At 65.5% G+C, this 54,620-nt stretch carries 57 protein-coding genes, 1 tRNA gene, 1 rRNA gene and 1 pseudogene (1 of these 60 running past the window's edge); 34 read left to right on the forward strand and 26 right to left on the reverse strand.

Annotated features, from left to right (window positions below):
- Positions 1-59: 59 nt before the first annotated feature.
- A 5S ribosomal RNA gene (gene rrf / locus BMZ25_RS19105) occupies positions 60-174 on the forward strand.
- A gap of 52 nt (positions 175-226) precedes the next feature.
- A tRNA-Met gene (locus BMZ25_RS19110) sits at positions 227-303 on the forward strand.
- Here BMZ25_RS19110 and BMZ25_RS19115 read toward each other — a convergent pair.
- Both BMZ25_RS19115 and BMZ25_RS19120 read right to left on the reverse strand, forming a co-directional pair.
- On the reverse strand, positions 282-1,985 hold the full coding sequence (locus BMZ25_RS19115; protein WP_092696248.1) for a recombinase family protein: 1,704 nt from the start codon (positions 1,983-1,985) through the stop codon (positions 282-284). The two genes, BMZ25_RS19110 and BMZ25_RS19115, sit on opposite strands and share 22 nt — an antisense overlap.
- Positions 1,982-2,392 (reverse strand): recombinase family protein, encoded by a 411-nt coding sequence (locus tag BMZ25_RS19120; RefSeq protein WP_177190544.1) that lies wholly within the window; start codon positions 2,390-2,392, stop codon positions 1,982-1,984. The genes BMZ25_RS19115 and BMZ25_RS19120 overlap by 4 nt, the downstream gene beginning before the upstream one ends.
- Positions 2,393-2,899: 507 nt before the next feature.
- Between BMZ25_RS19120 and BMZ25_RS19125 the strand changes: the two genes are divergently transcribed.
- Positions 2,900-3,547, forward strand: a complete 648-nt coding sequence (locus tag BMZ25_RS19125) for an SOS response-associated peptidase (RefSeq protein ID WP_143071577.1) — start codon at positions 2,900-2,902, stop codon at positions 3,545-3,547.
- A gap of 250 nt (positions 3,548-3,797) precedes the next feature.
- Here the strand turns inward: BMZ25_RS19125 and BMZ25_RS20595 are convergent, their stop codons facing one another.
- On the reverse strand, positions 3,798-5,018 hold the full coding sequence (locus BMZ25_RS20595; protein WP_143071578.1) for a hypothetical protein: 1,221 nt from the start codon (positions 5,016-5,018) through the stop codon (positions 3,798-3,800).
- A gap of 85 nt (positions 5,019-5,103) precedes the next feature.
- On the opposite strand from BMZ25_RS20595, the gene BMZ25_RS20600 reads away from it, so the two are divergent.
- Entirely contained in the window at positions 5,104-5,511 is a 408-nt protein-coding gene (locus BMZ25_RS20600) for a hypothetical protein (protein ID WP_143071579.1), read from the forward strand.
- Positions 5,508-6,035: a hypothetical protein gene (locus BMZ25_RS20605; protein ID WP_143071580.1), complete on the forward strand. Its 528-nt coding sequence runs from the start codon at positions 5,508-5,510 to the stop codon at positions 6,033-6,035. Before BMZ25_RS20600 ends, BMZ25_RS20605 begins: the two co-directional genes overlap by 4 nt.
- A 412-nt stretch (positions 6,036-6,447) precedes the next feature.
- Here the strand turns inward: BMZ25_RS20605 and BMZ25_RS19130 are convergent, their stop codons facing one another.
- Together BMZ25_RS19130 and BMZ25_RS19135 are read right to left on the reverse strand one after the other, a co-directional pair.
- Entirely contained in the window at positions 6,448-6,879 is a 432-nt protein-coding gene (locus BMZ25_RS19130; RefSeq protein WP_092696250.1) for a hypothetical protein, read from the reverse strand.
- Positions 6,879-7,418, reverse strand: coding sequence for a hypothetical protein (locus BMZ25_RS19135; RefSeq protein ID WP_092696251.1), 540 nt, complete (start codon positions 7,416-7,418; stop codon positions 6,879-6,881). The genes BMZ25_RS19130 and BMZ25_RS19135 overlap by 1 nt, the downstream gene beginning before the upstream one ends.
- Before the next feature lie 755 nt (positions 7,419-8,173).
- On the opposite strand from BMZ25_RS19135, the gene BMZ25_RS19140 reads away from it, so the two are divergent.
- The 3 genes from BMZ25_RS19140 (at position 8,174) to BMZ25_RS19150 (ending at position 12,361) form a co-directional block, all read left to right on the forward strand.
- A complete protein-coding gene (locus BMZ25_RS19140; RefSeq protein ID WP_092696252.1) occupies positions 8,174-9,247 on the forward strand; it encodes a DUF262 domain-containing protein in 1,074 nt (357 codons plus the stop codon).
- 1,169 nt (positions 9,248-10,416) lie between these two features.
- A complete protein-coding gene (locus BMZ25_RS19145) occupies positions 10,417-11,763 on the forward strand; it encodes a plasmid recombination protein (protein ID WP_092696253.1) in 1,347 nt (448 codons plus the stop codon).
- 139 nt (positions 11,764-11,902) lie between these two features.
- A complete protein-coding gene (locus BMZ25_RS19150; protein ID WP_092696254.1) occupies positions 11,903-12,361 on the forward strand; it encodes a hypothetical protein in 459 nt (152 codons plus the stop codon).
- A 390-nt stretch (positions 12,362-12,751) separates the two neighbouring features.
- Here the strand turns inward: BMZ25_RS19150 and BMZ25_RS19155 are convergent.
- Positions 12,752-13,854 (reverse strand): IS3 family transposase gene (locus tag BMZ25_RS19155; RefSeq protein ID WP_092696255.1). Its coding sequence is split into 2 segments (ribosomal slippage): positions 12,752-13,593 and positions 13,593-13,854, totalling 1,104 coding nucleotides; the frame shifts between segments, so codons are not numbered across the junction.
- A gap of 307 nt (positions 13,855-14,161) precedes the next feature.
- Here BMZ25_RS19155 and BMZ25_RS19160 point away from each other — a divergent pair.
- Genes BMZ25_RS19160 through BMZ25_RS19180 form a run of 5 tightly spaced genes read left to right on the forward strand, consistent with a single transcriptional unit; the run spans position 14,162 to position 19,165 of the window.
- Positions 14,162-14,866 carry a transglycosylase SLT domain-containing protein gene (locus BMZ25_RS19160; protein WP_328586878.1) on the forward strand — a complete coding sequence of 235 codons (705 nt, stop codon included), beginning with the start codon at positions 14,162-14,164 and terminating at the stop codon, positions 14,864-14,866.
- A 3-nt stretch (positions 14,867-14,869) separates the two neighbouring features.
- A complete protein-coding gene (gene flhA / locus BMZ25_RS19165) occupies positions 14,870-16,957 on the forward strand; it encodes a flagellar biosynthesis protein FlhA (protein ID WP_092696256.1) in 2,088 nt (695 codons plus the stop codon).
- Positions 16,957-17,736, forward strand: coding sequence for a flagellar biosynthetic protein FliR (locus BMZ25_RS19170; RefSeq protein WP_408033447.1), 780 nt, complete (start codon positions 16,957-16,959; stop codon positions 17,734-17,736). Before flhA ends, BMZ25_RS19170 begins: the two co-directional genes overlap by 1 nt.
- Complete coding sequence (locus BMZ25_RS19175; protein ID WP_092696257.1) at positions 17,733-18,809, forward strand: EscU/YscU/HrcU family type III secretion system export apparatus switch protein; 1,077 nt, start codon at positions 17,733-17,735, stop codon at positions 18,807-18,809. Before BMZ25_RS19170 ends, BMZ25_RS19175 begins: the two co-directional genes overlap by 4 nt.
- A complete protein-coding gene (locus BMZ25_RS19180) occupies positions 18,806-19,165 on the forward strand; it encodes a hypothetical protein (RefSeq protein WP_092696258.1) in 360 nt (119 codons plus the stop codon). Before BMZ25_RS19175 ends, BMZ25_RS19180 begins: the two co-directional genes overlap by 4 nt.
- A 10-nt stretch (positions 19,166-19,175) precedes the next feature.
- Here the strand turns inward: BMZ25_RS19180 and BMZ25_RS19185 are convergent, their stop codons facing one another.
- Genes BMZ25_RS19185 through BMZ25_RS19225 form a run of 9 tightly spaced genes read right to left on the reverse strand, consistent with a single transcriptional unit; the run spans position 19,176 to position 23,733 of the window.
- On the reverse strand, positions 19,176-19,661 hold the full coding sequence (locus tag BMZ25_RS19185) for a hypothetical protein (RefSeq protein WP_092696259.1): 486 nt from the start codon (positions 19,659-19,661) through the stop codon (positions 19,176-19,178).
- Between the two features lie 12 nt (positions 19,662-19,673).
- A complete protein-coding gene (flgH, locus tag BMZ25_RS19190) occupies positions 19,674-20,399 on the reverse strand; it encodes a flagellar basal body L-ring protein FlgH (RefSeq protein WP_177190545.1) in 726 nt (241 codons plus the stop codon).
- A gap of 7 nt (positions 20,400-20,406) precedes the next feature.
- Entirely contained in the window at positions 20,407-20,832 is a 426-nt protein-coding gene (gene flgA, locus BMZ25_RS19195) for a flagellar basal body P-ring formation chaperone FlgA (protein WP_092696260.1), read from the reverse strand.
- Positions 20,832-21,617, reverse strand: a complete 786-nt coding sequence (flgG, locus tag BMZ25_RS19200) for a flagellar basal-body rod protein FlgG (protein WP_092696261.1) — start codon at positions 21,615-21,617, stop codon at positions 20,832-20,834. The genes flgA and flgG overlap by 1 nt, the downstream gene beginning before the upstream one ends.
- A gap of 9 nt (positions 21,618-21,626) precedes the next feature.
- The gene (locus BMZ25_RS19205) at positions 21,627-22,349 is read right to left on the reverse strand and encodes a flagellar hook-basal body complex protein (RefSeq protein WP_092696262.1); all 723 of its coding nucleotides are present in this window, start codon (positions 22,347-22,349) and stop codon (positions 21,627-21,629) included.
- Between the two features lies 1 nt (position 22,350).
- A complete protein-coding gene (locus BMZ25_RS19210) occupies positions 22,351-22,620 on the reverse strand; it encodes a flagellar biosynthetic protein FliQ (protein ID WP_092696263.1) in 270 nt (89 codons plus the stop codon).
- A gap of 3 nt (positions 22,621-22,623) precedes the next feature.
- Positions 22,624-22,911: a flagellar hook-basal body complex protein FliE gene (gene fliE / locus BMZ25_RS19215; RefSeq protein WP_092696264.1), complete on the reverse strand. Its 288-nt coding sequence runs from the start codon at positions 22,909-22,911 to the stop codon at positions 22,624-22,626.
- 25 nt (positions 22,912-22,936) lie between these two features.
- Positions 22,937-23,338: a flagellar basal body rod protein FlgC gene (gene flgC / locus BMZ25_RS19220; protein ID WP_092696265.1), complete on the reverse strand. Its 402-nt coding sequence runs from the start codon at positions 23,336-23,338 to the stop codon at positions 22,937-22,939.
- Between the two features lie 11 nt (positions 23,339-23,349).
- Positions 23,350-23,733: a FlgB family protein gene (locus BMZ25_RS19225; RefSeq protein ID WP_092696266.1), complete on the reverse strand. Its 384-nt coding sequence runs from the start codon at positions 23,731-23,733 to the stop codon at positions 23,350-23,352.
- An 81-nt stretch (positions 23,734-23,814) separates the two neighbouring features.
- Here BMZ25_RS19225 and BMZ25_RS19230 point away from each other — a divergent pair, with 81 nt between their 5' ends.
- Positions 23,815-25,149 carry a FliI/YscN family ATPase gene (locus BMZ25_RS19230; RefSeq protein WP_092696267.1) on the forward strand — a complete coding sequence of 445 codons (1,335 nt, stop codon included), beginning with the start codon at positions 23,815-23,817 and terminating at the stop codon, positions 25,147-25,149.
- 10 nt (positions 25,150-25,159) lie between these two features.
- Here the strand turns inward: BMZ25_RS19230 and BMZ25_RS19235 are convergent, their stop codons facing one another.
- From BMZ25_RS19235 to BMZ25_RS19260, 6 genes are all read right to left on the reverse strand, one after another.
- Complete coding sequence (locus tag BMZ25_RS19235) at positions 25,160-25,966, reverse strand: DUF1217 domain-containing protein (RefSeq protein ID WP_092696268.1); 807 nt, start codon at positions 25,964-25,966, stop codon at positions 25,160-25,162.
- The gene (flbT, locus tag BMZ25_RS19240) at positions 25,963-26,367 is read right to left on the reverse strand and encodes a flagellar biosynthesis repressor FlbT (RefSeq protein ID WP_092696269.1); all 405 of its coding nucleotides are present in this window, start codon (positions 26,365-26,367) and stop codon (positions 25,963-25,965) included. The genes BMZ25_RS19235 and flbT overlap by 4 nt, the downstream gene beginning before the upstream one ends.
- Complete coding sequence (gene flaF / locus BMZ25_RS19245; protein WP_092696270.1) at positions 26,364-26,738, reverse strand: flagellar biosynthesis regulator FlaF; 375 nt, start codon at positions 26,736-26,738, stop codon at positions 26,364-26,366. Before flaF ends, flbT begins: the two co-directional genes overlap by 4 nt.
- A gap of 90 nt (positions 26,739-26,828) precedes the next feature.
- Positions 26,829-28,037: a flagellin gene (locus BMZ25_RS19250; RefSeq protein ID WP_092696271.1), complete on the reverse strand. Its 1,209-nt coding sequence runs from the start codon at positions 28,035-28,037 to the stop codon at positions 26,829-26,831.
- A gap of 204 nt (positions 28,038-28,241) precedes the next feature.
- Entirely contained in the window at positions 28,242-28,580 is a 339-nt protein-coding gene (locus BMZ25_RS19255) for a hypothetical protein (RefSeq protein ID WP_092696272.1), read from the reverse strand.
- Positions 28,570-28,848 carry a rod-binding protein gene (locus tag BMZ25_RS19260; RefSeq protein ID WP_092696273.1) on the reverse strand — a complete coding sequence of 93 codons (279 nt, stop codon included), beginning with the start codon at positions 28,846-28,848 and terminating at the stop codon, positions 28,570-28,572. Before BMZ25_RS19260 ends, BMZ25_RS19255 begins: the two co-directional genes overlap by 11 nt.
- 116 nt (positions 28,849-28,964) lie before the next feature.
- On the opposite strand from BMZ25_RS19260, the gene BMZ25_RS19265 reads away from it, so the two are divergent.
- The 3 genes from BMZ25_RS19265 (at position 28,965) to BMZ25_RS19275 (ending at position 32,173) form a co-directional block, all read left to right on the forward strand.
- Complete coding sequence (locus BMZ25_RS19265) at positions 28,965-30,311, forward strand: flagellar hook-length control protein FliK (protein WP_092696274.1); 1,347 nt, start codon at positions 28,965-28,967, stop codon at positions 30,309-30,311.
- 18 nt (positions 30,312-30,329) lie between these two features.
- On the forward strand, positions 30,330-30,989 hold the full coding sequence (locus BMZ25_RS19270) for a flagellar hook capping FlgD N-terminal domain-containing protein (protein WP_092696275.1): 660 nt from the start codon (positions 30,330-30,332) through the stop codon (positions 30,987-30,989).
- A 290-nt stretch (positions 30,990-31,279) separates the two neighbouring features.
- A complete protein-coding gene (locus BMZ25_RS19275; RefSeq protein WP_092696276.1) occupies positions 31,280-32,173 on the forward strand; it encodes a phosphotransferase family protein in 894 nt (297 codons plus the stop codon).
- On the opposite strand, the gene ubiB is transcribed toward BMZ25_RS19275, so the two are convergent.
- Positions 32,170-33,699, reverse strand: a complete 1,530-nt coding sequence (ubiB, locus tag BMZ25_RS19280; protein WP_092696277.1) for a 2-polyprenylphenol 6-hydroxylase — start codon at positions 33,697-33,699, stop codon at positions 32,170-32,172. The two genes, BMZ25_RS19275 and ubiB, sit on opposite strands and share 4 nt — an antisense overlap.
- 4 nt (positions 33,700-33,703) lie before the next feature.
- On the reverse strand, positions 33,704-34,465 hold the full coding sequence (gene ubiE, locus BMZ25_RS19285) for a bifunctional demethylmenaquinone methyltransferase/2-methoxy-6-polyprenyl-1,4-benzoquinol methylase UbiE (RefSeq protein ID WP_092696278.1): 762 nt from the start codon (positions 34,463-34,465) through the stop codon (positions 33,704-33,706).
- Between the two features lie 87 nt (positions 34,466-34,552).
- On the opposite strand from ubiE, the gene mutM reads away from it, so the two are divergent.
- The 10 genes and pseudogenes from mutM to gyrB all read left to right on the forward strand — a co-directional run bounded on the left by mutM (position 34,553) and on the right by gyrB (position 44,853).
- Positions 34,553-35,404: a bifunctional DNA-formamidopyrimidine glycosylase/DNA-(apurinic or apyrimidinic site) lyase gene (gene mutM, locus BMZ25_RS19290; protein ID WP_092696279.1), complete on the forward strand. Its 852-nt coding sequence runs from the start codon at positions 34,553-34,555 to the stop codon at positions 35,402-35,404.
- A 64-nt stretch (positions 35,405-35,468) separates the two neighbouring features.
- The gene (locus tag BMZ25_RS19295; protein ID WP_092696280.1) at positions 35,469-36,245 is read left to right on the forward strand and encodes an enoyl-CoA hydratase; all 777 of its coding nucleotides are present in this window, start codon (positions 35,469-35,471) and stop codon (positions 36,243-36,245) included.
- Positions 36,246-36,249: 4 nt separating this feature from the next.
- Positions 36,250-36,393 carry a hypothetical protein gene (locus tag BMZ25_RS21010; protein WP_177190546.1) on the forward strand — a complete coding sequence of 48 codons (144 nt, stop codon included), beginning with the start codon at positions 36,250-36,252 and terminating at the stop codon, positions 36,391-36,393.
- Positions 36,394-36,468: 75 nt separating this feature from the next.
- Positions 36,469-36,732, forward strand: a complete 264-nt coding sequence (rpsT, locus tag BMZ25_RS19300) for a 30S ribosomal protein S20 (RefSeq protein WP_092696281.1) — start codon at positions 36,469-36,471, stop codon at positions 36,730-36,732.
- A gap of 653 nt (positions 36,733-37,385) precedes the next feature.
- On the forward strand, positions 37,386-38,768 hold the full coding sequence (gene dnaA / locus BMZ25_RS19305; RefSeq protein WP_092696282.1) for a chromosomal replication initiator protein DnaA: 1,383 nt from the start codon (positions 37,386-37,388) through the stop codon (positions 38,766-38,768).
- Between the two features lie 128 nt (positions 38,769-38,896).
- Positions 38,897-40,015 (forward strand): DNA polymerase III subunit beta, encoded by a 1,119-nt coding sequence (gene dnaN, locus BMZ25_RS19310; protein ID WP_092696283.1) that lies wholly within the window; start codon positions 38,897-38,899, stop codon positions 40,013-40,015.
- Positions 40,016-40,070: 55 nt separating this feature from the next.
- Positions 40,071-41,177 carry a DNA replication/repair protein RecF gene (recF, locus tag BMZ25_RS19315; protein WP_092696303.1) on the forward strand — a complete coding sequence of 369 codons (1,107 nt, stop codon included), beginning with the start codon at positions 40,071-40,073 and terminating at the stop codon, positions 41,175-41,177.
- A pseudogene (locus BMZ25_RS19325) lies at positions 41,177-41,704 on the forward strand (DUF1697 domain-containing protein). The gene recF and the pseudogene BMZ25_RS19325 overlap by 1 nt, the downstream one beginning before the upstream one ends.
- Complete coding sequence (locus BMZ25_RS19330) at positions 41,701-42,321, forward strand: LysE family translocator (RefSeq protein ID WP_092696286.1); 621 nt, start codon at positions 41,701-41,703, stop codon at positions 42,319-42,321. Before BMZ25_RS19325 ends, BMZ25_RS19330 begins: the two are co-directional and overlap by 4 nt.
- Positions 42,322-42,435: 114 nt before the next feature.
- Positions 42,436-44,853, forward strand: coding sequence for a DNA topoisomerase (ATP-hydrolyzing) subunit B (gyrB, locus tag BMZ25_RS19335; RefSeq protein ID WP_092696287.1), 2,418 nt, complete (start codon positions 42,436-42,438; stop codon positions 44,851-44,853).
- Positions 44,854-45,001: 148 nt separating this feature from the next.
- Here gyrB and dhaL read toward each other — a convergent pair whose 3' ends face one another.
- Both dhaL and BMZ25_RS19345 read right to left on the reverse strand, forming a co-directional pair.
- The gene (gene dhaL / locus BMZ25_RS19340; protein ID WP_092696288.1) at positions 45,002-46,756 is read right to left on the reverse strand and encodes a dihydroxyacetone kinase subunit DhaL; all 1,755 of its coding nucleotides are present in this window, start codon (positions 46,754-46,756) and stop codon (positions 45,002-45,004) included.
- Entirely contained in the window at positions 46,753-47,583 is an 831-nt protein-coding gene (locus BMZ25_RS19345; protein WP_092696289.1) for a sugar phosphate isomerase/epimerase family protein, read from the reverse strand. Before BMZ25_RS19345 ends, dhaL begins: the two co-directional genes overlap by 4 nt.
- Positions 47,584-47,766: 183 nt before the next feature.
- Here BMZ25_RS19345 and BMZ25_RS19350 point away from each other — a divergent pair, with 183 nt between their 5' ends.
- From BMZ25_RS19350 to BMZ25_RS19375, 6 genes are read left to right on the forward strand one after another with little or no spacing between them, the layout of a single operon-like run.
- Positions 47,767-48,621 (forward strand): transketolase, encoded by an 855-nt coding sequence (locus tag BMZ25_RS19350; protein WP_092696290.1) that lies wholly within the window; start codon positions 47,767-47,769, stop codon positions 48,619-48,621.
- Positions 48,618-49,649 (forward strand): transketolase family protein, encoded by a 1,032-nt coding sequence (locus tag BMZ25_RS19355; RefSeq protein WP_092696291.1) that lies wholly within the window; start codon positions 48,618-48,620, stop codon positions 49,647-49,649. Before BMZ25_RS19350 ends, BMZ25_RS19355 begins: the two co-directional genes overlap by 4 nt.
- A gap of 29 nt (positions 49,650-49,678) precedes the next feature.
- On the forward strand, positions 49,679-50,431 hold the full coding sequence (locus BMZ25_RS19360) for an SDR family NAD(P)-dependent oxidoreductase (protein WP_092696292.1): 753 nt from the start codon (positions 49,679-49,681) through the stop codon (positions 50,429-50,431).
- A 55-nt stretch (positions 50,432-50,486) separates the two neighbouring features.
- The gene (locus tag BMZ25_RS19365; protein ID WP_092696293.1) at positions 50,487-51,446 is read left to right on the forward strand and encodes a TRAP transporter substrate-binding protein; all 960 of its coding nucleotides are present in this window, start codon (positions 50,487-50,489) and stop codon (positions 51,444-51,446) included.
- On the forward strand, positions 51,446-52,015 hold the full coding sequence (locus BMZ25_RS19370) for a TRAP transporter small permease (RefSeq protein ID WP_092696294.1): 570 nt from the start codon (positions 51,446-51,448) through the stop codon (positions 52,013-52,015). The genes BMZ25_RS19365 and BMZ25_RS19370 overlap by 1 nt, the downstream gene beginning before the upstream one ends.
- A gap of 10 nt (positions 52,016-52,025) precedes the next feature.
- Positions 52,026-53,282, forward strand: a complete 1,257-nt coding sequence (locus BMZ25_RS19375; RefSeq protein ID WP_092696295.1) for a TRAP transporter large permease — start codon at positions 52,026-52,028, stop codon at positions 53,280-53,282.
- Here the strand turns inward: BMZ25_RS19375 and BMZ25_RS19380 are convergent.
- Positions 53,269-54,264 carry a LysR family transcriptional regulator gene (locus tag BMZ25_RS19380; protein WP_092696296.1) on the reverse strand — a complete coding sequence of 332 codons (996 nt, stop codon included), beginning with the start codon at positions 54,262-54,264 and terminating at the stop codon, positions 53,269-53,271. The two genes, BMZ25_RS19375 and BMZ25_RS19380, sit on opposite strands and share 14 nt — an antisense overlap.
- Before the next feature lie 259 nt (positions 54,265-54,523).
- On the opposite strand from BMZ25_RS19380, the gene BMZ25_RS19385 reads away from it, so the two are divergent.
- On the forward strand, positions 54,524-54,620 hold the beginning of the coding sequence (locus tag BMZ25_RS19385) for a PRC-barrel domain-containing protein (RefSeq protein ID WP_092696297.1). The gene runs 539 nt beyond the window's last position; only the first 97 of its 636 coding nucleotides appear in the window; its start codon is at positions 54,524-54,526; its stop codon lies beyond the right edge, outside the window.

The following is a 54,620-nucleotide window of genomic DNA, read 5'->3' on the forward strand; positions in this document are numbered from 1 at the left end:
CTGAAGGATCAAAACGCATCACATAACGTGAGCGACTTGGAACGATGGTTTTCCCTCGGTTTGGTGGTCATAGCGCGAGCAAAACACCCGATCCCATCCCGAACTCGGTCGTTAAGTGCCGTAGCGCCGATGGTACTGCGTCAATAGACGTGGGAGAGTAGGTCACCGCCAAACCTAGCGAAAACCATCCGTATCTCTCTAATACGATGACCAAAACAAAAATTGCCGCGGGATGGAGCAGTCCGGTAGCTCGTCAGGCTCATAACCTGAAGGTCGCAGGTTCAAATCCTGCTCCCGCAACCAACTTCCGCGAAAATCGAACCATCACGCACGGCGCCGAGATCACTCGGCGCCGATTTGCGTAGCATCTCCAACAGATTGCCCTCGATGGTCAGGCGATGCGCCTTCGCCTTGTCGTCCCAATCGACGTCGATCCGGTCGATCAGCTCATGCAGCTCGTCGGCCGCGCGTCCGACAACGCTCTCCTCTGAGAGGCTCGCCGCGAGGTTCCCGACCATTTCCTGGTAGAGCTCGGGCAGACCCTCGGGCAGCTCTATATCCTGCGGGACGATGTCGTCGCGGGTGGCCGCGAGGCGCGCGAGGTCGGCATCGATCTTCTGGAGCTCGGCGACGAGCGACTCCGAGCCCAGCCCCTGCTTCGCCAGGGCGACCAGATTGCGTTGTTCCACCTCCAGCTGCCGCACCCGCGCGTCGTGAAGGCGCAGCGTGTCCTCCGCGGTGCCTTGATCTGCCTTCAGCTGGTGATGCACGCGATCCCGGAACCGTGCGTAGGCCTCCGGCTTCATCAGATCGGCCCGCAGGGCCGACAGGACCAGGGGCAGGGCGACGCTCTCCCGGAGGCCCCGGAAGCCGGTGCAGACGCTCGGGCCTTTCTCCTTCGCGTCGGCGCAGTAGTAGGTCTTGTATTTGCCGGCCCCGGCGACGGTCATCCGTCCGCCACAGAGTCCGCAGTGGAGGAGCCCTGACAGCAGATACTTCCGGCGTCGGAGCGACTGGCCTGACGACAGGCGGTTCCGGTCGGTGGTATCCACCTTCGACCGCCGCTTTGACTGCGCCGCCTGGCGCGCCTTCACGGCGTCCCAGAGCTCTTGGCTGACGATCCTGAGCTCCGGCACCTCGACGATCTGCCAGGCGCTCTCGGGGTTTGGCGCCGAGCGCTTCTTCTCCGTCAGCGGGTCCTTACGGTAGCTCTGGCGGTTCCAGATGCGCCGCCCGACATAGAGCTCGTTGTTCAGGATGCCGGTGCCGCGGTTGCGGTTGCCGTTGATCGTGTTTTGCTTCCAGTGCCCAGACGACTTGCGCTTCGACCCCACGGAGGGAGAGGGAATCCCCTCGTCGTTTAGGCGGCTCGCTATCTTGATCGGCGAGACACCGGCGGCGTAGTCGCGGAAGATGCTCCGCACGACGGCGGCCTCGATGTCGTCGATGGCAAGGGCGCCCTTCACCGGCGCACCGCGGGCGTCCGTGCCCGGCCGGTAGCCGTAGATGCGGCCGCCGCCGTTGAGGCCTCTCAGAACCTGCCCTTCGATGCCGCGATGGACGTTGGTGGAGAGCTTCTCGAGGAACATGCTGCTCAGCAGCGACGACATGTGGATCGACATCGTGTCGGCCTTTCCACGGTCGACGGTGTGGATATCGACCTTGGCGTGCGTGGCGAGCTTGTTGAAGCGTGCGAGATGCTCGGGGTCCCGCGAAATCCGGTCGAGGGACTCGGCGAGCACGACGTCGAACCCACGTGTCGTCGACGAGAGCGCTTCCGATAACCGAAGGAAGTCGGCCCGATCGTGGCTCGCCGTGCCACTGATGGCCCGATCAGCGAACCGTTCGACGATGATCCATCCTTCGCGGGCAGCATACCGCTCGGCCAGGCGGAATTGATCCTCCACCGACATCGGGTTCTGCATATCCGTCGAGTAGCGGGCGTAGAGCGCGACGCGGCGCGGGGCTTCGAGGTGCGTGGTCATTGGCGGGTCTCCCCTGCGCTGCGGAGGTTCTCGTCGTTGGCCCCGTCGACGCCGTTGGCGATGTCCAGGAGGCTATGGATATTGATCGGCTGTTCAACCAAGCACACGTCGGCGCCGTGCTGGTGGCAGAGCCGGGCGAACCCGCGAGCCCGGTCGGGATCGAGCGAGATGCGGGTCAGGTTCGTCGCGATGACGGCCTGCGCCTCGCCGCCCGCGATGCGGTCCCGCAGGATCGTCAGGCCGGGGGCGTCTCGCATTCCTCCGACGCCGTTGTCGACGACGACATCGAGGACGCGCCAGCCGCGCGCTTCGGCGTAGCCGGTGGAAAGCCGTCGCTGTTCGGCGATGGCGGCGTCGCTCGCCCTGGCTGCGCGCAGATAGAGAAGGGCGGTGGTCTGGGTGGTCATGGTCGTCTCGTTGTCGGGCTGTGGCGCACACGGCGCGGTGGAAGGATATATCCGGAAGGATTGCGGAAATGATGTGTCCATCGCCGAATTATCTCGTAGGTTGTCGCCATCGCGTCAGGCGTTGCGTCCTTTGCCTCCCGCTCCTGCGAGAGCTTGCGGACTGCGGCTTCTGCGAGAAGGTCGATCAGTCTGTCGAGCGGCATCGGCGGAGTCCTTTCCTGTTCGGGCAATGAACAACCGACACGGCGGACGCCCACCCGAGTCCCCGCATACAGGTGGCCGAAAAAGCGCCCGCGGGAGATCCCCGCGGGCGCGTTCCGTTCAGCGGAACAGCAGTGCGGCGTGGACGAGCAGCAAGAGGACGAGCGCGGCGCGCACGACCAGAAACTTGTATCGGCGCACGAAGGCGCGCGCCCGACGGTGGCGGTGGGACATTGGGGCTCCTACAGTCGGGGTGATGAGGTCGGCTCCGACGCTGATCGCGTCGTCGCGCGAAGGGCAGGACGGATGTGCAATCTCTATTCGTTGTCGAAGGGGCAGGCGGCGATCCGCGAGATCGCCAGCGTCTGGACGGACCGCACGGGCAATCTCGCGCCGCAGCCAGCGATCTTCCCGGACCAGTCGGCGCCCGTCATCCGCGTGGGCGACGAGGGCAGGGAACTGGTGATGATGCGGTGGGGTATGCCGTCGCCGAAGGTCGCCGTGAAGAACCGCAGGACCGATCCCGGCATCACCAACATCCGCAACCTCGGGTCAGCGCATTGGCGGCGCTGGCTGGGCCCCGAGCATCGCTGTCTCGTGCCGTTCACCAGCTTCTCCGAATATCGCGTCGAACCCGACAAGTCGCGAACCCCCGTCTGGTTCGCGCGCGGCGAGGATCGACCGCTGACCTTCTTCGCCGGGATCTGGACCCGCTGGACCTCCGTCCGGAAGCTGAAGGAGGGCGAGATCGAGGCCGACCTCTTCGGCTTCCTCACCACCGAGGCGAACGCGGTTGTCGGCGCCGTTCATCCCAAGGCGATGCCTGTGATCTTCACAGAGCCCGAGGAATGGGAGGCCTGGCTGCCCGGGAGATCCAGCGACCGCGTCCCGATGATACGCTCTACATCGTCGCGGAGGGGCGGTGTCAGGACACGCTTAGGGACTGATCGATGAGGCGGCGCTCATAGCGGCCGTTCACTGCATCCTCAACGGGTGGCCGCATCGCAGGACGGAGCGGGCATTCGCTGTGCCCGGGCCAAGGATCGCCTTCGAGCGGTCGTTCTACGAGATAGTCTTTCCTTATGAAAGCTCTACCTTGAAGAAAGATATCGAGTTGCGAAATATCAAATATGTGCCCTGAAAACATTCTTTGTCAAGGCCACGAAAAGCCCGCTAGACATATCTGTGCCGATAGCTAATTGGCTCAATCAAAAAATAATTCGAAGTCGCTGGATTTAGGGAGGTGAGCTAAGGATTGGCCGAATGGAAATAATGCCAATTCCGGCAGGTTTAGCTTTTCGCGTTCAGCTGTCTGGCTCCAGGCATCAAGTATCTCTTTATAGGATTTGAGTGGTGAGCCCTCGATGTTAGTTGAAATGGCTACTTTAGCATTGTGGCGCGTAAACTTACTCCACTCAACGTGCTCACCTTCAATGCTTTTCCCATCTAATTTCAAGAGGCAGTCGTTAGAATACCTGTAGTTGCCGCTGGGGTACAATCCTGAATATCCAAAGACATCTCCTTTTTCATTAATGAATCCCTTATGTACGAAGCTTGGCGATATTCCGTCGCCAACGAATTGTCCAAAATCATTATTGAAATCCTTCCACAACTGCTTAGCAGATAGCATTGTGTACTGCGAGGTCAAGCTGGATCGCCATCTGTCGGTGAGGAGGAGGGCATTGTCGCATATCGTTTTTATCAAGTCGGCAGAAAGCGATGCACGATAATCTACGCCAAGAACGTCGATATCCGCCAGAATCGCGTCGCCGACAGTGTCAATATAGTACATTTCAGAAGGTGGTGTGTCGAGAATTCTTTGGAAGACATAGTCATTGATGAATGTCTGTCCGCCGCCACTTCGTTTACTACGAAGGTTGTAGATGCCTGAGAGGGACTCTAGCGCAGTCTGATAAGCGCTCTCTACCAAACCGAGAGTGACGCGCGGAGCGTCTCTTAATCTAATTTTTGGAGAGTGGAACCCGAGTTTTGCCCCGACCCAAATTGCGCGGTCTATTGAAAACGAAGGAACCCCCAAGCCTTGCTCGTCGCCACCTTGCATAAACCATATAGCGCACGCGCTTTCGCAGGTGCTGTCGGGAGTAACTCGTGTTGCCCAAGTGACCGCGTCTTGAGAGCCCAGCTCCAGAGCTACCGGAAGACTGCCTCCGGTGCCGTTCAGGCAGAGAACGGTTCTGTATTCTGGAAATGGGTTGTAATATAGAGTTTCAGCGGCTCGAGCTATATCACCTCTGACGAGCTCACCGGAAAATCGGGCGGTGCATGGCCCATGCTTCTCAGGCTCGTAATTCTTGGAGGAAGGAACTATAAGGTCAAACTCTCCAGCAAATGCTTCATTGTGGAACTCAGCAAGAAGGACAGTAATTAATGGAATAACTTTGGAGATATTGCTAATCGATTTCACTTGGCATTCCTCTCGGATGTTGTATAATGCGCTGTAGTTGAGAGCGATGCTCAATTGGGTGCTAAGCTAGATAGGGAGTCGCTTTATGAGGGAACTAAGATTTCTCCCTCTGACGCTATTGTTGCTGCCGGACTCTTTGCTGGCGCAGTCCGAGGTTGTCTTCATTGTTCAAGCCGATTTTCTCAGGTGCATGGCAGAAAATTCTGAGGATTACTTGGCCACTGTGGGCAGCGATGGTCTTCTTTATGTCGTGCAGCAAAGCCTAATTGCAGGTAAATGTCCAGAGATTCCGGAGAACCCGCTGCTGGAGTTGACATTGAACTCTGGATCAGACGGCCCAGATGGTCCGATCCAAGAACTCAATCTGAACGAGCCTGATCCGCTGATCATACTATCTCCACAGGAGTTTACGTGTCTTGTCGATAAGGTTTCCTCCTTAGTTCCGGGCAGCTATTGGTTGTATCCGGAGCGTTGTGAGCTAGAACGGCTATGAGAGAGGCGGTCCATGCCCGAATTGATATTGGACTGAAGGTATTGGCGACTGTCATTGCCATGTTTGGCGTCGTGAAGTACTTTCACGCTTTGGGAGTGGCGGAAGACTTGGCGAGGAAGGGCGAATCGCGAGCTGTTATTGCAGCATACTCGTCCGAAAACATGCAGGTTGCGCGAACCGCGCTCGTACATTTCTGGGTGGGTCAGCCTAGCTTTTTGGGAATGGAAGATGTTGCTAACGGCGCGTCAGGGCGCGCATACTTCGCCCTGGCAAGAAAGAAACTTGCCAATGGTGACGAGGCGCTTTGGCAAAGCCTTTTTACTGTTTCTTCATATTTCGACGACGCTTGGTTTTGTCGCTCATCCACATTGTGCGATCAGGAGATATTAGATGAATTTGTTTGTAGTAAGTCTCTAGCGATCAATAAAACATATAGAGAATTTTTCAACGCAATGAATGTTCAACTTCGCGCTTCCAGTTTTGGCAAGTCTTTGGCGAAGTATTCCGGTGTGTGTCTCGGCTAATGTGGATTGGACCTATTGCGCTTGGCTTTGCGATTAGTATTGTGTTGCTGATCCTTGCCTTGGGCATACCTTTCTTCCAATATGAGGCTCTCAACCAGTAGCATGAAAAGTTATTTCCGAAAGTGATTGTCAGGATTGGCGTTGCTTTTCCGCGCTTCCTCGCGGCCGAGCCGAAGGCCGACTTTGGCGCGGTACGCAGCATTTAATGGAGTGAGTACTGACCTTCCATTTCCTCCGTGGGCACCAACCGGCTTCGTCGAAAAATGGGATGACAACAGGTTGGTGCGCCAGCGTCATCGGTAGCAGCGACGGAGCATTGGTCGCCGGCGCGCCTTCTGTCGGGGTGATCCGGTCCCGGCAGGAAGGGCCTTGGGCCCTCAAGAAAGGCGGCGCCGTGGGCGCCGCCTTGCATTCAGTCGGAGTATAGCTTCGCCGTCAGCCTCTCGGCCTCGACCGCGTCGAGCACCGTGGTGATGGCCATATACAGCAGCCGGAGCTGATAGCCGGCGCGCGACAGGAGCATTGCGCGACGATCGTGGACCGTCTCGACGTGTCCGTGCGACGGATCGCTGTCGTGCGGGCGAAAGGCCTGGCGGCTGCCCGCAGCGACCTCACCCGCGATCTGCGTGTTGAGGGCGTCGATCTCGTCGAGAACCTCACTCCGGAAGAGTCGGCCACTTTCGATCAGCTTCATCACCCGACCCGCGCCGAGACGCCTTGCCGGGGGCAGCTCCGGTTCGACCCAGGCGAGGATTGCGGCGTGTGCGACGCGTGCCTGGCCGAGAGCGCTCTCTACCAACAGGGCGACGCGGTCGCGCGTGATGCCGATGTGCTCCTCGTCCATCAGGCCGCTCCCTCGCCTTTCACGACCCGCTTCGACTGCCGCCGCTCGACGACGAGGTTGGCCGTGCGGCGACGCCTCCGCTCTGCGAGCCGCTCGGCGGCGATGTCGCGTTTCGCCTGGATGCGGGCGCGCACGGCGAGAAGCCGCTCGGCCGGCCCGCCGGAGAGCTGTCCGAGCACCGGGGAACCGGTGTCGCGGCAGATGGCGAAGCCGGAGTTGTCGAGCGAGACCATCATCCGACGCTTGCCGATGAACCGTGTCGGGCAGTCGAGGCCGAAGGTGGGGAAGTCGTCCTCGTGCAGGGCGTGCACTTCCTCGCCCCAGTTGGCGCGGCGCGGCGAGCTGGTGCCGTAGGCGATCAGCGCGAAACGCTTTCCGGCCATCTCCTCGACTTCGAGGACGAGGCAGGGGCGCGGCTTGGGCCTGTCCCCCGGCTTGGCCTTCCGCACCGGGAAGCGGAAGGAGACGATGTCGCCCGGTGCCAGGTGGTCCTGCCAGGCCGGGGTCATCGCGAGAATGGTGGTGGTCGTATCGAGCATTGTCGGTTCCTTGAATGATGGATGTCCGACGCGTGCGATCTGCCCCTTTCTTCTATCGGCCGGGACCTACCGTCGTGCGCGTCAGGAGGCGCGCGCACGGCGGAAGGGGCTGGCCTGCTTCCCTGGTCTGCGTTGCTCCCCGCGCCGTGGGAGAGCGTCGAGAGGGTGGCCCTCTCGACCCCGTCGGGAGACGAGCGGAGACGGGTTCGGGAAGAGGTGGGGAACGCTCTTCCCGGGAGTGGGGGAGGTTCGGAGGCGAGCGCGGAGCGGCACCCTCCGGGAGCAGGGGGTCTTGGGGGAGTGCGGAACGATGACCCGAGCCCGTCGGGAGACGCCAGGGGGTGCAGGGGGAGTGGCGAACGACGACCCTGCCCTGGGTATCCAGAGGGGCGGCGCGCTCTCTGGTCCGGCTGAAGGCCCCTGGCGGGTTCGGGAGGGCGGAGCGTCTCCCGAGCGTCGCGTCAGCGGCGCCGGGGTCCGGGGGCGTCAGCCCCCGGCGAACGACAGCTGGAACATAGGCCCGCAGGGCCGGAGTGCCAGCTGATTAGTGAGTAGTGAGCTGGGCAAACTGTGTTTCAGTGATACTGCGCCGATATGCCAGTCAGTTCGAGGTCATGAGCAGTCGAGGCGATGCACGATTGACAAACCGGGCCTATAGGCGGCTTTCTGCATCACGCATAAGATGCGATGTGCCGCACATCGGCTGAACCTCCGTCGCATTTTGAGAATGCCGAAATCGTCAAGTGGGAGTACCAATGAGCGAAAAGATATCTTTAGCGGCGCGTTTCAACAAGGCGCAATCGGAATTGGTGACGCAAACGGCCGATTTGCCGCTCGGAACACTCGCTCAAATGGTCGAGGAGGGCTCTATTGATTTGACGCCCGGATTTCAACGGAGGGAGCGTTGGAAGCCCGAGCATCAATCAGCCCTAATTGAGAGCTTTCTTCTAAATGTTCCTGTTCCGCCAATTTACCTAGCGGAAGAAGTAGATGGTCGGTACACAGCAATCGATGGGAAGCAGAGGCTGAAGGCGATCTCTGATTTCATATACGGAAGGTTTCGCCTCACCGGCCTCGACAACCTCGTCCAAGCTGAAGGCAGAACGTTCGAAGATCTCCCGGGGGAGATTCTAAATGCTCTTCGCCTTCGCCCGTATTTGCGAGTAGTTACGCTTCTGAAGCAGACTGACGACCGATTGAAGTATGAGGTCTTCCTTCGGCTCAATCGAGGTGGAGAGAGCCTGAACCAGCAGGAGATTCGAAATGTTGCATTTCGAGGTCCGCTTAATGATGAAATTTATAAAGCATCCGAAAACGCTTTCCTGCGGCAGCAATTAAAAATCGGATCTGACAAATCGCAGGCGTATCGTCAGATGCAAGATGCCGAGTACGTTCTGCGCTTTTTGGCGCTCACTTGGAATCTCGACGACTTTCGCGGTAGCCTTGTTCACCAAATGGACAGGTATATGATCGAAAACGAAGGTGTCAGTCAACAGCAAGCTGTGGAATTGGTAAGGCCCTTCCGTGATGCAATTCTGAGGTGTCAGTCTATTTGGGGGGATAGAGCGTTTAAGCGCCCAGATGGAACGGGGTGGCGTGATCAAATGCTTGCAGGTCTGTATGATGCGCAAATGCTATCAATTGTTTCTCTATCGGATGAGCAATTTAATTCCGCTACTGAGAGGCGCCAGGAAGTCGTCGAACAGACCCGCACGCTTTTTCAGGACGATGAGTTTGATAAGTCCGTGCGCGCAGGAACGAATACACCCGCTCGAATTCGATATCGCGTCCAGAAAACTAAGGAAATTCTGGTAGGTGCCCTACAATAATGTGGGAAGGTGAGTTTTTTGACGCGTTCGCTGCGATACGCAGTTTGATTGACGAGCCGGTACTCATTGATAACCCAATGAGAGGGGGGAGCCATGACTTGGGTGCGCGAATATTGCGTCACGGTTTGTCAGTCTCGTCCTTTGCGTTCCTTGAGAAATACCTTCAGGAGGCGATTAAAGATTTTATGCCATCCGCTTCGATGACTCCAGTTGCGTATGCTGATATGAACGATGAGTTTAGAAGATTTGTTTCGATATCTGCTGCGGAGGGTTTGTTAAATAGGGCGTCATTCAAGCCGAGAGTTGATCGGATAAGCTACTTTGAGGCTGAGGTTTCCAGTCTGGCGAAGTTTGGAGACACTCCTGCGCAATTTAATTGGCATGGGTTTAGTCCCAAGGGTTCGAATGTCTACAAAGAGGATGTCGCTACTGCGTTGAAAGCTTTGGGTGTCATTACGCCTTGGGCGAAGCTGACACGAGTTACGGCGGAGCTTGGTTCGCATAGGGCAGATTTGGCGAGCGATTTCGACAATCTGTCTCGCACGCGGAACTCTTCCGCCCATAACCCGAGAGGAAATATTCCGACATCGGACCTAGGGACCAATGTCACAGTTGCCGTTCTTGTCGCGATATCGTTTTCATTGGTGCTTAGGTCGCTTAAGAAAGTCTACACTGAGTCAAGAAGCGTCGTGGAGCTCCGTGAAAGGTCGCGTGATCCATCGATTAATGTTCGATTTGTCGACGAAGAGGGTGGAGGTCGTTGGCTTGAAAGAAAGGAGGCCTTTGGTCGAGGCGTCAAAAGGTATCGTAGTTTTGAAGATTCTGTTGTGAGAGCAATGGCGCGCTCTGAAAGACCGTCTGTCGTAGTGAGAAGTTTAAGTGGAATCCCTCTTCGCCTTTACTAATCTAGCAGTTTCGGCTTTGGCAATATCTCTCGGACTGATAATACGACTGCCGCTCAGTCGGGCGCGATATTCGTGGAGCCAGTTTTTAGGGTTCCTTGCACAATGCCAGAGTTTCCGTTTCCCATACACCTTGCCGAAAGCGTATTGACCAATCCGATCTTTCCTAAAGAGGTCGCACGGGTGCGGTGATTTTTTATTTGGACTGGCTACTCTCGTAACACTCATCGACCGAACTCCTGACCTCTTGTGTTCAGGAGATCACCGATGGACGGTTCAAACATCAAGACAGACTTCCCCGTGGTGCTGCGGTTCGACGGGCTCTACCCGCATCAGCTCGGCGGCTACGAGGCCCATCGCTTGCGGAAGGGTGGGGACCTCAACCATGTCAATCGCTCGCGCTCGGAGCTAAATCAACGGCTGATCGGGCCGGAGGACTGGGCCGCGCGCGCGCTGGCCGAGATCGACGAGATGAGGATCGAGAACTTCGCGGCGGAGCTCGCGTCTCTGGAGAAGCGCAACCGGAAGAAGGACATCGAGCGGCGCATGATCGAAGGTCCGAAGCAGCCGTGGCGTTCTACGCGCCACGGGCCGATGCGCGAGGTCATTCTCACGGTCAACAAGGACTGGTTCGAGGGTGATGCCGCGTTCTTCGGCGTCGAGCAGACGTCCCGGGAGGACGAGTTCGGTGCCCATGCCGTTGCCTGGCTGAAGATGAACTTTGGCGATGATGTCATCCACGCCCGGGCGGACCGGGACGAAGCTGCATACCATGTCCACGCCGTGATTATGCCGCGGGCGACGGTCGAGATCGCGAAGCCCAGGGCGAAGGTGCCAACGGCCACGGCGACGCGCCGGATGCTGCAACCCTCGATCCATCCGCTCATCCAGAACTACGAAGCGGCGCAGGACAGCGTCGGTCTTTGGTTCGCAGACCTTGGTCTGGTGCGCGGGGAAAGCCGGGCAGCTGCGATTAGGGAGGCCCGCGAGAACGGACAGAAACCGCCGAGGCGCCGGTATCACGCCAAGACGTGGAAGTGGCGCGCCGAGCAAGAGCTTCGCCTGAAGGCGGAGGCGGAAGCATTGGACGCCGACAAGGCAGCGCTGGACGAGCGCACGGCACGGGTTGCGGAGCGCGAAGAGGAAGCAGAGACGGTGCTCGCCGTGGCCGAAGGTGTGGCATCGGGTGCGTTTGTCGCGAGCGATGGCGAAGATGAGACGGGCTTGGTCGATTCAAAGGCCGCCAAACCTGCGAATGCGTCCCTGGAGGAGCTTCAGCGACGATCACCGACGGGGTTCGCCCGCGCGGCGGGCGTGTTCGGGCGCGCGTGGGAGCGCCTGTTCGGGCACGCACGAGCGAAGGCGGAAGCCGAGGCCGACGCTCGCGTGTCGAGTGCGATGGAGCAGATCGAACGGGCCGATACGAAAGTCGCGGAAGCCGCGCTTCACCTGCCAGCCAAGACGCGCTCGCTAATCGCGGAGATCCGGCAGACGATCCCGGCGATGCTCCGCAGGCTGGAGCTTTCCGGGAACGGGCTTCCGCGGGATTCGCAGAAGGATCAGACGCAGCGCGATGACCCCGACGACGAAGAAAGTATGGATAGCAATCAATAGCTTGCGAGAAAACGGCGAAAAAGTTTGCCGAGTCCACGAGTCGCGCGGATCGAAGAGAGCAATGTGATGGTCAGCGCCGGACGGTGCTCCTCAAACCCGGACCTCTGCGGAGGCCATCAGATCGACAAAGGACCCCACAATGACCAAGTTCCTCAACCCCGACCTCGCCGCCTCGAAATCCTCGCGCAAGAAGCGCCAGCAGGCCGACGACGCGCCCGACACCGCCGCCACCGAGCGCGCTCTGGCGACCCTCCGCCGGTCGCTCAACAAGCAGGTGAAAAAGGCGGATAACCAGGAACGACTACGAACCAAGGCCATCAACGACACGATGCCCGACTTCATTGGGGCGATGGACGATGAGGTCCTGGCACCGTTCTTCTTCGGGCTCGAGCGGCTGGCGACCGCAGCGAACCGCCGACGGATCGCGACGCACCCGCTTCGCCCGGAGATCGTCGACGAATGGCACGATGAGGCCGACGCCGAGGAGGCGCTGGCCGCAGAGGAAGAGGAGCGAGCGGCAGCCAAGGCCGCCGAGCACGAGGCCCGGGCCGTGAAGGCTACGCCGACCGAAGCGTCTGAGGGAGCGTCGGCGTCCTGAAGGACCCGAGACGGGCAGGGGGCACCGAGATGCGCCCCCGCCGGCTCCGCCGCTCACCGGGCAACCGGAACGAAGAGCGTCGTTTTCGCCAAAGTGCTATGCGGGCTCCCGCAACCATCGTCACTTGCCCAGAACGCCCGCCAACCCGGCGGGCGTTGGCACGTTCACCCCCATCGTCCTCGCAGAGCGACAGGATCGCCGCTAGGTCTCCGCGCAGCGCGATCCCGTGGCCGTTCGGGGCCGTCGCGTCGGGCGTCAGCACGATCGTCTCGATCAGTCCGCGCAACATGACCTGAGACCCGACTTTCCTCCGGCCTTACGGAGAGTCCGCCGATTGATTGCTCCGAGCCCCAACCTTGGACCGCCGGGAGCTGGAGTTTCCCGGATGTTTCACGGTGACGGGCTGGTTGCGTCACCGGGATAATGCACGGCAATCGGGACGTTGTATCCGATCGCGCTGTGGGGTCGGTCTTCGTTGTAATGTCTACGCCAATCTTCCAGCTTTTCGCAGGCATCAGCAAGGCTCATGAACCAGTGTGCGTTCAGACATTCGGCGCGTAGCTTTGAGTTGAACGCCGCGATGAAGTCATTGTCGGTCGGCTTGCCCGGCCGCGAAAAGTCCAGGGTGACGTCATTGGCGTAGGCCCAGAGATCGAGGTCGCGGGAGACGAATTCGCTGCCGTTGTCGACCCTCATGGTCTTCGGATTGCCGATCTTGCCGCAGACCCGTTCCAGCGTCTGCACGACGTCCTCACCGCGATAGGCGAACCTCGGATCGGCCGCCGGGCATAGCCGGGAATGGGTGTCGACGACGGTCAGGATGCGGAGCTTCTTGCCGAGAGCGAGCTGGTCGTGAACGAAGTCCATCGCCCAGACCTCGTTCGGCCCCACCGCCTCCTGGCGGTCCTCCCGCAGCTTCGCCTTCACCCGCCGACGCGGATACTTGTGCCGAAGCTGGAGCCCCAACTCTTTGTAAATCCTACGGGTCTTTTTCATGTTGATCTCCCAGCCCTCGCGGCGGAGCAGCACATGCACCCGCCGGTAGCCGTAGCGGACCCGCGTCTCGCAGATCTCCTTGATCCGTCTTTCGACGGCGGCCTGGTCGGTGCGGCGGGAGCGATAGTGGAACGTGGAACGGTCGAAGCTGAGGGCCCCACAGGCCGTCCGGATCGACACGCCCCAATCGCTGCACATCCCGCGAACGAGTTCGCGCAAGCAGCCAGGCTTCAGAGCTTTCGGCGGATGACGTCCTGGAGCATCTCCCGATCGAGTGTCAGGTCGGCGACGATCTTCTTCAGCCGCGCGTTCTCGTCCTCGAGCGCCTTCAGCCGCCGCATCTCGTCCGGCAGCAGGCCGCCATACCGCTTCTTCCAGTTGAAGTAGGTTGCCTGACTGATCCCAGCCTTGCGGCAGACCTCCGCGACCGGCGTGCCTTCCGCGCCCTGCTTCAGGATGAACGCCTTCTGCGCCTCCGTGAACCTCGATGCCTTCATCGTTCTCAGCTCCTCTCCCAGCCAGGGAAGCTTAACCGAAAACTCCAGCTTCAAGCGGTCCAGTTTTCAGGGCGCAGAGCAGCGCAGAGCACTTCCAACACCGAACGCCAGCATGCGGCGCTCAAGCCGCGACCGCGGAGAGAATCGAAGAGCCCGGCGCGCAAGATGACCCGCAGAGAGATCAGCCCTTGATCAAGGTGATCAGAGAAAACGTCGGCACACTGCCGACAGTCGGATAGGACGGCCGTCGAAACCCTTCATCAAGATCCGCGCGCTAGGACGGATCGGGCGGCGCAGAACGCGACGGATGATGATGATCGACAGGTGCAAGTTCTTTCTCAGGTGCATTCGTGCGGCGGCTCTCGTGGCGCTGTTCTTTGCACTTGCCCCTTTCGGCGCCACCGCGTCGCCCGATCGATGTGACCGGGCCGCGCAGGTCGCCGCCGCGGAGCGTGACGTTCCGCTCGACGTGATGCGTGCCATCACGCGGACCGAGACCGGGCGACAGCGCGGCGGCACGCTTGAACCGTGGCCCTGGACAGTGAACCTCGAAGGCGATGGGCACTGGTTCGACACACTGGACGCGGCGCTGGCCTTCGCGCACCGGCACCACAGCGCGGGCGCGCGCAGTTTCGATGTCGGTTGCTTTCAGGTCAATTTCCGCTGGCACGGCTCGGCCTTCGAGTCGCTGGCCGAGATGTTCGATCCCGCCGCGAACGCCCGGTACGCTGCGAGCTTCCTCGCACGTCTCAAGGCCGAGCTAGGCACATGGGAGGCCGCAGCCGGCGCCTACCATTCGCGCACGCGGCGTTACGCGGATCGTTACCTTCGACGGTTCTCAGCGATCCGGGCCGATCTGGAACCGCCAGCGGCGGGCCCCCGGTTCGCGGTCCGAGCGGCCGACCGGCCGAATCTCTTTCCGCTTCTCCGGCCCGGCGGCGTGACTCGCCGGGGATCCCTGGTGCCATTGGACCAGACGGCGCGCGCGCCGCTGTTCGCCCGGCGGGACTAGCACATGGGCGGCTTCACCCTCCGCGACGTGTTTCAGCCGACGATCCTGCTCGCGCTGGCCCTGATGGCGGTCATCGTGATGATGATCCTGCCCATGCCGGCGGTCGTGCTCGACATCGGGCTGGCCGCTTCCTTCGCCCTGGCGATCCTGATGTTCACCGTGACGCTCTTCATCGAGCGGCCGCTGGATTTCTCGGCCTTCCCGACGGTTCTGCTCGCCTCGCTCATGCTGCGCCTGTCGCTCAATGTCAGTTCGACGAAGCTCATCATCGGCGAGGGGCATACCGGCACCCATGCCGCCGGCAACGTGATCGAGGGGTTCGCGAGCTTCGTGATGGGTGGCAGCCTGTTTCTGGGTCTGGTGGTGTTCGGCGTCCTGCTGATCGTCAATTTCATCGTCATCACCAAGGGCGCAGCCCGCATGGCCGAGGTCGGCGCCCGCTTCGCGCTCGACGGGATGCCGGGCAAGCAGTTGGCCATCGATGCCGACATGTCCGCCGGTGCGATCGACCACGCCGAGGCGAAGGCGCGGCGGGAGCGTGAACAGCAAGAGACGACTTTCTTCGGCTCGCTCGACGGGGCCTCCAAGTTCGTCAAGGGCGACGCTGTCGCCGGCCTTCTCATCACGCTGCTGAACCTCGTGATGGGCCTGATCATCGGCAGCGTCGTCCACGGCATGCCGCTGGGCCGCGCGTTCGAGACTTACGCGATCCTGACCGTGGGCGACGGGCTGGTGAGCCAGATCCCGGCGGTGATCATCTCGATCGCCTCGGCGCTGCTGTTGGCACGGGGCGGGGCGCAAGGCTCCACCGACCTCGCCGTGTTCGCCCAGCTGGGAAAGTATCCGGCCGCGCTCGCGACGGTGGCGGTCCTGCTCGCGCTCTTCGCCCTCGTGCCAGGCCTTCCCTTCCTGCCTTTCATGGTGGGGGCCGCGGTGCTTGGGCTGGCGGCATGGCAGGTGCGCCGGGTCGCCGCGCAACATGCGCAGCATTCCGAGACCGTGCAGGACGCCGATGCGCCGCCGCCCCAGCAGCCGATGGGAGACGTGCTGGACCTTGACGACATCCACCTAGAATTCGCGCCCGACCTGGTGCCGATGGTGCTCGACCCGGCCACCGGGCTCGACGCGCGGATCGGGAGCATGCGCACCCATGTGGCGACGTCCTTCGGCCTGATCCTGCCCGAGATCCGGTTGACCGATGACGCCGCACTTCCCGCCGGCACCTACGTGATCCGCATTCACGGGGTCGAGCGGGTGCGAGCGCGGCTCTATCCCGACCGGGTGCTGGCACTGCTGAGCGGGGATGTCCCCGACGCGCCACCGGGCGAGGATGTGGCCGAACCCGTCTACGGCGCTCCGGCGCGCTGGATCGCAGCCGACGCACGGGACGAGGCGGCGTTGACCGGCCTGACCATCGTGACCCCGACCGAGGTGCTGGCCACGCACCTCCTCGAGGTCATCAAGGCGAATTTCTCGCGCCTGATGACCCTTAAGGCGCTGCGGCGATTGCTCGACGAGATGACGCGCCTCACCGATGACAGTAGGGCCGAGGCCAACCGCCGGATGCTCGATGAACTGATCCCCGACAAGGTGCCGGTCGATCTTCTGCTGGCGGTTCTGCGCCTGTTGTTGGAGGAACGGGTGTCGATCCGGAACCTTCCCCTGATCCTCGAAGCGGTGGCCGAGGCGCGCGGACATGGCCAAAGCCCCGAGGCGATTTGCGAACATGTGCGCCAGAGGCTCGGCTTCCAGCTTGTCGCCGAGTTGAAGCGGCCGGATGGCACGCTGCCCCTCGTTCAGCTGGCGCCGGACTGGGAAGAGACCTTCGCCGCCTACCAGATCGACGGTGACCGCGGGCAGGGCGACGTCGCGCTGCCGCCCGACGATTTCAACCGCTTGGCCCAGAACATCGCCGAGAAGCTGTCGAAGCTGGGGGAAAGCGGTGTCTTCCCGGCGATGGCCGCACCTGCCCGGCGCAGGCGCTTCCTGCACATGGTCATGGCCGCCAAGGGTCTCACGACGCCCGTCCTGTCGTTCGAGGAAATCGGCGCCGAGGCGAAGCCGGCCCTCGTCGGCATGGTCGCGGCGTGATCGAGACGATGTTCGAGGCGGCGAACCGCCTGATCGGGCCGGTGCAGGACGGCCTGGCCCTTGGCGGTGTCGTCTTTCTCAGGATCGGAGCGGCGATGGCGGTACTGCCGGCCTTCGGTGATCGCATGGTGCCGGCGCGGGTACGGCTGGTGGCGGCCCTGATGTTCACGCTCATCGTGGCCCCCGCCCTGGCCCCGGTTCTGGCTCTCGGACCGCGCCCCCCCTGGCTGCGGCTGCTGGCCACCGAGACGATCGCGGGCCTTTCACTGGGCGCTGCGGTCCGGCTGTTCGTCATCGTATTGCAGACCGCCGGGTCGATGGCGGCGCAGTCGACCTCGCTTGCGCAGATCTTCGGTGGCGCGAATGTCGAGCCGTTGCCGGCAATCGGGCATGTCATGGTGATCGGCGGGCTTGCCTTGGCCGCGATGACCGGCCTGCACGTCAAGATCGTGGAGTATTTCCTGCTCAGCTACGACCTGATGCCCGCCGGCGTCTTTCCCTTCGCGTCCGATCTCATGCCGTGGGGGATCGCCCGCGTGTCGCAGGCCTTTGCCCTGGCCTTCACGCTCGCCGCACCGTTCCTGATCGCGTCGATGATCTACAACGTCGCGCTCGGCGTCATCAACAAGGCGATGCCGCAGCTGATGGTCGCGTTTGTCGGCGCTCCGGCCATCACGGCGGGCGCGCTCATCCTGCTCGCCCTGTCGCTACCCGCCATCCTGGAGCTCTGGGCCGCCGCGCTGGACCGGTTTCTCGCCAATCCCGCCCGGCCGCCATGAGCGAGAACGACGACGACAAGCAATACGAGCCGAGCCAGAAGAAGCTCGAGGATGCCCGAAAGAAGGGAGAGATCCCGCGCTCGACCGAGCTCAATACCGCGGCGGCGTATGCGGGGCTCGTGCTGGCTGCCGTGGCAATAGGGCAGGGCGCGATCGAACGCGCCGGTGCGATCCTGGCGGGTCTTGTCGCCCGCGCCGACAGTCTTGGTCCGGCGCTCTTCGCCGGCGCGGGGCGGCCCCTGCTGCGGGGAGTGGTCATCGAGGCGTCCCTGGCGCTGGCACCGATTTTCGCACTGCCCGCGCTCCTCGTCCTCGTTTCCATCGTCGGCCAGAAGGGGTTCGTGGTAGCGGGGTCGAAACTGGCCTTCAAGGCCAGCCGGATCTCGCCGCTCGCCAACGCCAAGAACAAGTTCGGGCGCAGCGGTCTGTTCGAATTCGCCAAGAGCTTCGTGAAACTGGTCATCTATTCGGCGTGCCTGGGCCTGTTTCTGTGGCACCGGTTCCCGGAAATCCTGATGACCACGGCCCTCTCCCCGGGTGCGGCCGCGGCCAGCCTCGCCAGCCTGTCGATCGCCTTCGTGTCGCTTGCGCTGGTTGTCTCGCTGGTGCTGGGCGCAATCGACATGGTGTGGCAGCGGGCCGAGCATCACCGCAAGAACCGCATGTCCCGCAAGGATCTGACCGACGAACAGAAGCAGACCGAGGGCGATCCGCACACCAAGCAGCATCGGCGGCAACGGGGGCAGGAAATCGCCCTGAACCAGATGCTCGCGGATGTGCCCCGCGCGGACGTCGTGATCGTGAACCCCACGCATTTCGCGGTGGCGTTGCGATGGGATCGGACCGCGCCGGGAGCGCCGGTCTGCGTCGCCAAGGGTGTGGACGAAATCGCGGCGCGGATCCGGGAGGTCGCGGTGGAAAGTTCGGTCCCATTGCGAAGCGATCCGCCGCTGGCGAGGGGGCTGCACGACGCGCTCGACGTCGGGGACGAGGTGCGGCCGGACCACTACGCGGCCGTTGCGGCGGCGATCCGCTTTGCCGAGGACATGCGTCGCAAGGCCCGGGCGCGATGACGAAGGCCAAGGATCTGGCACGGCTGCGGGCGGTGATGGACATGGCCCGCGACGCCGATCTACAGAAATTGTCGCAGGTGGCAGAGAGGATTGCGCGGCTGCGGGCCGAGGTGGATCGGCTACGGGCAGACCAGGCACAGCGCGCCCGGGACGGGGCGCTCGACGTTGCGCGGTTCAGCGGCGCCGACGTGGCCTGGCTCGGCTGGACCGAGGACCGCCTGCGATCCCTCCAGTCCCGCATCGCCGCGCTGGAGATGGAAAGGATCGAGCTGCGCCGTCTCGCGCAACGCTCGACCGGACGCGCGGACGTCGCGGCCCGGCTGGCGGACGAGCACGACAAACCCCACGGGCGGTAGGACGGGTCGGTCAGCTGTCCTGGCGATTGATGTCCAGGATCAGAACGTCCCGGATCGCGGGATCGGCCGTCCGGGCACTCTCGGCAAGGGCGCGGTGCAATCGTTCGATCGCCCCGTTGGACGTGAACGCGCCGTCGAAGCCGCCGGAATTCGCGTGGTCGAGCATCACGCGCAGGAACCTGTCGCGCAGCTTCGGTTCGCGGTTCATCACTTCATCGGATTTTCCGGGCTCGATCTCCAGCGACAGCCCCATGACGACCATCGCCGCCACGCGGCCTTCCCGGATGACAGGCACGAGGAAATCGTTGGTCATCTTGGCAAAATCGCTGTCGGTCTCCTCCGGCTCGGGCGGTGTGGCGGCCGCGACATCTTCCGTGGGGGCGCAAGTTTCGGTCATCTCCTCTTCCGCCGGTGCCGGTTTCAGGGCAACGCCGGCGCCGATCCCGGCCCCGAGGCCGCCGAGCGCAAGAAGAACGGGGAGGAGTTTGCCCAGCATCGCGGACCCTCTTCAGAACGGCAGGACGATATCGGCGATCTGCTGGCCATAGCGCGGCTGCTGCACATCGGTGATCTGACCACGCCCGCCATAGGAAATGCGGGCGGCGGCGATCTTGTCGTAGGTGATCTGGTTCTGGCGCGAGATATCCTCGGGGCGCACGAAACCGGTCACAACAAGCTCCCGGAGCTCGAAGTTGACCCGCACCTCCTGGGTTCCCTCGATCTGCAAAACCCCGTTCCGGAGCACGTCGACGACGGTGGCCGCGATCCGCAGCTCGAGTCGCTCGTTCCGGCTGACCGACCCGTCGCCGGAGCTCGAGCTGGAAGAGGACGTCGACACGGCGTCGGCCAACTGGGCCCCCTCGGGCAGGCCCTTGTCGAGGCTTTGCGGCAGACCGAAGAACGAGGGCAGGCCGAGCGACTCAGACCCGCCGCGCGACCGTTGCGACGAATTCGACATCTCGGCCTGATCGTCGATCTCGATCACGACCGTGAGGATATCGCCACGGTTGCTCGCCCGCCTGTCGCCAAGAAGCGATCCGCGCGCGCCGGTCCACAGCGAGGCGCGCTGAAGCGGCGCCTCACGCCCCAGCGTGCGGGGCAGTCCGGGCGAGGTCATCGCCGAGACCTCAGGGCCCCGGACAACCGGGCTCAGGTCGGGCGGTCTTCCGACATCGGCGATGCGGCCACATGCCGTGATGAACAGGCAGGCAGCCATGGCGACGCTTCGGATCATCTCGTCCTCATGAGTGTGGGACCGAAATCTCGACGCTTCCGTCAGACAGCACTTTGCCGGTGACGGTGGTCCGCGAAGACGTGTTCATCACGCGCACACGGTCGCCCAGACCCGCGCGGTTCAGCGCGCGGCCCTCGGCGATGATCGCGAGGGCACCCGCGCGGTATCGGAGCGTGACGAGATCGTTCCGGTCGATGACGGCGGGCGGGCCGATGTCGGACGGGCGGATCGGCCGGCCGGCATAGAGGACGACCCGCGTCTCCTGCCCGACGACCTGCGCCGGATCGTTAAGGGGGCCGTCGGTCGGTCCGGGCACGACGCGCACGTCCTCCTGGCCGAGGATCGCCTGGCTGCGGACGGTGCGCGCCGCGACGAGCGTGTCCGCATGGACAGGCACGGCAAGGACCGGAAAGATGATCAAGAGCCTCAACATCACCGGATCTGCGTCGTCGCGCCCAGCATCTGGTCGCTGGCGGTGATGACCTTGGCGTTTAGCTCGTAGCCGCGCTGCGCCTCGATCAGTTCGGTCACTTCGCGCACCGCATCCACAGAGCTGTCCTCGAGATAGCCCTGTCGCAGCGTGCCGAGCCCATCTTCGCCCGGGATTCCGACGAGCGGCGGGCCCGAGGCCGGCGATTCGACGAAGAGGTTCGACCCGATTGCCTCGAGTCCTTTCTGGTTGGTGAAACCGGCAAGGTTGAACTGCCCGAGGATTTGAGGCTGCACCTGGTCGGCGAAATACGCATAGACCTCGCCCTCCGCATTGACCGACACGGACCGGGCGTCCGCGGGGATGGTGATATCGGGCGCGACGGGGTTGCCGTCCGACGTGACGATCAGGCCGTCCCCGGTGCGCTTGAGCGCCCCGTCGCGCGTGTAGGCCGCGCGGCCGTCCGGCAGCGTGACCTCGAGATACCCCGCGCCTTCGATCGCGACGTCGAGATCCGCACCGGTCGCGCGGAGCGAGCCCTGTTCGACCTGTACGGAGATCGACGCGGGCCGCACGCCCAGTCCGAGTTGAACCCCGGTTGGAAGCTGGGTGCCATCGGCCGCGTTGATCGTGCCGGGGCGGGCGATCTGCTGGTAATGGAGGTCGGCGAACTCTGCGCGGCGGGCGTTGTAGCCCGTGGTCGACATGTTCGCGAGGTTGTTCGAGATGGTTTCCACCCGCATCTGTTGGGCGCTCATCCCGGTGGCCGCGATCTTAAGGGCGTTCATGGTGCCTCCTTATTGGCTGCCGAGGGTGCGGGTGACGGCACGGATGCGCTCGTCCTCGCGGTCTAGGAAGGTCTGGCCAAGTTCGTAGGCGCGCTGGACCTCGATCATCCGGGTGACTTCGGAGACAGGGTCGACATTGGACCCTTCGATGAAACCCTGCAGGATGACCCCTTCCGCTTCGACCGGCTCGGGCGGGGAGGAAAGGCGGAAGAGGACGCCGGTGGCGCGGGTCAGCGTCTCGTCAGCTGCGGGTTGCCACAGGCCGATCCGGGCGAGCGGGCGTCCATCCGCCGAGAGCGTGCCGTCACGGCCGACGGCCACCGAACGCGCATCCGGCGGCACGAACACCGGCGCGCCGCCCGCATCGAGCAGGCGATGACCATCCGGGGTGGCCAGCTCGCCATTCGCCGAAGGCGTGAATGCGCCGGCGCGGGTCAGGGCCTGCCCGGTGCCGGTCTCGACGAGGAAGTAGCCATTCCCCTCGATGGCAAGGTCGAAGGCGCCCCGGGTTTGCCGGATCGGACCCTGATCCGTTCCGATCATGCGGACATTCCCGGTCCCCATGGACAGCGAGGGTGCCTTGCCGTCGAGCCGTTCGACGAACTCCGAGAAGATCACGCCCTCGCGCCGGAACCCTGTGGTGGCCGCGTTGGCGATGTTGTGGGCGACCGCCTGCATTTCCCGCATCAGCCCCGATTGGCGCGTGATCGCGGCATATCCCGCGTTGTCCATGTCAGGCTCCTGCGATGAGGGGAATGAGGGTGGTGTCGAAGAACGAGACCAGAGACTCGGACATGAAGCCCATGGTCAGCCAGAACACGGCGACGATCGCGATCAGCTTGGGCACGAATGTCAGCGTCAGTTCCTGGATCGAGGTCAGGGCCTGGAAGAGCCCCACGATCAGACCGGCGCCGAGCGCGACCGTCAGGATCGGGGCCGAGATGACCACGGCCAGCCACATCGCGGCGCGCAGTGTGTCGTAGAAGAGGAGCTCTGTCAGCATCGCTCAGACCGGCATGCGCAGGATTTCCTGGTAGGCCTCGACGACCTTGTCACGCACCGTCACCGCCGTTTCGATGGCGAGCTTTGTCTGCGCCAGCGCTTCTACGAGGGCGTGCGCATCGGCGCCGCCGGTCATCGCGGCCTGGGAGGTGGCCTCTCCTTTCTGCATCGTTGCCGCGAAGGATTGCGCGAAGTCGGAGAGCGCTGCGCCGGCGGTTTCCGATGGCTGGGCCTTGGTCGCGGGGCGCGTCGCGACATAGTTCTGGGCGGCGAGACTGGCGGTGACATCCATTCTGGATCTCCTTGTCTGGTTGTACTCAGCGGCGCAAAAGCTCGAGCAGCCCGGCCGACATTTTGCGGGCCTGATCGAACAGTTTCAGGTTGGCCTCGTAGCTGCGCTGCGCTTCGCGGGCGTCCGCGACCTCGATCATCATGTCGACGTTTGAGCCGGCGTAATGCCCGGATGGGTCGGCAAGAGGATGACCGGGGTCGTAAATGCGCTTCAGTTCGGATTGATCGAGTTGCACTGGCCCCTGGTGGACGGCGCCGGGCGGGCGCGTCGCATCGTGCCGCGCCATCACCGTCTCGAAGGCGGCCGTCTTGCGGCGGTAGCCCGGCGTATCGGCATTGGCGAGGTTCTCGGACACGAGCCGGAGCCGCGAGGATTGCGCCTGCATGCCGCTCGCGGCGAGGGACATGGTCTGCAAGAGATCGGACATGGCGGCGTTCCCTAGCGGATGCGGCCGAGACCGGCACGGAGGATGTCGAGGCTGTTCGACCAGATGGACAGGGCGATTCCGCTTTCGTGGCGGACTTCGCTGGCCTTCATCATCTCGGTCTCGAGTGAGACGGAATTGCCGTTCGGCGCGGGTTCAGAACCTGCGCCCGTCACCTCGACGGCCCGGTCAGCGCCGGACGGCTGAAGATGGCCGGGCCGCGTCGCACGCATGGTGGGTGGGGTCGTCTCGTAGGTTTCGGCGAAGGAGGGGACGTCCATCCCGCGGTATCCGGGCGTGTCGGCATTGGCGACATTCCGGGCCAGCACGGCCTGGCGTGCACTCGCATGGCGGGCCATCGCCTGAGCCATCTGCAACGTGTCGAGGTTCTCGTACATCGGGGCTTCTCCCTCGGGCTTTCAACGAAGGCTTAAGCGCGATTCGTTTAGAAACTGTTGGCACAAGGACGGGAGTCGCCGATGACCTACGGAGTGGACCAGCTCGCCACCATGATGGACGACTGGCTGATCAGCAGACCGGTCGGGCGGATCGAAGCCCTGGGGCGCGGGGCCGTCACTGTGAGCGGGCTCGGGGCGGTTCCCGCGCTTGGCGACCTGGTTCGGTTCGGCGCCGGGCCGGATGCCAGGCGTGGCGAGGTCATCGGGCTCGAAGCCGCACGGGTAACTATCCTGCCGGACGAGGCGCTCGAAGGGTTGCGCGTCGGTGACCGGGTCGTGCATCTCGGGCCCGCGACTCTCGCGCCCGACGATACCTGGATCGGTCGCATACTCGACCCCTACGGATTGCCATTGGAAGGTCGGCCGCTTTTGCCGGGGCGAAAGCGGCGGGCGATGGGCGCAACGCCGCCCTCGGCCACGCGGCGCCGGGGTCTTGGCCAACGGCTCGAGACCGGATTGCGGGTCTTCAACACGCTGCTTCCTCTTGTGCGTGGGCAGCGGATCGGCCTGTTCGCCGGGTCGGGCGTCGGAAAATCGTCGCTGCTCGCGCGCCTCGCGCGGCGGGTCCAGGCGGATGTCGTGGTGATCGCGATGATCGGTGAACGCGGGCGTGAATTGCGGGATTTCGCGGAAAAGGTACTGGGGCCCGAGGGGATGGCCCGGTCGGTGATCGTCGCGGCCACGTCCGATCGTTCCGCGGCGCAGCGCCGACGATGCGCGTCCGCGGCGATGACCGTGGCCGAGCATTTTCGCGACGCCGGACGACAGGTGCTGTTCCTGGCGGACTCGGTGACGCGGCTGGCCGAGGCACATCGCGAAGCGGCGCTCGCCGCCGGCGAAGCCGCGTCCATGCGCGGCTACCCGCCCTCGACCGCTGCCTGCCTCACCTCCTTGTGTGAACGGGCCGGCCCGGGTGAGGACGAGCAAGGGGACATCACGGCGATCTTCACGGTGCTGGTCGCCGGATCGGACATGGAAGAGCCCGTGGCGGATACCTTGCGTGGGGTCCTCGACGGACATGTCGTGCTCGCCCGTGAGATAGCCGAGAGGGGACGCTTTCCCGCCATCGATCTGCTGCGATCCGTCTCTCGTGCCTTGCCGGAGGCGGCGTCGGAGGCCGAGAATGCCGTCATCGCCGAGGCGCGACGGCTTCTGGGCGTGTACGACCGCGCTGAAATGATGGTTCAGGCGGGGCTCTACACGCCGGGAACCGATGCTCAGATCGATCAGGCCGTTGCGGCGTGGCCAAAGCTCGACGGGTTCATCGCAGAGGCCGAGAATGGCACGACCGCCGACAGTTTCCGTAGTCTCGCCGGGTGTCTTCCGCGTGGGCAGAAGGCGAAGCCGACGGGATGATGCGCCCAGTCTAGGCCGGCTGCATTGCCTGAAGGAGCGAAAGGGCGACGCTGGCGCTCGTGGTGCTGGCCTGCGAGCCTGCCGCGAGTTGTCGTTGCGCGAGGAATTGCCGCTCAAGATTTTCGGCGCGATCAGGATCGGTGAATGCTGCGGGAGCCGCCACTCCGAAGAACTGCTCGCTGCGCTTCCTGAAGACAGAGAGCTGCTGATCGACATCGAGAGCGCCGAAGGATTGCGGTAGCCCGAACGCCCTCGCGAAGACTTCTCGCAGCGGCTTCGACGCGATCACACCGTACCATTGCGCGTCCTCGGATCCCGTTCGGGCGACCAGCGCCTGGAGCTCGCGCTGAAACCCCATGACCAGCCGCATGTCGGGATCGACGTCCCCGACCGCAGCCTCGAAGCTTCGGGTCTTGTACGCATCGACGATACGATCGGCGAAGCCGTCCAGGGCCGTGCGCGGACCCGTGGCCCGGCCGAACCCGAAAGCCTCGGCCAGGGTGAGATAGCGCTTGTCCGACAGACGGTTGACGAAAGACTCGGGATCGGCGGTATCCGATGACAGGACCTTGGTGACGTAGAAGGAATTGTTGATGTCCTCCCCCAGGCCGAAGGCGCCAAGGGCGACTTCCAGCAATTCGCGGTCGGCGACCAACCCGTCCGCCGAGCGGATCCCGGCAATCTCGGTCCTGAAGCGGTCCGTCACCCGTTGCAGCCGAGGTGTCGCTTCGAAGGCGTCCTGTTGGTTTTCCCGTGTACGCTGCAGAAAGGCCAATCCGGCGAGGCCGCCGAAGGGAATGACCGGAACAAAGGTCATTTCGGCGTCACGGCGAAGAGTCGGTCCTCACGCGGAAGCAACGTCCTGAGCGCCTTGAGCGCTTGATAGAATTGAAGCTCCATCACGGCGCGGCTCGCGGCGTTCAGTTGCGCCGCGCTGTCGCCATCGGTGAGGACCTGGCTCAACTGTTCGATCCCGCGCAGAAGCTGCTGCCGCGCCTCCGCAGGCGGTGCATCGCCCGAGAGGGCGAGCTGCGCGATATAGCAGACCCTGCGAACGGGGGTATCGGCCTCGTCGGGATGGAGGGCATCGCGCAGGCGCAGGATGTTGGCGCCCGGTGTCACGATGTTCAGCCGGCCCCGGCGGTTGCCGTTCTCTATCACGGCGCCGTTGATCAGGATCCGCTCGCGCGGCGCCAGTTTCAGGACGAGCCCGGTCATCGCACATGGTCCTGTTGCTGGCGCAGGCCGCGCATCATGGCAGTATTGATGTCGATGAGCGATTCGGCGTCTGCCTTGCCGCGAAGGACCTTACCGGTGTGCATCCGCGTGAACTCGGCCAGATAAAGGATCCGGGCCCGAAGGTCTTCGGGAAGTGCGTTTCCCGGATCGGCAACGTCGACCGCCAGAGTCGTCCAAAGTTGCCGGTTCTGATGCAGGGCGTGAACGACATCCGGCGTAGAGCGGGCCCTTTTCAAGGCGCTCGTGATGCGGGCGAATGCTTGGTATTCGGTTGTCTGCGCGGGCCGTGCGGGCGCTGTGGCCGCAGGCGCGTAGGCTGCGTGGGCGAGATGCGAAGCGTACACGGTCATTCCTTTTCAAGGCGTGTCTCACGGGCCGCGTTCGGCGGTCGTGACGTTTGGATGCGGGGCGCCCGCGACGCGGACGCCCGGACCGAACGCTTAGCGGAACAGCGACAGGATCGACTGCGGCGCCTGGTTGGCGATCGACAGTGACTGGATCCCCAGCTGCTGTTGCGTCTGCAGTGCCTGAAGCCGGGCCGAGGTCTCTTCCATGTCGGCGTCGACCAGCGCGCCGATCCCGGTCTTGAGCGAGTCGGTCAGGCTGGACACGAAGTCCGATTGTGTCTCGAGCCGTCCTTGAACCGAACCGAAGGCCGCCGCCGCGTTGACCGAGTTCGTGATCAGCCCGTCGATGGCGCCGAGCGCAGCGGTCGCGTTGGCGGCGCTGGACACGGAAAGCGTGCCGAGCTGGCCAAGGAGACCGGCGCCGTTGTTCTGCCACTGACCGGTAATGGTCAGATCGGCCCCGGCCCCCATGGTGAGATCGAGCGTGCCGGGCGTACCGCTGTCGTAGTCGACGGTCAGACCCGCAATGCCGAGTTCGTCAATCTGCGACTTCAGGTTGACGGCCACGATGTCGGCGGTGGTCGTGGAGGCTGCGTCTTCGGCCGTGACAGTATAGGAGACCTGCTGTTCGCCGATGTTGAAGCTGATCCGGTCGCCCTGGGCGAACGCGGCGCCGTTCTCGGCGATCTCGATCTGTTCGTTGTCACCGTTGGAGAGGGCCAGTGCGACGGTATCGCCGAGCGCCGACGCACCGTTCGAACTGCCCGAGAACACATCGTTCGCGGCGTAGCCGGCGGTCGACAGGTTCTGGCCGTTGATCGCGATGTTGGCGGCGGTGACGTTGCCGGTGCTGTCGCGGTTCAGCGAAGACAGGACGTTGATGGTCGTGGTCGATCCATCGACCAGGTTCAGGCCGTTGAACTGCGCCGCGCCGACGACCGAGGTGATCTGGCCCTTGAGCGCCTGCACGTCGGCGTCGAGCTTGGCGAGATCCACGTTGTCGCCCTGCGCCGAGGTGATCTTCTTCTTCATGTCCTTCAGAAGGTCGGTCACGGTTTCCGAGGCGGACCGGGCCACGGCTACGGTGGATTCGCCGAGCGCGAGACTGTCGGAAACGGCCTTGAAGCCCTCGACGTCGGATTCCATGACTTTCGAGATGGCCCAGACCGCGGAATTGTCCTTGGCGGTCGCAATGCTCTTGCCCGTCGAAATCTCGGACTGCGTCGCAGCGAGGTTCTTGTTGATCGACTTGAGGCTCTGGAGCGCGACCATCGCGCCGGTGTTCGTCAGAATGCTGGACATTGGTTTCCCTAGATTACAGGCGCTTTTACGCCGGTTTTCGCCACCTTTCGGCAGCTGCGTCCGGTCCTTCTGACCGCTGCGGCAGGGCCGCTGGGCCCTGTCGCGCCATCCCACCTCGGGATGCAGGTCGCACTTTGCGGGGGAGGTTCTAAGATCGCCCTAACTGCGGAGGAAAAGCCGTTCGAATTCGAGTTTAATCACGGTTCAGGCGCGGCGGACGAGGCGTTTCCTGTCTGTCCTGTGCCCCTGGCGGGTGCCGCGGGCGGAGTACGTCTCGAGCGGGACGCCGTCCGAAATGGCGCTGAGCCGGTCGCGAGCCGCCGCCAGGCCGGCGAGCGCCGCTTTGAACAGGCTCTGGTTGCGTGCGTGATCCGTTCGAAGCCGATGCAGGGTCTCGGCGTCGGGTGGATCCTTGGCGAGGCGTTCGATGAGTGATTCGTGTTCGGCAAGAAGGCCAGGCAGTTGGTCCAGTTTGCCGGCCAGAAGAGCGGCGCGCTCTCGCTTCGCGAGGTGAAGAAGCCGCCCGGCGGGATCACGCGCCATCGGGTGCACCGGCCAAGGAACGGAAGATATGCTCGGCCAGGCCGATGCCCCCGGCGGCGGCGATCGAATCGGCCTGTGCACGCCGGAGATAGGAGGCGAACTGGTCCTCTCCGGCACCGCCGCCGAACGTATCCGGTGTTTCGTTCAGGCCGGTGGCCTTGAGCATCTCGGCAAGAAAGACGCTCTCGAGCTCGGTGGCCGCGGCGCGGAGCGGTTGGGCCGCGTTCGCCGTGGGCGCGAGGGCAGGCGGAACGGATTGAATCAGCATCTGCGAAGCCTCTGGGGTCATTTCGGGTTGGGGGAAGGTGATGCTCCCGCGGTAAAGATCCCGTAACCGGTTGGCAGGTAGAAGGCGTGTGTCGTCCTAATCGTCAAAGGCCTTCCATGTTGTTACTGCCTGACCTTCTGATCCGCTCGACCGTGCGCGACGGCGATCAAGGTGCGCAGTCGGAGCCGCGACCCGATCTCACGGGTGGCTTCCTCGAGGCGTTCCGTCAGGCGGGGGCTCCGGCGGAGGCTCGTGTTTCGCCGGACGACCTCGAACCGATGGTGCAGACGACACCCTCGTCCGAACCGATGTCGGAGACCGGCGCCGCGCGCGACAAGGACCCTCCGGAGTTTGAGATTGACGTCTCCGTCGATGCGACTGTGCCGGTGCAGGCGCTGCCGGAAGAGGTTGGCGCGGTCCCCGTTTCGTCCAGGGTTGAAACAGCGTTTGCGGAGCCTGTCGGACGCCCGAAGATGCGTGATCTAACCGGCGGGTCTGCCGAAATTAGACCGCGAACACCCGACCCCGCGCCGAAGACGCAGCCGTTGCCGTTGCCGTTGCCGGCCAGCCCAGTCGAGCTCACCAGTTCTCTCAATTTGCCCGCCCGTCCGGAGGCCGGAATCGGCGCAAAGCAACCGGTTGCGGACGGTCGAGAGGCGCCTGCGACAGAAGCGCGGATTATTCGAATCGATGGTGTCGCTGTCGAAATGAGGGCGCCAGCGCCTGATGTGGCGACTGAGGGTCAGATCGTGAAAACCGAGATGCCCTCGCCTGTTTCCCGGCACGAGATTGCGGTGGATCGCCGGGCTGACAGGCCGGTGTTCGAGTTTGAGGTTCCGCGCGTCCGGGAGCCGCGACAGGCCTCGCCCGGCCTGGCGCCAATTGCGGACATGAGCGCGACTGCCATACCGGTCAAGCCACTTGCGGGGACGGCCTTCGTGCCGCTGAAGGCGGCTACCGAGCCGGAGCCTCTCAAGGTAATGCCGGAAATCGAGATCTTGGCCGACGTCGCCGTTGGGCGCGAGCCCGTCCGGCATGCGGCCCCGGACGTGGCGCGGGCTGCGCCCTCCGTCCATTCCAGTTCTGCCGGACCGATACTCGTTGCCCAGGTCGCGGAGGCGGCGCGGGGGTTGGGGGATGGGCCGGTCAGGATTTCGCTTGCGCCCGAAGAGTTGGGCAGTGTGCGGCTGACGCTCTCGGTCACCGAGACGGGAATCACGGTACATGTGGCGGCGGAGCGGGACGAGACGTTGCAGCTGTTGCGGCGGCATGCGGGGATGCTTTCAGACAGCATGTCGGACGCCGGGTTCGGCGAGACATCCTTTACATTTGAGCAGGATAGAGGGTCGGCGGGGCGCGAGCAGCCCGGCACGGGCCACGAGACCGGTCTGCAGGGAGAGCCGGAGCGGCCTCGGGCGGACGTGATCACGGTCGTGCCGGACCGGCTCGACCTGCGGCTCTGAGACAGGGGAGACTGGCGAATGGACGTGTCACAGACTGTGCACGACGGGTACACCGGACGTATGCCAAACGTGCAGACAAAAGATGCCGCGGTCTCGTCCGATTTCGAGACCTTCCTGAAGATGCTGACGACCCAGCTCGAGAACCAGGATCCGCTCGAACCGGTGAAGTCCGAGGACTTCGCCGTACAACTCGCCACGTTCTCGGGGGTCGAGCAGCAGGTCAAGACCAACGATCTTCTCGCCTCGGTCGCGGGACAGATCGGGGCGATGGCCCTGTCGCAGATGTCCGGCTGGGTCGGCAAGGAAGCGCGCGCCGCGATGCCCGTGGCCTTTGACGGCACGCCGGTGACGCTGGTTCCCGAGGCGACGGCAATCGGGGACCGTCACGTGCTGGTGGTGCGCGATGCCTCCGGCGCCACGGTCGGGCGGATGCCGGTGAGCGCGGACGGCGCGCCTGTCGAATGGGCGGGTACCGACGCGACGGGCGCGCCGCTGCCGGAAGGGCAGTATGGCTTCGCTAGCGAGACCTATCTTGGCGGCGAACTGGTGGACGAGGCGCCTGTGGAGACATTCGGGCGGATTCTCGAGACCCGGATGGAGGGCGATTCCATCGATCTCGTCTTTGCGGGCGGCGTCACGGTGCCGGCCGACGCTGTGACGGCTCTGCGCGATGGGTGAGGTCGTGGGGCCCGGCCGGATCGCGCGGCGCTGGCTGGCGGTCTTGTTCTTTCTGGCCCACTCACGCGAGCGCGTCTTGCGCGGCCGCATCATTCCTGCGGCCCGATGTGACCGAAGTGGCGGCTGCACGGTCGGAACCGTCGCGGCGTTCTCCGGGAGGAGGCATGACCCCAAGGCGGGGAAAACAGGCTCCGTGAGACGCCGACATGCGCTCCTCCGAACGCTCCCCGACCTCGCACGTGCGCGTCGCGCTTGCCGTGGGAGACGGCCGGGCCTAGCTTCGGCTGGACATGACCGGCCCGCTGTCCCGCCATATCAAGCGCAAGACCGGCCTGCCTTCGCGGCTGGCGCCGGCGCTGGAGCGTGCGGGACTGTTGACGGGCGCACCCGAGTGGCAGCCGCTGAGCGGGGGGCGCACCAACCATGTGTGGCGCATCGCCCAGCCCGACGGCGATGTCGTCTGCAAGCTTTCGCCCCGAAACGCCGGGCCGCCGCTGTTCCCGAACGTGCCGACGGCCGAGGCGGTGGCGCTGTATTCGCTGGCGGGCAGCGGACTTGCGCCGCGGCCCCTGGGGCGGCTGACAGCGGACGAGGGCCCGTGCCTGGTCTATCGCCACGTTCCGGGCGAGCCTTGGTCCGGTGGCGCCGCGGCGCCGGTTGCGGCGGCCCTCGCGCGGTTGCATCGCCGCCATCCGCCCGCCGGCCTGCGTCGGGTGGGGGCCACAGCCGCGGACCTGCGCGACATGGCCGACGCGATACTCGAGACGCTGCCGCCCGAGCCGCGCCTCACCGCGCTTCGGCCGGACCTCCCGCACGATCCGACGGGCGGGCCGCAGGCGTTCCTGCACGGCGATCCGGTGCCCGCGAACATCATCGCGGCAGAGACGGGCGCGGTGCTGATCGACTGGCAGTCGGCGGCCTGTGGCGACCCGGTGCACGATCTCGCGCTGTTCCTGTCGCCGGGGCTGCAGACCGTCTATCTCGGGGCGCCACTTCCCGGGGCCGAGGTTGCGGCGTTCCGCACGGCCTATGGCGATGCCGCGGCACTGGAGCGATTGGATCGCCGGGCACCGCTCCATGCCTATCTGGTGGCCGCGCATTGTCACTGGCGCGTGGTGAACGGCGATGCCGGCTATGCGGCCGGGCTGGAGGCAGAGCTCGCGCGGCTGGAGCGGGGCGGCTAGAGCGCCTGCAACACCCAGATCAGCGCCGCCATCGTCACCGCGCCGACGCCGGCATAGCCGAGGCGCATCCACTTTGTCGGGCCCTTCACGTGCACCTGCGGCAGCGATTCCCGCATCAGCGCGGCCTCGGCCATCTGCGGCAGCCTGGGCCCGAAACGCGCCAGCACCCGTGCCGTCCGCTTGAGATCGCGGGCCAGAGCCTTGGGGCCGATATTGTCCTTGATGTACTCCTCGACGATGGGCGAGGCGACTTCCCAGATGTTGATCTGAGGATAGAGCGAACGGGCCACGCCCTCGACCACGACCATCGTGCGCTGCAGCAGGATCAGCTCGGTCCGCGTCTCCATCCCGAAGCGCTCGGTCACCTCGAAGAGATAGTTCAGCAGCCGGCCCATCGAAATACGGCTGGCGTCCATGCCGAAGATCGGCTCGCCGACCGAGCGCAGGGCGCGGGCGAATTCGTCAACGTCGCGATCGGCGGGAACGTAGCCCGCCTCGAAATGGACCTCGGCGACGCGGTGATAGTCCTTGCGGATGAAGCCGAAGATGATCTCGGCGTAGACCCGGCGGGTGTATTCGTCGAGCCGGCCCATGATGCCGAAGTCCAGGGCGATGATGTCGCCGTTCGGCGCCACCTTGAGGTTGCCCTGGTGCATGTCGGCATGGAAGTAGCCGTCGCGCAGCGCGTGGCTGAGGAACAGGCGCAGCACCCGCTCGCCCAGGGCCTTGCGGTCGTGCCCGGCGGCATCGATCGCGCCGAGGTCGTTCGCGGGGATCCCGTTCGCCCAGCCCAGGGTCATCACCCGACGGGCGGAGAGGAACCACTGCACCTGCGGGACGCGGAAGCCCCCGTCCTTGGCAGTGTTCGAGGCGAACTCGGCCGCGGCGGCGGTTTCCATCCGCAGGTCGAGCTCTCCCATCACGACGCCCTCGAAATGGGCGATCACGTCCATCGGGCGCAGGCGGCGGGCCGAGGGGGCCAGCAGCTCGACCATGCGGGCGGCGAGGTAGAACGCGTCGACGTCCTTGCGGAAGGCCCGCTCGATCCCCGGCCGCAGCACCTTGACCGCGACGAGCTCGCCGGTGTCGGCGAGCCGGGCCTGGTGGACCTGGGCGATGGAGGCGGCGGCGATCGGCTCGGAGAACTCCGAGAACAGCTCGTCGACCGGCAGCTCGAGCTCTTGCTCGACCATCTCGCGTGCCTCGGCCAGCGGGAAGGGCGGCAGCTTGTCCTGCAGCACGCGCAACTGCGAGGCGAGCTCGTCCCCGACCACGTCCGGCCGGGTCGACATGATCTGGCCGAACTTGATGTAGGCGGGGCCGAGCGCAGTCAGCGCGCGGGTCGCCGGAGGTTGTGTCACGTCGCCCTTGTAGCCAAGCCAGGCGAAGGGCCAGCCGAGGATGCGGGCGACGAGGCGCAGGTGCGGCGGGGCGCGGAACGCGTCCAGCACCACGCCCATCGCGCCGGTGCGTTCCAGCGTGGCGCCGGTGCGGATCAGCCGCCAGATGTTGTGGGGACCCCTCAAGAGATCAGAGCTTCCAGCCGGAATGCAGCGCCGCCACGCCCATCGTCAGGTTGCGGTACTTCACCTGGTCGAAGCCGGCCTCGCGGATCATCGCGGCGAAACTTTCCTGATCCGGGAAGCGGCGGATCGATTCGACGAGATACTGATAGCTGTCACGGTCCTGCGCGATCGCCTGTCCCATCCGGGGAATCACGTTGAAGGAATACAGGTCGTAGGCCTTCTGCATCATCGGGTTCGGCAGTTGCGAGAATTCCAGCACCATCAGCCGTCCGCCGGGTTTCAGCACGCGGTACGCCTCCGAGAGGGCGTCGGCGATGCGGGTGACGTTCCGGATGCCGAAGCTGATCGTGTAGACGTCGAAGCTGCGGTCCTCGAACGGCAGGGCCATCGCGTCGCCGACGATCCAGTCGAGGCGGTCCGAGAGGCTTTCCGCCTCGGCCCGCTTGCGGCCCTCGACCAGCATCGACTCGGTCATGTCGAGCACGGTGGCCGACGCTCCGGGCGCCCGCTTGAGGAACCGGAAGGCGATGTCGCCGGTGCCGCCGGCCACGTCCAGAAGGCGCTGCCCGTCCCGCGGCGCGAGCCAGTCGAGCATCGCGTCCTTCCACAGCCGGTGCACGCCGCCGGACATCACGTCGTTCATCACGTCGTAGCGCGACGCGACCGACGTGAACACGCCGTGGACGCGGCCCGCCTTCTCGTCCTCGGGCACGTCCTGGAAGCCGAAGTGGGTGGTCTTGCCGTCGCTGTCGGAAGGTTCTGTCATGGTGCCCTTGCGGTCGCCTTTTCCTCGCCCTTCTTATAGGCCGCCGGGGCGCCGTTACAATCCATCGCCCCCGACAGGAGCAAGCCGTTGCCAGAATTGCCGGAAGTCGAGACGGTTCGTCGCGGCCTCGTCCCCGTGATGGAGGGCGAGACGATCCTCCGCGCGCAGGTCAACCGGCCCGATCTGCGCTGGCCGCTGCCCGATCGGATGGCCGAGCGACTGACCGGCCGGCGCGTCTTGGCGCTGCGGCGGCGGTCGAAATACGTGCTGGCCGAGCTCGACTCGGGCGAGACGCTGATCGTGCATCTGGGGATGTCGGGGCGGATGCTCGTCTCGGGGCAGCAGCTGGGCCAGTTCCGGCACGAGCATCCCGCCCCGCAGGCGCACGACCACGTGGTGCTGGACCTGAGCGGCGGGGCGCGGGTGACGTTCAACGATCCGCGCCGGTTCGGGGCGATGGACCTGTGGCCGTCCGCCACGCTCGACACCCACTGGCTGCTGGCGGGGATCGGGCCCGAGCCGTTCGGCAACGCCTTTCACGAGGACTACCTCGTCCAACGGCTGCGGGGGCGGAACACGCCGATCAAGGCGGCGCTGCTGGATCAGAAGGTCGTGGCCGGTCTGGGCAACATCTATGTCTGCGAGGCGCTGCACCGCGCCGGGGTCTCGCCCGTGCGTAAGGCGGGGCGGCTGTCGGCGCGGCGGGCGGGGGCGCTGGTGCCGGTGATCCGCGCGACGCTGGCCGACGCGATCGAGGCGGGGGGATCCTCGCTGCGGGACTACCGGCAGGCCGACGGCGAGCTGGGATACTTCCAGCACACATTCCGGGTTTACGGCCGCGAGGGATGTCCCTGCGTCACGGCGGAGTGTGGCGGCACCGTGCGCCGGATCGTCCAGTCGGGACGCTCGACTTTCTACTGTGCACGCTGTCAAAGATAACTTGATCGCGGTTGCTGGACTGCTAAGGCTGGGCATCTGACGCAATAGCGAGAGCCCAGCGGACATGGCATACAAGACGATAATCGTCGAAATCGACGAGCACGTCGCCCTGATCAAACTCAACCGTCCGGATGCGCTGAACGCGCTGAATTCGGCGTTGCTGGGCGAGCTAGGCCAGGCCCTGCGCGAAGCCGACGCGAACGAGAAGGTGCGTTGCATCGTCCTGACGGGGTCCGAGAAGGCCTTCGCCGCCGGCGCGGACATCACCGAGATGGCCGATAAGAGCTTTGTCGAGGCGTTCCTCGGCGACCTCTTCGCGCGCGAGGCCGAGGCGATCGAACGGATTCGCAAGCCGATCATCGCGGCCGTGTCGGGCTATGCCCTGGGCGGCGGCTGCGAGCTGGCGATGATGTGCGACTTCATCATCGCGTCGGATACCGCGAAGTTCGGCCAGCCCGAGATCAATCTCGGCGTCATGGCCGGCATGGGCGGCAGCCAGCGCCTGACGCGGCTCGTCGGCAAGTCCAAGTCGATGGAGATGCACCTGACGGGCCGCTTCATGGACGCGCAGGAGGCCGAACGCTCGGGCCTCGTGAGCCGCGTGGTGCCGGCGAAGAAGCTTATGGAAGAGGCGATGGGCGCCGCCGAGAAGATCACCGAGAAGTCCCAGCTTTCGGTGGTGGCGATCAAGGAGGCCGTGAACCGCTCGTACGAGACCACGCTGAGCGAGGGGCTGCTGCAGGAGCGCCGGCTGTTCCACGCGCTGTTCGCCACCGAGGACCAGAAAGAGGGCATGTCGGCCTTCGTCGACAAGCGCGAGGCCCAGTTCCGGGACAAGTGAACCGATGCCGGTCGCCCCGCTCAAGACCTGGATCGACCGGCAGACGGCGCGGCGCCCCGCCCTGCGGCGCGGACTCGCCGTGGCGGGCGCGCTGCTGGTGCTGGGATGCTTGGCGCTGACGGTATTTACTGCGGGGCAGGGCGGTTGACAGCCGGCCGACTCGGGTATAACGACGCGGCTTCAGAATTCTTGACTCTCCGCGAAAGACGGGACTGATCGACTTATGGCAAATACGCCCCAATCCAAGAAGCGCGCCCGCCAGAACGAGCGCCGCTATGCTGTGAACAAGGCGCGCCGGTCGCGCATCCGCACCTTCCTGCGCCGTGTCGAAGAAGCGATCGCCTCGGGCGATCAGACTGCGGCCACCCAGGCCCTGCGCGACGCTCAGCCCGAGCTTATGCGTGGCGTCACGAAGGGCGTGGTGCACAAGAACACGGCCGCTCGCAAGATGTCGCGCCTCTCCTCGCGCGTGAAGGCGCTGGCTTGATCCCGCCGGGTCCCTGACCCGCGTAATAGCCTTGTAAACTTGATGAAAGCGCGCTCTTCGGGGCGCGCTTTTTGCTGTGCAATTGCCCCCGCTGAGGCGTTTCGGCCACATCTCGCACAGGGTTTGGGATTCGACGCGGGAAAGGGTGAGTCAACTGCAAAGGCCAATTGCGCGCTCGGTGACGACGTTGCTAGCTTATCCCAGCGATTCACCGTTGGGGGGACATGACAGCGATCCGAACCTGGCACGCATGACGGCGGCACCTGCCTGTGCCGCTTCTGCCGTGGGCGACGATCTGCCAAGCCGGAGCTGCAGAGTCTGTTTTGGGGACAGACGCGCCAGCAACCGGACCTCGTGAACGACGACCGGGAAACCGGCACCGGGCGCGGGGCATGTCCAGAATAGACCGCGATTGCGGAGGATGACCGTACAACCGGGTTACCGACCCGGACGGTATCCTTTTGTCTTTCGTGTCTGTTTTGACTGCGCCGGCCGGGCAACCGGTCCGTGGCGAAGGCCACGGGTCGGATGTGTTTCCTTGTGTCCGACGCAGCTCTGACGGTCTCGCTGGGCGGCGGCCGGACCGGTCGCCGCGGATGAGTGATCCGGCGCGGCCGGAGCGTGTGACAGAACCGGGGGACGACATTAGACCAATGACCGATGAGACATGGGGAGCCGTACGTCAGGAACTTTTGAAGGCGGTCGGGCAGAGCAACTTCACCAACTGGATCGAGCCGCTCGAGTTCGCCGAAGTCCAGGACGGCGTGGCCTTCTTCAACGTACCGACGCCCTTCATGGGCAACTGGGTCTCGCGGCATTTCGGGGATCGCATCCTCGCCGAGATCAGCAAGGCGGGCGAGGATGTCCGCCGGATCGAATTCAACGTCCGCTCCTCTGCCGCCGCGCCTCATCCCGCGTCGCAGCGTCCGGCCGCCGCCTCCCCCGAAGCGGCAGCGTCGGCCGCTGACCCCGCCCCCGCGAGCGACGATACGGACCTGCCCGGCGCGCCGCTGGATTCGCGGTTCACCTTCGACAGCTTCGTCGTCGGCAAGCCGAACGAGCTGGCGCACGCCGCCGCGCGCCGCGTGGCCGAGGGCGGCCCCGTCGCCTTCAACCCGCTGTTCCTCTATGGCGGCGTCGGGCTGGGCAAGACGCACCTGATGCACGCCATCGCCTGGGAGCTGCAGGCCCGCCAGCCCGAGCTGCGGGTGCTGTACCTGTCGGCCGAGCAATTCATGTACCGCTTCATCCAGGCGCTGCGCGAGCGGCAGATGATGGACTTCAAGCAGATGTTCCGGTCGGTCGACGTGCTGATGGTGGACGACGTGCAGTTCATCGCCGGCAAGGATTCCACGCAGGAGGAGTTCTTCCACACGTTCAACGCGCTCGTGGACCAGCGGAAGCAGATCATCATCTCGGCCGACCGCGCCCCCGGCGAGATCGAGCAGATGGAAGGCCGGATCGTCAGCCGCATGCAGTCGGGGCTGGTGGTCGACCTGCACCCGACCAGCTATGAGCTGCGGCTCGGCATCCTGCAGCAGAAGGTCGAGCAGTACCGCGGGCAGTTCCCGAACATCCAGCTGACCGACGGCGTGCTGGAGTTCCTGGCCCACCGCATCACCAGCAACGTCCGCGTGCTGGAGGGCGCCCTGACGCGGCTCTTCGCCTTCGGCAGCCTCGTGGGTCGGCCGATCGACATGGACCTCGCGCAGGAATGCCTGACCGACATCCTGCGGACGATGGATCGCAAGACGACGATCGACGAGATTCAGCGCAAGGTGTGCGACCATTACAACATCCGCATCTCGGACATGGTCGGGCCCAAGCGCCAGCGCGCGCTGGCGCGGCCGCGGCAGATCGCAATGTACCTGTGCAAGCACATGACGCAGCGGTCCCTGCCCGAGATCGGACGCAAGTTCGGCGGGCGCGATCACACCACGATCATGCACGGGATCAAGCGGATCGAAGAGCTGAAGGGCACCGACAGCGCCATCGCCGAGGACATCGAGATGCTGCGACGGTCGCTGGAGGCCTGAGCAGCGTCGAGACGCCGGGCGTCCGGCCTTGACGCCCCTGCCAAATCCTTGGACAGTCCCGAAAACGTGAAAAAGCAGCCCAAGGGGCGGCGCGCGGCCCGTCGTCCCGACTACCTTCGGAGTGGGACATGAAGATCAGCATCGAACGCGGCACGCTCCTCAAGGCCGTGTCCCAGGCGCAATCGGTCGTCGAACGCCGCAACACGATCCCGATCCTGGCGAACGTGCTGATCGAGGCGGACGGCGAGTCCGTCAGTTTCCGCGCCACCGACCTGGATATCGAGGTTGTCGACCGCATTCCCGCGCAGGTCGAACGCGCCGGGGCCACGACCGTCAACGCCGTGACGTTCCACGAGATCGTCCGCAAGCTGCCCGACGGCGCGCTGGTCAACCTCACCGACGACAGCGCCGCGGGGCGGATGTCGGTCGAGGCGGGCCGCTCGCATTTCTCGCTGGCGACGCTGCCGCGAGAGGATTTCCCGGTGATGGCCTCGTCCGAGTACGAGACGAACTTTTCCGCCAAGGCGCCGGTGCTGCGGCGGCTCTTCGACAAGTCGAAATTCGCCATCTCGACCGAGGAGACGCGGTATTACCTGAACGGCGTCTACATGCATGTCTCCGAGTCCGAGGAGGGGCAGGTGCTGCGCTGTGTCGCGACCGACGGGCACCGCCTCGCCCGGATCGACGCCCCCCTGCCGCCCGAGGCCGAGGGCATGCCCGGCGTCATCGTCCCGCGCAAGACGGTGGGCGAGCTGCGCAAGCTGTTGGACGACGACGAGGCGGACATCGCCGTTTCGGTGAGCGAGACCAAGGTGCGCTTCGCCACGCCCGAGATCACGCTGACCTCGAAGGTCATCGATGGCACATTCCCGGACTATACCCGCGTGATCCCGCAGGGGAATGCCAAGCGGATGGAGGTCGACGCGGCCGATTTCGCCAAGGCGGTGGACCGGGTCGCGACGGTCAGCTCGGAACGCTCGCGCGCGGTCAAGATGCAGCTCGACGAGGATCGTCTGGTCCTGTCGGTCAACGCACCGGACAGCGGCAACGCCGAGGAGGAGCTTGCGGTGGCCTATGGCGACGAGCGGCTGGAGATCGGGTTCAATGCGAAGTACCTGCTGGAGATCGCCAGCCAGGTGGATCGCGAGAACGCTGTGTTCCTGTTCAACTCGTCGGGCGATCCCACGCTGATGCGCGAGGGCAATGACACCTCCGCGGTCTACGTGGTCATGCCGATGCGCGTGTGACCGGCCGGGGGACGCCTCCGGCGGGAGTATTTCAGCGAAGATGAAGGGGCGGTTCGTGACGGGCCTCGCGGTGACATCGCTGAGCCTGTCGCATTTCCGCTCGCACAAGGCGGCGCGGCTGTCCCTCGACGGACGGCCGGTGGTGATCTACGGGCCGAACGGCGCGGGCAAGACCAACCTGATCGAGGCGGTGTCCCTGTTGTCGCCGGGCCGCGGCCTGCGGCGGGCGGCGGCGGACGACCTTGCCCGCCGGCCTGAGGCGATCGGCTGGCGCATCGGCGCCGGGATCGCCGCGCCCTGGGGCGCCCACGAGATCGACATCCGGGCCGAGGGCGGCGGGCCGCGTCAGGTGCGGATCGACGGCAAGACGGCGCCGCAGACCGCGCTCGGCCGGCTGGTGCGCGTCGTCTGGCTGATCCCGGCGATGGACCGGCTCTGGATCGAGGCGGCCGAGGGGCGGCGCCGGTTCCTGGACCGGATGACGCTGAGCTTCGAGCCGGGGCACGGCGACACGGTTCTGGCCTATGACAAGGCGATGCGCGAGCGGAACCGGCTGTTGAAGGACGACGTGCGCGACGGCGCGTGGTTCGACGCGCTGGAGCGGCAGATGGCCGAGGCGGGCGCCGCGATCACGGCGAACCGCCTGTCGGCGCTGTCCCGCGTGGAGGCGGCGCAGGAGGGGGCCGAGACCGCGTTTCCGGCGGCGACGCTGGCGCTGGTCGATCCCGAGGGCGGGGTCGAGGCATGGAGCGCGGGTACCCTGCGCGACGCGTTGTCGGCGGGCCGTCCGCGCGACCGCGCGGCGGGCCGGACGCTGACGGGGCCCCATCGGGCGGACCTGTCGGGCACCTATGCGGCCAAGGGCATCGCGGCCGCCCAGTGTTCCACCGGCGAGCAGAAGGCGCTGCTGATCTCGCTGGTGCTGGCCAATGCGCGGGCGCTGGCGCTCGAGACCGGGACGCCGCCGATCATCCTGCTCGACGAGGTGGCGGCGCATCTCGACTCCGACCGCCGCGCGGCCCTTTATGACGAGATCGTCGCGCTCGGCGCACAGGCCTGGATGACCGGCACCGGGGCCGAGCTGTTCGAGTCCCTGGGCGACCGGGCGCAGCGGATCCTGGTGCGCGAGCGCGACGGCGTCTCGGCGGTGGAGGCGGGCTGATGGCAGAGGCGCGGATCCTGCTGTTGCGGGGCGTGAATGTCGGCGGGCGGGGCCGCCTGACGATGGCCGCCCTGCGCGATGCCCTGGTCGCCGAGGGGGCGTGGGACGTGGCCACCTACCTGTAGAGCGGCAACGCGGTGTTTCACGGCAACGCCGGGGCGCGGCGGATCGCGGCGACGTTGGCGGCGCGGACAGAGGTGTCGCCGGCGGTGATGGTCTTGTGCCGGTCGGCCTTCGAGGCGATCGTCGCGGCCTGCCCGTTCGACGCCGACGCGGCGCCACGGCAGCATCATGTGGCCTTCCTCGCCGCCCGGCCCGAGGCGACCGCGGGGCTTGACCGGCTGGCGGAACCGGACGAGCGGTGGCAGGCGGGCGACAAGGCGATCTACCTGCACTGTCCGTCGGGCGCGGGCCGGTCGAAACTGGTGGCCGGGCTCGAACGGGCGCTCGGGGTCGGGACGACGCTGCGGAACTGGGGCACGGTGACGGCACTGGCGCGGATGGCGCAGGAGATGGACGGAACATGACCGCAAGCCCAATGGACTTCGCGCTCTATGCCGGGGCGCTTCTGGTGCTGTTCCTGACGCCGGGGCCGGTCTGGGTCGGGCTGATGGCGCGGTCGCTGTCGGGCGGGTTCCAGGCGGCGTGGCCGCTGGCCCTCGGGGTGGTCGTGGGCGACATCCTCTGGCCGCTGCTGGCGATCCTCGGGGTGACCTGGCTCGTCTCGGTCTTCTCGGGGTTCCTGCTGGTGCTGAAGGGGGTTGCCTGCCTGGTGTTCATCGGCATGGGCATTGCGATCCTGCGGAGCGCCGGGGCGTCGATCTCGGCCGACGGGCGGCTGACACGGCCGGGAAAGTGGGCGGGGTTCGTCGCCGGGCTGGCAGTGATCCTGGGCAACCCGAAGGCGATCCTGTTCTACATGGGGATGCTGCCGGGCTTCTTCGACCTCGGCGACCTGCGGACCGGCGACATCGCGGCGATCATTGCGCTGTCGGCGGCCGTTCCGTTGATCGGGAACCTGGTCCTGGCGCTGTCGATCGACCGGGTGCGCCGGCTTCTGAGCTCGCCACGGGCGCTGCGGCGGACCAACGTGACGGCGGGGCTCCTGCTGATCGGCGTGGGCTGCGTCATACCCTTCACGTGAAGGCGATGAGGCTGGTGGAGACGCCGTGACACGCCCACCAGATCTTGTGTCGTCCGCGTGACATCCCCGGCGCGACACACTATAAGACAGAGGTCAGGACAAGGAACGATCTGCATGGCCGAAGCCGCCCCCCAGCCGGAAGATTATGGCGCCGATTCCATCAAGGTTCTCAAGGGCCTGGATGCCGTTCGCAAACGGCCCGGCATGTATATCGGCGACACCGACGACGGTAGCGGCCTGCATCACATGGTCTACGAGGTCGTCGACAACGGCATCGACGAGGCGCTGGCGGGGCACGCCGACGCCGTGACCGTGAAGATTCACGCCGACAGCAGCGTTTCGGTGATGGACAACGGGCGCGGCATTCCGGTCGGCCTGCACGAGGAAGAGGGCGTCTCGGCGGCCGAGGTCATCATGACCCAGCTGCACGCGGGCGGGAAGTTCGACCAGAACTCCTACAAGGTGTCGGGCGGTCTGCACGGCGTCGGCGTCTCGGTGGTCAATGCCCTGTCCGACTGGCTTGAGCTGCGCATCTGGCGCGACGGCAAGGAGCATCGCGCCCGGTTCGAGCATGGCGAGACGGTCGAGCATGTCACCGTGGTCGGCGACGCGAACGGGCTGCAGGGCACCGAGGTGCGGTTCCTCGCCTCGACCGAGACGTTTTCGAACACCGACTTCTCGTTCAAGACGCTCGAGGCCCGCCTGCGCGAGCTGGCCTTCCTGAACTCGGGCGTGCGGATCATCCTCGAGGACGACCGCCCGGCCGAACCGCTGCGCTCCGAACTCTACTACGAGGGCGGCGTGAAGGAGTTCGTGAAGTATCTCGACCGCTCGAAGACGCCGATGATCGACGAGCCGATCTTCTTTTCGGGCGAGCGGGACGGCATCACCGTTGAGCTCGCGATGTGGTGGAACGACAGCTACAACGAGATGGTCCTGCCATTCACCAACAACATCCCCCAGCGCGACGGCGGCACGCACATGGCCGGCTTCCGCGGGGCGCTGACCCGGACGATCAACCTCTATGCCGGCTCGTCGGGGCTGGCCAAGAAGGAGAAGGTCAGCTTTTCCGGCGACGATGCGCGCGAGGGGCTGACCTGCGTGCTGTCGGTCAAGGTGCCGGACCCGAAGTTCAGCTCGCAGACGAAGGACAAGCTCGTCTCGTCCGAGGTGCGCCCGGCCGTCGAGGGGCTGGTGAACGAGAAGCTCGCCGAGTGGTTCGAGGAGAACCCCCAGAGCGCCCGCGCCATCGTCACCAAGATCGTCGAGGCCGCGCTGGCGCGCGAGGCCGCTCGCAAGGCGCGCGAGATGACGCGCAAGAAATCCGCGCTGGACGTGGCGTCGCTGCCCGGCAAGCTGGCGGATTGCCAGGTGAAGGACCCCGAGCGGCGCGAGCTGTTCCTCGTCGAGGGGGACAGCGCCGGCGGATCGGCCAAGCAGGGCCGGGCGCGGGCGAACCAGGCGGTGCTGCCGCTGCGGGGCAAGATCCTGAACGTCGAACGAGCGCGCTTCGACCGCATGCTGGGCAGCCAGGAGATCGGCACGCTGATCACTGCGCTCGGCACCGGGATCGGCCGGGACGAGTTCGATCTGTCCAAGCTGCGCTACCACAAGATCGTCATCATGACCGACGCCGACGTCGACGGCGCGCACATCCGCACGCTGCTGCTGACGTTCTTCTTCCGGCAGATGCCCGAGATCATCGAGGGCGGTTATCTCTATATCGCGCAGCCGCCGCTCTACAAGGTGTCGCGCGGCAAGTCCGAGGTCTACCTCAAGGACCACCCCGCGCTCGAGGACTACCTGATCGAGATGGGGGTCGAGGGCGCCACGCTGCGGCTCGGCTCGGGCGAAGAGATCATCGGGCAGGACCTCGCCCGCGTGGTGGAAGAGGCCCGCGCCGTCCGTCGGTCGCTTCATTCCTTCCCGACCCACTACCCGCATACGATCCTCGAACAGGCGGCCATCGCCGGCACCTTCGTGCCGGGGCAGGTCGACGCCGACCTTCAGGGCACGGCCAGCAACGTGGCCGAGCGGCTCGACCTGATCGCGGCCGAGTACGAGCGTGGCTGGCAGGGGCGGATCACGCAGGATCACGGCATCCGCCTGACCCGCGTGCTGCGCGGTGTCGAGGAGGTCCGCACGCTGGACGGACAGGTCCTGCGCTCGGGCGAGGCGCGCCGGCTCGGCAGCCACACCACCGCCTTGCAGGAGGTCTATGGCACTCCGGCCAAGCTGATCCGCAAGGACCGCGAGATGTTGATCCACGGCCCCCTGGAGTTGCTCGACGCGATCCTGAAGGAGGGCGAGAAGGGCCTCGCGATGCAGCGTTACAAGGGTCTGGGCGAGATGAACCCCGACCAGCTGTGGGAAACAACGCTCGACCCCGAGGCCCGCACCCTGCTGCAGGTCAAGATCGAGGACGTGGCCGAGGCCGACGACATCTTCACCAAGCTGATGGGCGACGTCGTCGAACCCCGCCGCGACTTCATCCGCTCCAACGCCCTCAGCGTCGAGAACCTCGACGTCTAGGGGGTCAGGCTTCCACAATTCACGCCGCTTGCAGCCCGCGACAGGCGACCGATCACAAGCCTGCATGGAGTGCGTGGCGGCATGACCCTGTCCACTTTGTCGGGGCAGGGTCAGCTGCGCCTCGCCCGGCGGAAGCTCTCCCCGCCGCCTAGCGCAAGCCGGTCTCCGCTGCCGTGTACATCGCGGCGAGGATGACGTGGGTCGAGGCGGCACCGGGGTCGACATGGCCGACCGAGCGGGCGCCCAGTTTCTTCGACCGGCCACGGCGGCTTTCCATCTGCGCGGTGTCGTCCCGGCCCGACCTGGCGCCGTCGCGGGCGGCGGCGAGGCAGGCGAGCGCGTCCCGGCCCTCGGCCAGTGCGGATTCGGCGTGGTCGACGGCCGGCAGCCAGGCGTCGAGCATCGTCTTGTCGCCGGGCGCGGCGCCGCCGCGCGAGATGATGCCGTCGCGCATCCCACGCAGCCACGCGACCGTGGCGCCCGCGTCGAGGTTCAGCCGGTCCGACACCGCCGCCGCGGCGGCGGTCATGGCGCTGGCATAGAGCGGTCCGGACGAGGCGCCGACGGCGTCGAGGAACGCCTTGGCCATCCGCCGGTTCGTTCCGGTGATCGTCTCATCCGGGGTGGCGCTGTCGAGGGCCGAGAGCACGGCGCTCCAGCCGATGTCCATGGTGACGCCGTGGTCTCCATCGCCGATCACGCCGTCGAGCTCGGACAACCAATCCCGCTGGTCGCGAATGGCGGCGGCGGCGGCGCGGACCATGGCGCGGAACGTCTCGGGCGTGATCGGGCCGTCGGTCGCCAGCGCGCTGCGATCCACGGCTTGCGTCTCGGTGCGGGTGTCGCGGTTGCGGCGCGTGAGCGTCCCCTCGGCCTTGGGGATGTCGCTGCCGACCGAAAGGGCCGGCGCGCGGCAGGGCGCGTCGAGCAGACGGGTCAGGTCGTCGTCGAGCTTCAGGAGCGTCACCGACGCGCCGGCCATCTCGAGAGAGGTCGCGTATTCCCCGACCCATGTGCGGTGTACCGAGACGCCGTTTTCGTCCAGCAGCTGCGCGAGACGCCGCTGGATCACGTAAAGCTCCAGCAGGCCGGTCGCGCCCAGCCCGTTGACGAGAGCCGCCACGCGGTCGCCCCTCGCCAGTTGCAGCGCGTCGGCGACGGGGGCGAACAGCTCGTCCGTCACGGCGTCGGCCGTTTCCAGCGGGCCGCGCCGCATGCCCGGCTCGCCGTGCAGACCCATGCCGATCTCCATCTCTCCGGCGCCTATCTCGAAGTTTGGCTTGCCGGTCTGTGGCATCGAGCAGGCCGTGAGCGCGACGCCCATCGACGCGGTCGCCGCGTTGGCCGCCCGCGCCGCGGCGAGGCAGCCGTCGAGGTCGCGGCCCGCTTCGGCCGCGGCCCCGGCGATCTTGAAGACGAAAAAGTCCCCCGCGATGCCGCGCCGCTCTTGCTTGCGGTCGTTCGGCGCGGAGGCCACGTCGTCGGTCACGGCGACCGAGCGGGCGGGCGATCCGGCGGCCTCGAGCTCTTCGGCGGCCATGTCGAAGTTCATCACGTCGCCGGTGTAGTTGCCGTAGAGGAACAGCACTCCGGCGCCGCCGTCGACGGCCCGCGCCGCATCCAGGATCTGCTCGGGGCTGGGGGAGGCGAAGACGTTGCCAACAGCCGCCGCGTCGGCGAGGCCCCGGCCGACATAGCCGGCAAAGGCCGGCTCGTGACCCGATCCGCCGCCGACCACCACGGCGACCTTGCCGTCGCGGGGCCCGTCGCAGGCCACCACCGCGCGGCTCGTCTCGCCGCGTTTGGTCAGTATCTCGGGATGGGCCGAGACCATGCCCGCGATCGCCTCGGAAATCAGGTCCTCGGGGGCATTGATCAGCTTCTTGGTGCGTTCTGCGGTCATGTCGTGCCTCCTTTCCGGGCGTCGAGGTACTGCTGTGCCGCGGCCACGGTCCGGTCGAGCCACGGCCGTTCCAGCCGACGCGCGGCGTCGAGATCGTTCTGGTCGGGCAGCCAGTGTTCCAGGATCACGCTCATCTCGGGCGGGCACTGCGCCAGTTGGTCGAGGATCCAGGGGATCGGCGCGCGCCCTTCGCCCAGAGGCACGCCGTGGATGCGGAACCCGACGCCGTAGGGATCGGGCGTGATCTCGTAATCCTTGAGGTGCAGGTTGACCGCATAGGGCGCCAGGAGCCGCACGGTCTCTTCGGGCCATTCCAGCGCACAGATCGAGTTCGCCACGTCCAGGCAGACCCCGAGCGAGGGGTCGTTCACGGCCTCGATCAGATCGACCATGCGGGGTGAGGGATAGTTGAAGTGGTTCTCGATCGCGATGCGCATGCCGGCCGCACCGGCCCGTTCGACCAGGGGACGCAGCTTCTCCGCCAGGTCCGGTACCGGGATCTTCGCATCCGCGGCATCAAGGGCGACGCGCAGGATCCGGGCGTCGAGCCGCTGGCCGATCGCGATGTAGCGGGAAACCTCGTCGGCATCGAAGCTTTGCGTTCCCAGCTCCAGCGCGATGCCTTTCGCCCGCGCCGCGTCGGCCAGCCGCTCCTGCTCGGCCTCGGAGAGGCGGTCGAGCGGCATGTTGTCGGCGTACTGAACGACGGGCAGACCATAGGCCTCGGCCGCGTCGAGAATGTCGAACGGTGTCATCGGCGCCGCCGGAACGCGGTCCTTCAGACCGATCGCCCAGCGGAACGCGTATGTCCCAAGCCCCAGTCGCATCTGCTCCTCCCTTGTTCTGCGCCGCCGGGGCGGCGCGCATGGGCGACAGGGTTCGCAGATCGGAGCGTGGGAAGTAATGTAGTTTTACTAACGTAGTTTGTAACTTTTCTTTATAGTTGGGGCGTCAGCGCAGTGTTACGTTTTCCGGGATCGGTGCCAAACGCCGGATCGCGGGAGGATCAAGTGAGCACGAGACGCGTCGCAACGCCATTGTCCAACGTGTCTGTCGAACAGCGCGCCTGGAACATCCGGCACAAGGCACTCCGCATGGGTGAGGTGCAGGGCCAGGGCTATATCGGCCAGGCTCTCGGGATCGCAGATGTTCTGGCCGCCAGTTATTTTCACGCGATGGAGTACCGCCCCGAGGACCCGGAATGGGATGGGCGCGACAGGTTCCTGCTGTCGATCGGACATTACGCCATAGCTCTCTATGCCGTGCTGATGGAGGCGGGCATCCTGCCCGAGGAAGAGCTCGAGACCTATGGAATGGACGACAGCCGGATGCCGATGTCGGGCATGGCGTCCTACACGCCGGGGATGGAGATCACCGGCGGGTCGCTGGGGCACGGACTGGGGATCGCCGTGGGAATGGCGATGGGGCTCAAGCGCAAGCGGAACCCCGCGTTCGTCTTCAACCTCATGTCCGACGGAGAGCTGAACGAGGGCTCGACCTGGGAGGCGGTGATGTCCGCCGTGCAGCACGGTCTCGACAACCTCGTCTGCCTCGTCGACTTCAACGACCAGCAGGCCGACGGCAAGGCGACCGACGCGATGGCGCGGGTGCCGGAAGAGGTGAAGTGGCGTGCCTTCGGCTGGCACGCGCAGCGGGTCGACGGCAACGACATGGAGCAGGTGATCGCCGCGTTCGACGCCGCGCGCACCTTCCCCGACGCGGTGCCGCGGGTCATCATCTTCGACACGACCATGTGCAAGGGTGTCGATTTCCTCGAACAGCGCGAGATCACCCACTTCGTGCGGGTCGAATCCGACGAGTGGGCCAAGGCGCTGAACGTTCTGGAAAAGGGGCGGCCGCAATGACGACGAACTCGATGGCGCGGAAATACGAACCCCGCAAGGTGCCCGAGAAGAAGGTCGCGACCTCGGCGATGATCGCGTCGCTCGCGGCCGAGGGATACGACACCGTCGCGGCCCCGTTCGGGCATGCGCTGGTCGACCTGGCAGAGCGCGACGAGCGGATCGTCGGCCTCTCGGCGGACCTGTCGAAATATACCGACCTGCACATATTCGCCAAGGCGATGCCCGACCGTTTCTACCAGATGGGCATGGCCGAGCAGGTGTTGATGTCGGCGGCGGCCGGGCTGGCGCGCGAGGGGTTCCTGCCCTTTGCCACGACCTACGCGGTGTTCGCGTCGCGCCGGGCCTACGATTTCATCGCGATGGCGATTGCCGAGGAAAACCTTCCGGTCAAGATCGCCTGCGCCCTGCCGGGCCTGACCACCGGCTATGGTCCCAGCCACCAGGCGTTCGAGGACCTGGCGATCTTCCGCGGCTTGCCGAACATGACGCTCGTGGACCCCTGCGATGCCTGCGACGTGGCCGGCATGGTGCCCGAGATCGCCCGCCATCCGGGTCCGGTCTATGCCCGCCTGCTGCGCGGCAAGGTTCCCTCGGTGCTGACGCGGCACAAGCCCGACTACCGGTTCGAGCTGGGCCGCGCGCAGATGATCCGCGAGGGGCGCGACGTGCTGGTGATTTCGACCGGCATCATGACGATGCGCGCGCTCGACGCCGCCGAACGGCTGGCGACGGACGGCGTGGACGTCGCGGTGCTGCATACGCCGACGGTCAAGCCGCTCGACACCGAAACGATCCGCGCCGCGGCCGCCGAGGACGGCCGGCTCGTGGTGACGGCCGAGAACCACACGCTGATGGGCGGTCTCGGCGAGGCAGTGGCGCGAACCCTGCTGACTGGCGGCATCGCGCCGGACTTCCGCATGATCGGGCTGCCGGACGAGTTCCTCGAAGCCGGCGCGCTGCCGACGCTTCACGACATGTACGGCCTCTCGGTGGATCGGGTGGCGGAACAGATCAAGAGCTGGCTGTGAGCCGGCGGACCACGACGGGAGACGATTGAATGGGCCTGCTTGACGACAAATTCGCGGTGATCACCGGGGCGGCGTCGCCGCGCGGTCTGGGCAAGGCGACGGCCCGCCTCTTTGCCGAGCACGGCGCCACGGTGGCGATCCTCGACCTGGACGAAGAGGCGGCGAAGGCCGCTGCCGCCGATCTGGGCGATGGGCACCTGGGCCTGGCCTGCAACGTGACCGACAAGGCCTCGTGCGACGCCGCCGTCGCCAAGCTGATCGAGACCTGGGGCCGGGTCGACGTGCTGGTGAACAACGCCGGCATCACCCAGCCGCTCAAGATCATGGAGATCGGGCCCGACAACTACGACGCCGTGACCGACGTGAACCTGCGCGGGACGCTCTACATGAGCCAGGCGCTGATTCCGGCGATGCGCGAGCGCAAGGCGGGCGCGATCGTCAACATGTCGTCGGTGTCGGCCCAGCGGGGCGGCGGCATCTTCGGCGGGCCGCACTATTCCGCCGCCAAGGCCGGCGTGCTGGGCCTGACCAAGGCCATGGCGCGCGAGCTTGCGCCCGACCAGGTGCGGGTCAACGCGATCTGCCCCGGCTTCATCGCCACCGATATCACGGCGGGGAAGCTGACCGATGAAATGCGCGCACAGGTGCTTGCGGGGATCCCGATGGGTCGCGCGGGCGAGGCGTCCGACGTGGCGGGCTGCGCGCTTTTCCTGGCCTCGGAACTGTCCGCATATTGCACGGGCACCGAGGTCGACGTGAACGGAGGTTCACTCATTCACTGAGGCTGCCATCCCCGCGTCAGGCGGGGCCGGCGCAATCTTTCAAGGGAGGAAAGAAATGAAGACCCTCATCACGGCCCTCGTGGCCACCACCGCGCTTGCCGGCGCGACGCAGGCGCAGGAAGTCACCTTCGCCCACGGTTCGAACCCGGGCAATCCGCGCTTCGTCGCGGCCGAGACCTGGGCCGAGCTGTTCACCGAATGCACCGACGGCCAATCGGTTAATGTCGCGCCTTCGGCCACGATGGGCGACGACGTCGAGATGCTCACCTCGGCCACCGCTGGAGTGATCAACGTCACCGCCAACAGCCAGGGCGCGATGAGCCAGATCGTCCCCGAGATCGCGCTGCTCGGCCTGCCGTTCCTGTTCGAGGACCTCGAGACCGCGTGGAGCGTGCTCGACGGCGAGGTGGGCGAGATGCTCGACACCCGCGCTCAGGACGCCGGGCTGAAGATCCTGGGCTTCTGGGACAACGGCATCCGGCATATCAGCCACGTCTCCAAGACCGTGCCCACGCCGGACGACATCAGCGGCATGAAGATCCGCACGCCCCCCGACACGATGACGGTCGACATCTTCGAGGCGCTCGGCGCCGCTCCGGCGCCGCTGGCGTTCTCGGAACTGCCGACTGCGCTGCAATCGGGGACCTTCGACGGGCAGGAGAACCCGCTGGTCAACATCTACTCGTCGAACATCCACGAGATCACGCCGTACATCACCCTGACCGGGCACAAGTACGAATCCACGCCGGTCGTCGCCGGCTTGGCATGGTGGTCGGGCCTCGACGACGCGACCAAGCAATGCGCGCTGGATGCCACCCAGCAGGCGGGCGAAGAGCAGCGTCAGATGGTGGCGGACCAGTCCGAGAGCCTGGTCACCACGATGGAAGAAGAGGGCGTGACCTTCGAGGAAGCCGATCGTGAGGCCTATATCGAGGCGACGCGCTCGGTCTACGACAAGTACTCCGAAGAGTATCCCGACCTCGTCGAAGCGCTGCGCGACGCGGCGTCGAACTGATGGCGGGCGGAGACGAGCTCTCCGCGACCGACCGGGGCAGGGCGCGCCGCGCCCTGTCCCGCGCCCTTGGCCGCGTGTTGGGCTTCATCGACGTCTCGGGCCGGGCCCTGGGCATCGCCTGCCTCGCGGTGATGTTCGTTGCGCTTCTGACGAATGTCGTGCTGCGGTACCTCTTCGGCTCGGGCATCGCCTGGGCCTACGAGATCCACTCGGTCCTGCTGCCCTGGCTGGTGGCCGCCGGGATCGTCGCGGCCGCGGCGCGGCGACAGCACATCGCCATCTCGATCCTGTCCGACATGCTGACCGGCCGCGGCCGCCATGCGCTCGCCATCCTCATCAACGTGGTGGTGCTGGTGATCGCGATCAGCGTCCTGTGGTCGAGCCAGCCGATCCTCCAGGCCTCCAAGTTCCAGCGGCTCTCGACCCTCGGGATCACTCAAATCTGGGGCTATGCCAGCCTTGTCTACGCCTTCGCCGGGTTGGCGCTGACCTCGGCACTGAATATCGCCCGGGCGTCGCTCGGCGCGGATATCCTCGGTCTCGATCTCGAAGACCAAAGCTTCAGCTAGGAGCGTTCCGATGACTGCCCCTCTCGTCTGGATCTTCTTTCTCCTGATGGCGATCTCGGTGCCGGTGGGCCAAGCGATGCTCGGCGGCACCGCGGCGGCGCTGTGGCTGGCGGACCGGCCGCTGGCGGTGATCGCGCAGCGGCTCTACACGCCGACGCAGAGCTTTCCGATGCTCGCCATCCCGTTCTTCATCCTCGCCGGCAACCTGATGATGTCGGGGCGGTTCGGCACCTATCTCGTGAATATCGCACGGATGTTCGTGGGTCACCTCAAGGGCGGGCTCGGACAAGTTTCGATCATCGGTTCGGTGATGTTCGGCGGCGTCTCGGGCTCGGCGGTGGCGGACGCCTCGGCGCTCGGCAACGCGCTGATCCCGGTGCAGAAGGAGCAGGGCTATCCGGGCGGCTTCGCGGCCGCGATCAACTCGTCCTCCTCGACGGTGTCGGTGCTGATCCCGCCGTCGATTCCGCTGATTCTCTACGGCCTCGTTTCGAACGTTTCGATCATCGACCTGTTCGTCGCCGGCATCCTGCCTGGCCTGATGCTCGGGCTCGGCATGTTCGCGATGGTGTTCTACATCGCGCACCGCCGGAACCTGCCGCGCTCGCCGCTGGAGGGCGGGTTCCGGGCGTTCCGGTCGCAGCTTTTCATGGCGATTCCCGCATTCCTGATGCCCGTCTTCGTGATCGGCACGCTGCGGTTCGGCGTGGCAACCCCGACCGAGGTGAGCGTGATGGCCGTGGCCTATGCGCTGATCGTCTCGGGCGCCATCTACCGCGACCTGACATTCAAGGGCATCTGGCAGGCGGCGGGCAGCACCGTCGTGATGACGGGCGCGGTGCTGCTCATCATCATGGCGTCGTCCACGATCCAGTGGGTCCTGACGTCCGAGCAGGTGCCACAGACCCTGGCCACCTGGGTGGGCGAGAACTTTTCGTCGACCTGGACCGTGATCCTGGCGCTGAACCTCGTGATGCTGGTGGTGGGTGCGTTCCTCGACCTGCCGGCGGCCGTCCTGTTGCTGGGGCCGCTCTTCGTGACGATCGGGCAGTCGATCGGGCTCGACCTGGTGCAGCTCGGGCTGATGATGGTGGTGAACCTGTCCATCGGTCTCTACACGCCGCCGGTCGGCACCACGCTGTTCATCTCGTCGGCCATCGCGCAGGCCAACATCTTCGAGACGATGCGCGCGCTGGTGCCGTTCTATGCGGTGGCGCTGGCGGTGCTGATGCTCATTTCCTTCGTTCCGGCGCTCACGATCTACTGAGGCCCCAGGGCTCGACCTCGATCAGGTCGGGCCCCGATTCCGTCTGGAAGCTGCAGCCGTGGCTTTCCAGAAGCGCCCGCGCGCGGACATCGTGGGAGATCGCCGCGTCGTCCAGCCATTCCGCGAAGCGGTTCACGATGCGGCGGTTGAAGTGGCGGGCCGGACAGACAAGCCAATAGGCGGGAAAGTCCACCACCGGGATGTCCGGAAAGGCCGGCACCAGCTCACCCCGCTCGAGATCGGGCAGGCACAACGTCGCGCTGTCGAGCGCGAGGCCCGCGCCCTGCTTGGCGGTCTCGATCGACATCGACGAGCGGTCGTAGCGGAACGGATAGTCGTAATCCTCGAGCTCGACCTGGTTGGCGGCGAGCCACAGGTCCCATCGGAACATCGCCTTGACGCTGTCGATCAGCCGCGCCGCCGAGAGCCTCTCGGCCACCGTGTCGCCCGCGGCAGCCATCCTGTCGCGATAGCCCGGCGCGCAGAGCGGCAACACGAGGTCGTTCATCACTGGCCGCTCCGCGACCCCGGCCCAGCCCCCGACGCCGTAGCGAAGGTCGAGGTCGACCGCGTCGGTGTCGAAGTTCGAGAAATCCGGTGTTGCGTCGACCCTGATGTTCCAGTCGAGGTTCTGCTCGGCAAAGCTGGCGATCCGCGGTCCCAGCCAGCGCACGCCGAAACTGGGCGACACGCGCAGGGTCAGGTTGCGCACCTCCCGGTGACGCGAGATCGCGTTGCCGGTGTTGCGCAGCGCCGCAAAGGCCCGCGTCGTCGCCTGGAACAGCCGGTCACCCTCTTCGGTCAGGCTCATCCGCCTCTTTTCCCGACGGAACAGCCGGACGCCGAACTGCGTCTCCAGAAGCTTGATCTGCTGGCTGATGGCGGATGGGGTGACGCCCAGCTCTTCGGCGGCCTTGGTGACCGATCCGAGCCGCGCGACCGCCTCGAAATGCTCCGTGCCCTTGAGGTTGATGTTCCGCATGCGTCCTTTCTAGTCCAGCGAACCCGCGTAATCACCCCACCGCGCGGCGGTAGGGCCGAAATTCGACGCCGACCTGGTTTGGTCCCCACGCCGCTCTCCGCCCCGACGAGCGAGCTTTCGCCAGTGCCGTGCACAGGAACAGGCGAACCGTGGCCCATGCGTGACGGTGGGGGAGCCGGGCAGGGGGCAGGGACGTTTCCCAAGTGGCGCGAAACCGGGCAACGGAGCCCGCATTCGCCGCAGTCGTGGAGGACTTGTCATGTTCAAGAATGCTGCAGTTATTTCGCTGGCGACCATGCTCGCCGTATCTCCCGCCTTCGCGCAGGAGGAGGCCCAGTCCGAGGGGCAGGCATCTG

The organism is Tranquillimonas rosea, from assembly GCF_900111315.1.
Lineage (GTDB): Bacteria > Pseudomonadota > Alphaproteobacteria > Rhodobacterales > Rhodobacteraceae > Tranquillimonas > Tranquillimonas rosea.

Excerpts from the sequence above, each read along its gene's own strand:
- gyrB (WP_092696287.1), top strand. The coding sequence starts at position 42,436 with ATGGCCGAAGCCGCCCCCCAGCCGGAAGATTATGGCGCCGATTCCATC.
- ubiE (WP_092696278.1), bottom strand. The coding sequence starts at position 34,465 with ATGACAGAACCTTCCGACAGCGACGGCAAGACCACCCACTTCGGCTTC.
- BMZ25_RS19150 (WP_092696254.1), top strand. The coding sequence starts at position 11,903 with ATGACCAAGTTCCTCAACCCCGACCTCGCCGCCTCGAAATCCTCGCGC.
- BMZ25_RS20600 (WP_143071579.1), top strand. The coding sequence starts at position 5,104 with ATGAGGGAACTAAGATTTCTCCCTCTGACGCTATTGTTGCTGCCGGAC.
- BMZ25_RS19345 (WP_092696289.1), bottom strand. The coding sequence starts at position 47,583 with ATGCGACTGGGGCTTGGGACATACGCGTTCCGCTGGGCGATCGGTCTG.
- BMZ25_RS19275 (WP_092696276.1), top strand. The coding sequence starts at position 31,280 with ATGACCGGCCCGCTGTCCCGCCATATCAAGCGCAAGACCGGCCTGCCT.
- BMZ25_RS20605 (WP_143071580.1), top strand. The coding sequence starts at position 5,508 with ATGAGAGAGGCGGTCCATGCCCGAATTGATATTGGACTGAAGGTATTG.
- BMZ25_RS19360 (WP_092696292.1), top strand. The coding sequence starts at position 49,679 with ATGGGCCTGCTTGACGACAAATTCGCGGTGATCACCGGGGCGGCGTCG.
- BMZ25_RS19205 (WP_092696262.1), bottom strand. The coding sequence starts at position 22,349 with ATGGACAACGCGGGATATGCCGCGATCACGCGCCAATCGGGGCTGATG.
- BMZ25_RS19260 (WP_092696273.1), bottom strand. The coding sequence starts at position 28,848 with ATGCTGATTCAATCCGTTCCGCCTGCCCTCGCGCCCACGGCGAACGCG.
- rpsT (WP_092696281.1), top strand. The coding sequence starts at position 36,469 with ATGGCAAATACGCCCCAATCCAAGAAGCGCGCCCGCCAGAACGAGCGC.
- BMZ25_RS19265 (WP_092696274.1), top strand. The coding sequence starts at position 28,965 with ATGTTGTTACTGCCTGACCTTCTGATCCGCTCGACCGTGCGCGACGGC.
- BMZ25_RS19295 (WP_092696280.1), top strand. The coding sequence starts at position 35,469 with ATGGCATACAAGACGATAATCGTCGAAATCGACGAGCACGTCGCCCTG.
- dhaL (WP_092696288.1), bottom strand. The coding sequence starts at position 46,756 with ATGACCGCAGAACGCACCAAGAAGCTGATCAATGCCCCCGAGGACCTG.
- BMZ25_RS19130 (WP_092696250.1), bottom strand. The coding sequence starts at position 6,879 with ATGGACGAGGAGCACATCGGCATCACGCGCGACCGCGTCGCCCTGTTG.
- flbT (WP_092696269.1), bottom strand. The coding sequence starts at position 26,367 with ATGACCGGGCTCGTCCTGAAACTGGCGCCGCGCGAGCGGATCCTGATC.
- BMZ25_RS19140 (WP_092696252.1), top strand. The coding sequence starts at position 8,174 with ATGAGCGAAAAGATATCTTTAGCGGCGCGTTTCAACAAGGCGCAATCG.
- flgG (WP_092696261.1), bottom strand. The coding sequence starts at position 21,617 with ATGAACGCCCTTAAGATCGCGGCCACCGGGATGAGCGCCCAACAGATG.
- BMZ25_RS19115 (WP_092696248.1), bottom strand. The coding sequence starts at position 1,985 with ATGACCACGCACCTCGAAGCCCCGCGCCGCGTCGCGCTCTACGCCCGC.
- BMZ25_RS19185 (WP_092696259.1), bottom strand. The coding sequence starts at position 19,661 with ATGCTGGGCAAACTCCTCCCCGTTCTTCTTGCGCTCGGCGGCCTCGGG.
- BMZ25_RS21010 (WP_177190546.1), top strand. The coding sequence starts at position 36,250 with ATGCCGGTCGCCCCGCTCAAGACCTGGATCGACCGGCAGACGGCGCGG.
- dnaN (WP_092696283.1), top strand. The coding sequence starts at position 38,897 with ATGAAGATCAGCATCGAACGCGGCACGCTCCTCAAGGCCGTGTCCCAG.
- BMZ25_RS19330 (WP_092696286.1), top strand. The coding sequence starts at position 41,701 with ATGACCGCAAGCCCAATGGACTTCGCGCTCTATGCCGGGGCGCTTCTG.
- BMZ25_RS19230 (WP_092696267.1), top strand. The coding sequence starts at position 23,815 with ATGACCTACGGAGTGGACCAGCTCGCCACCATGATGGACGACTGGCTG.
- BMZ25_RS19235 (WP_092696268.1), bottom strand. The coding sequence starts at position 25,966 with ATGACCTTTGTTCCGGTCATTCCCTTCGGCGGCCTCGCCGGATTGGCC.
- BMZ25_RS19160 (WP_328586878.1), top strand. The coding sequence starts at position 14,162 with ATGATGATGATCGACAGGTGCAAGTTCTTTCTCAGGTGCATTCGTGCG.
- BMZ25_RS19125 (WP_143071577.1), top strand. The coding sequence starts at position 2,900 with ATGTGCAATCTCTATTCGTTGTCGAAGGGGCAGGCGGCGATCCGCGAG.
- flgH (WP_177190545.1), bottom strand. The coding sequence starts at position 20,399 with ATGATCCGAAGCGTCGCCATGGCTGCCTGCCTGTTCATCACGGCATGT.
- BMZ25_RS19250 (WP_092696271.1), bottom strand. The coding sequence starts at position 28,037 with ATGTCCAGCATTCTGACGAACACCGGCGCGATGGTCGCGCTCCAGAGC.
- BMZ25_RS19180 (WP_092696258.1), top strand. The coding sequence starts at position 18,806 with ATGACGAAGGCCAAGGATCTGGCACGGCTGCGGGCGGTGATGGACATG.
- flgC (WP_092696265.1), bottom strand. The coding sequence starts at position 23,338 with ATGTCCGATCTCTTGCAGACCATGTCCCTCGCCGCGAGCGGCATGCAG.
- BMZ25_RS19255 (WP_092696272.1), bottom strand. The coding sequence starts at position 28,580 with ATGGCGCGTGATCCCGCCGGGCGGCTTCTTCACCTCGCGAAGCGAGAG.
- flaF (WP_092696270.1), bottom strand. The coding sequence starts at position 26,738 with ATGACCGTGTACGCTTCGCATCTCGCCCACGCAGCCTACGCGCCTGCG.
- BMZ25_RS19175 (WP_092696257.1), top strand. The coding sequence starts at position 17,733 with ATGAGCGAGAACGACGACGACAAGCAATACGAGCCGAGCCAGAAGAAG.
- BMZ25_RS19380 (WP_092696296.1), bottom strand. The coding sequence starts at position 54,264 with ATGCGGAACATCAACCTCAAGGGCACGGAGCATTTCGAGGCGGTCGCG.
- BMZ25_RS19370 (WP_092696294.1), top strand. The coding sequence starts at position 51,446 with ATGGCGGGCGGAGACGAGCTCTCCGCGACCGACCGGGGCAGGGCGCGC.
- BMZ25_RS19375 (WP_092696295.1), top strand. The coding sequence starts at position 52,026 with ATGACTGCCCCTCTCGTCTGGATCTTCTTTCTCCTGATGGCGATCTCG.
- BMZ25_RS19355 (WP_092696291.1), top strand. The coding sequence starts at position 48,618 with ATGACGACGAACTCGATGGCGCGGAAATACGAACCCCGCAAGGTGCCC.
- BMZ25_RS19135 (WP_092696251.1), bottom strand. The coding sequence starts at position 7,418 with ATGCTCGATACGACCACCACCATTCTCGCGATGACCCCGGCCTGGCAG.
- flgA (WP_092696260.1), bottom strand. The coding sequence starts at position 20,832 with ATGTTGAGGCTCTTGATCATCTTTCCGGTCCTTGCCGTGCCTGTCCAT.
- dnaA (WP_092696282.1), top strand. The coding sequence starts at position 37,386 with ATGACCGATGAGACATGGGGAGCCGTACGTCAGGAACTTTTGAAGGCG.
- BMZ25_RS19210 (WP_092696263.1), bottom strand. The coding sequence starts at position 22,620 with ATGCTGACAGAGCTCCTCTTCTACGACACACTGCGCGCCGCGATGTGG.
- BMZ25_RS19270 (WP_092696275.1), top strand. The coding sequence starts at position 30,330 with ATGGACGTGTCACAGACTGTGCACGACGGGTACACCGGACGTATGCCA.
- BMZ25_RS19145 (WP_092696253.1), top strand. The coding sequence starts at position 10,417 with ATGGACGGTTCAAACATCAAGACAGACTTCCCCGTGGTGCTGCGGTTC.
- BMZ25_RS19120 (WP_177190544.1), bottom strand. The coding sequence starts at position 2,392 with ATGACCACCCAGACCACCGCCCTTCTCTATCTGCGCGCAGCCAGGGCG.
- BMZ25_RS19225 (WP_092696266.1), bottom strand. The coding sequence starts at position 23,733 with ATGTACGAGAACCTCGACACGTTGCAGATGGCTCAGGCGATGGCCCGC.
- BMZ25_RS19365 (WP_092696293.1), top strand. The coding sequence starts at position 50,487 with ATGAAGACCCTCATCACGGCCCTCGTGGCCACCACCGCGCTTGCCGGC.
- fliE (WP_092696264.1), bottom strand. The coding sequence starts at position 22,911 with ATGGATGTCACCGCCAGTCTCGCCGCCCAGAACTATGTCGCGACGCGC.
- flhA (WP_092696256.1), top strand. The coding sequence starts at position 14,870 with ATGGGCGGCTTCACCCTCCGCGACGTGTTTCAGCCGACGATCCTGCTC.